The sequence below is a fragment of the Piscinibacter sp. PDB5-1 genome, from assembly GCF_056676035.1.
In genome coordinates, this window is the sequence record NZ_JBWVZL010000002.1 from 733360 (window position 1) to 789906 (window position 56547).

48 protein-coding genes and 1 tRNA gene (2 of these 49 cut by a window edge) are annotated in these 56547 nt (G+C 69.0%); 16 read left to right on the forward strand and 33 right to left on the reverse strand.

Going from position 1 to position 56547, the window contains the following annotated elements:
• Nucleotides 1-594 carry the 3' portion of an SDR family NAD(P)-dependent oxidoreductase gene (locus tag AC1KAT_RS10705; RefSeq protein WP_480325619.1) on the forward strand. 180 nt of this gene lie to the left of the window's left edge, so the window shows 594 of its 774 coding nt (coding positions 181-774); its start codon lies off the left edge, out of view; its stop codon occupies nucleotides 592-594.
• A gap of 18 nt (nucleotides 595-612) precedes the next feature.
• Here the strand turns inward: AC1KAT_RS10705 and AC1KAT_RS10710 are convergent, their stop codons facing one another.
• Both AC1KAT_RS10710 and AC1KAT_RS10715 read right to left on the reverse strand, forming a co-directional pair.
• Nucleotides 613-1851 carry a right-handed parallel beta-helix repeat-containing protein gene (locus AC1KAT_RS10710; protein ID WP_480325621.1) on the reverse strand — a complete coding sequence of 413 codons (1239 nt, stop codon included), beginning with the start codon at nucleotides 1849-1851 and terminating at the stop codon, nucleotides 613-615.
• A 462-nt stretch (nucleotides 1852-2313) separates the two neighbouring features.
• Nucleotides 2314-4179, reverse strand: coding sequence for an ATP-binding protein (locus tag AC1KAT_RS10715; RefSeq protein WP_480325623.1), 1866 nt, complete (start codon nucleotides 4177-4179; stop codon nucleotides 2314-2316).
• Between the two features lie 237 nt (nucleotides 4180-4416).
• Here AC1KAT_RS10715 and AC1KAT_RS10720 point away from each other — a divergent pair, with 237 nt between their 5' ends.
• A complete protein-coding gene (locus AC1KAT_RS10720) occupies nucleotides 4417-5469 on the forward strand; it encodes an SMP-30/gluconolactonase/LRE family protein (protein WP_480325625.1) in 1053 nt (350 codons plus the stop codon).
• 49 nt (nucleotides 5470-5518) lie between these two features.
• On the opposite strand, the gene AC1KAT_RS10725 is transcribed toward AC1KAT_RS10720, so the two are convergent.
• The 3 genes from AC1KAT_RS10725 to AC1KAT_RS10735 are packed head-to-tail and all read right to left on the reverse strand — an operon-like array spanning nucleotide 5519 to nucleotide 8942.
• Nucleotides 5519-5995 carry a thermonuclease family protein gene (locus AC1KAT_RS10725; RefSeq protein WP_480325627.1) on the reverse strand — a complete coding sequence of 159 codons (477 nt, stop codon included), beginning with the start codon at nucleotides 5993-5995 and terminating at the stop codon, nucleotides 5519-5521.
• Nucleotides 5992-6387, reverse strand: a complete 396-nt coding sequence (locus tag AC1KAT_RS10730; protein ID WP_480325629.1) for a YkvA family protein — start codon at nucleotides 6385-6387, stop codon at nucleotides 5992-5994. Before AC1KAT_RS10730 ends, AC1KAT_RS10725 begins: the two co-directional genes overlap by 4 nt.
• Nucleotides 6384-8942, reverse strand: a complete 2559-nt coding sequence (locus AC1KAT_RS10735) for a ligase-associated DNA damage response DEXH box helicase (RefSeq protein ID WP_480325631.1) — start codon at nucleotides 8940-8942, stop codon at nucleotides 6384-6386. The genes AC1KAT_RS10730 and AC1KAT_RS10735 overlap by 4 nt, the downstream gene beginning before the upstream one ends.
• Before the next feature lie 103 nt (nucleotides 8943-9045).
• Between AC1KAT_RS10735 and AC1KAT_RS10740 the strand changes: the two genes are divergently transcribed.
• The gene (locus AC1KAT_RS10740; protein WP_480325633.1) at nucleotides 9046-11052 is read left to right on the forward strand and encodes a hybrid sensor histidine kinase/response regulator; all 2007 of its coding nucleotides are present in this window, start codon (nucleotides 9046-9048) and stop codon (nucleotides 11050-11052) included.
• A gap of 15 nt (nucleotides 11053-11067) precedes the next feature.
• On the opposite strand, the gene AC1KAT_RS10745 is transcribed toward AC1KAT_RS10740, so the two are convergent.
• Genes AC1KAT_RS10745 through AC1KAT_RS10755 form a run of 3 tightly spaced genes read right to left on the reverse strand, consistent with a single transcriptional unit; the run spans nucleotide 11068 to nucleotide 13605 of the window.
• Nucleotides 11068-12438, reverse strand: a complete 1371-nt coding sequence (locus tag AC1KAT_RS10745) for an SDR family oxidoreductase (RefSeq protein ID WP_480325635.1) — start codon at nucleotides 12436-12438, stop codon at nucleotides 11068-11070.
• A gap of 54 nt (nucleotides 12439-12492) precedes the next feature.
• The gene (locus AC1KAT_RS10750; protein WP_480325637.1) at nucleotides 12493-12984 is read right to left on the reverse strand and encodes a thiol-disulfide oxidoreductase DCC family protein; all 492 of its coding nucleotides are present in this window, start codon (nucleotides 12982-12984) and stop codon (nucleotides 12493-12495) included.
• A gap of 60 nt (nucleotides 12985-13044) precedes the next feature.
• On the reverse strand, nucleotides 13045-13605 hold the full coding sequence (locus AC1KAT_RS10755; RefSeq protein WP_480325639.1) for a GbsR/MarR family transcriptional regulator: 561 nt from the start codon (nucleotides 13603-13605) through the stop codon (nucleotides 13045-13047).
• A 248-nt stretch (nucleotides 13606-13853) separates the two neighbouring features.
• Between AC1KAT_RS10755 and AC1KAT_RS10760 the strand changes: the two genes are divergently transcribed.
• The 3 genes from AC1KAT_RS10760 to AC1KAT_RS10770 are packed head-to-tail and all read left to right on the forward strand — an operon-like array spanning nucleotide 13854 to nucleotide 16181.
• Nucleotides 13854-14411 (forward strand): hypothetical protein, encoded by a 558-nt coding sequence (locus tag AC1KAT_RS10760; protein ID WP_480325641.1) that lies wholly within the window; start codon nucleotides 13854-13856, stop codon nucleotides 14409-14411.
• Nucleotides 14408-15817, forward strand: a complete 1410-nt coding sequence (locus AC1KAT_RS10765) for a sensor domain-containing diguanylate cyclase (protein WP_480325643.1) — start codon at nucleotides 14408-14410, stop codon at nucleotides 15815-15817. The genes AC1KAT_RS10760 and AC1KAT_RS10765 overlap by 4 nt, the downstream gene beginning before the upstream one ends.
• Before the next feature lies 1 nt (nucleotide 15818).
• Nucleotides 15819-16181: a response regulator transcription factor gene (locus tag AC1KAT_RS10770; RefSeq protein ID WP_480325646.1), complete on the forward strand. Its 363-nt coding sequence runs from the start codon at nucleotides 15819-15821 to the stop codon at nucleotides 16179-16181.
• Nucleotides 16182-16203: 22 nt separating this feature from the next.
• Here the strand turns inward: AC1KAT_RS10770 and gorA are convergent, their stop codons facing one another.
• From gorA to AC1KAT_RS10835, 13 genes are all read right to left on the reverse strand, one after another.
• The gene (gene gorA / locus AC1KAT_RS10775) at nucleotides 16204-17589 is read right to left on the reverse strand and encodes a glutathione-disulfide reductase (protein WP_480325648.1); all 1386 of its coding nucleotides are present in this window, start codon (nucleotides 17587-17589) and stop codon (nucleotides 16204-16206) included.
• Nucleotides 17570-19321, reverse strand: coding sequence for an ATP-dependent DNA ligase (locus tag AC1KAT_RS10780; protein ID WP_480326543.1), 1752 nt, complete (start codon nucleotides 19319-19321; stop codon nucleotides 17570-17572). Before AC1KAT_RS10780 ends, gorA begins: the two co-directional genes overlap by 20 nt.
• A gap of 32 nt (nucleotides 19322-19353) precedes the next feature.
• Entirely contained in the window at nucleotides 19354-20247 is an 894-nt protein-coding gene (locus AC1KAT_RS10785) for a sialate O-acetylesterase (protein WP_480325650.1), read from the reverse strand.
• Nucleotides 20214-21296 carry an acyltransferase family protein gene (locus AC1KAT_RS10790; RefSeq protein WP_480325652.1) on the reverse strand — a complete coding sequence of 361 codons (1083 nt, stop codon included), beginning with the start codon at nucleotides 21294-21296 and terminating at the stop codon, nucleotides 20214-20216. The genes AC1KAT_RS10785 and AC1KAT_RS10790 overlap by 34 nt, the downstream gene beginning before the upstream one ends.
• 132 nt (nucleotides 21297-21428) lie before the next feature.
• Complete coding sequence (locus tag AC1KAT_RS10795; RefSeq protein ID WP_480325654.1) at nucleotides 21429-22490, reverse strand: bifunctional nicotinamide-nucleotide adenylyltransferase/Nudix hydroxylase; 1062 nt, start codon at nucleotides 22488-22490, stop codon at nucleotides 21429-21431.
• 241 nt (nucleotides 22491-22731) lie between these two features.
• A complete protein-coding gene (locus AC1KAT_RS10800; RefSeq protein ID WP_480325656.1) occupies nucleotides 22732-24432 on the reverse strand; it encodes an NAD+ synthase in 1701 nt (566 codons plus the stop codon).
• Between the two features lie 11 nt (nucleotides 24433-24443).
• Nucleotides 24444-25631, reverse strand: coding sequence for a nicotinate phosphoribosyltransferase (gene pncB / locus AC1KAT_RS10805; RefSeq protein WP_480325658.1), 1188 nt, complete (start codon nucleotides 25629-25631; stop codon nucleotides 24444-24446).
• Between the two features lie 49 nt (nucleotides 25632-25680).
• Nucleotides 25681-26061, reverse strand: a complete 381-nt coding sequence (locus AC1KAT_RS10810) for a hypothetical protein (protein WP_480325660.1) — start codon at nucleotides 26059-26061, stop codon at nucleotides 25681-25683.
• Nucleotides 26062-26077: 16 nt separating this feature from the next.
• Nucleotides 26078-26419, reverse strand: coding sequence for a hypothetical protein (locus AC1KAT_RS10815; RefSeq protein ID WP_480325662.1), 342 nt, complete (start codon nucleotides 26417-26419; stop codon nucleotides 26078-26080).
• Entirely contained in the window at nucleotides 26409-27041 is a 633-nt protein-coding gene (locus AC1KAT_RS10820) for a hypothetical protein (RefSeq protein WP_480325664.1), read from the reverse strand. Before AC1KAT_RS10820 ends, AC1KAT_RS10815 begins: the two co-directional genes overlap by 11 nt.
• A gap of 16 nt (nucleotides 27042-27057) precedes the next feature.
• Nucleotides 27058-27411 (reverse strand): DUF6717 family protein, encoded by a 354-nt coding sequence (locus AC1KAT_RS10825; RefSeq protein WP_480325666.1) that lies wholly within the window; start codon nucleotides 27409-27411, stop codon nucleotides 27058-27060.
• Nucleotides 27412-27440: 29 nt separating this feature from the next.
• Nucleotides 27441-27881: a nuclear transport factor 2 family protein gene (locus AC1KAT_RS10830; protein ID WP_480325668.1), complete on the reverse strand. Its 441-nt coding sequence runs from the start codon at nucleotides 27879-27881 to the stop codon at nucleotides 27441-27443.
• Nucleotides 27882-27938: 57 nt separating this feature from the next.
• A complete protein-coding gene (locus AC1KAT_RS10835; RefSeq protein WP_480325670.1) occupies nucleotides 27939-28802 on the reverse strand; it encodes a cysteine hydrolase family protein in 864 nt (287 codons plus the stop codon).
• 141 nt (nucleotides 28803-28943) lie between these two features.
• Between AC1KAT_RS10835 and AC1KAT_RS10840 the strand changes: the two genes are divergently transcribed.
• The gene (locus tag AC1KAT_RS10840; RefSeq protein WP_480325672.1) at nucleotides 28944-29636 is read left to right on the forward strand and encodes an NUDIX hydrolase; all 693 of its coding nucleotides are present in this window, start codon (nucleotides 28944-28946) and stop codon (nucleotides 29634-29636) included.
• Between the two features lie 181 nt (nucleotides 29637-29817).
• On the forward strand, nucleotides 29818-31497 hold the full coding sequence (locus AC1KAT_RS10845; RefSeq protein WP_480325674.1) for a methyl-accepting chemotaxis protein: 1680 nt from the start codon (nucleotides 29818-29820) through the stop codon (nucleotides 31495-31497).
• On the opposite strand, the gene AC1KAT_RS10850 is transcribed toward AC1KAT_RS10845, so the two are convergent.
• From AC1KAT_RS10850 to AC1KAT_RS10860, 3 genes are all read right to left on the reverse strand, one after another.
• Complete coding sequence (locus tag AC1KAT_RS10850) at nucleotides 31451-31789, reverse strand: MobA protein (protein ID WP_480325676.1); 339 nt, start codon at nucleotides 31787-31789, stop codon at nucleotides 31451-31453. The two genes, AC1KAT_RS10845 and AC1KAT_RS10850, sit on opposite strands and share 47 nt — an antisense overlap.
• 76 nt (nucleotides 31790-31865) lie before the next feature.
• The gene (locus AC1KAT_RS10855; RefSeq protein ID WP_480325678.1) at nucleotides 31866-32336 is read right to left on the reverse strand and encodes a universal stress protein; all 471 of its coding nucleotides are present in this window, start codon (nucleotides 32334-32336) and stop codon (nucleotides 31866-31868) included.
• A 103-nt stretch (nucleotides 32337-32439) separates the two neighbouring features.
• Nucleotides 32440-33537, reverse strand: coding sequence for a ligase-associated DNA damage response exonuclease (locus AC1KAT_RS10860; protein WP_480325680.1), 1098 nt, complete (start codon nucleotides 33535-33537; stop codon nucleotides 32440-32442).
• Between the two features lie 190 nt (nucleotides 33538-33727).
• Here AC1KAT_RS10860 and tolQ point away from each other — a divergent pair, with 190 nt between their 5' ends.
• The 3 genes from tolQ to tolA are packed head-to-tail and all read left to right on the forward strand — an operon-like array spanning nucleotide 33728 to nucleotide 35716.
• Nucleotides 33728-34429, forward strand: a complete 702-nt coding sequence (gene tolQ, locus AC1KAT_RS10865; RefSeq protein ID WP_480325682.1) for a protein TolQ — start codon at nucleotides 33728-33730, stop codon at nucleotides 34427-34429.
• A gap of 3 nt (nucleotides 34430-34432) precedes the next feature.
• A complete protein-coding gene (gene tolR / locus AC1KAT_RS10870) occupies nucleotides 34433-34867 on the forward strand; it encodes a protein TolR (protein ID WP_480325684.1) in 435 nt (144 codons plus the stop codon).
• Nucleotides 34868-34906: 39 nt separating this feature from the next.
• Entirely contained in the window at nucleotides 34907-35716 is an 810-nt protein-coding gene (tolA, locus tag AC1KAT_RS10875; protein WP_480325686.1) for a cell envelope integrity protein TolA, read from the forward strand.
• A gap of 107 nt (nucleotides 35717-35823) precedes the next feature.
• Here tolA and AC1KAT_RS10880 read toward each other — a convergent pair whose 3' ends face one another.
• Together AC1KAT_RS10880 and AC1KAT_RS10885 are read right to left on the reverse strand one after the other, a co-directional pair.
• Complete coding sequence (locus AC1KAT_RS10880) at nucleotides 35824-37674, reverse strand: alpha/beta fold hydrolase (protein WP_480325688.1); 1851 nt, start codon at nucleotides 37672-37674, stop codon at nucleotides 35824-35826.
• A gap of 137 nt (nucleotides 37675-37811) precedes the next feature.
• Nucleotides 37812-41438, reverse strand: a complete 3627-nt coding sequence (locus tag AC1KAT_RS10885) for a hydantoinase B/oxoprolinase family protein (RefSeq protein ID WP_480325690.1) — start codon at nucleotides 41436-41438, stop codon at nucleotides 37812-37814.
• A 177-nt stretch (nucleotides 41439-41615) separates the two neighbouring features.
• On the opposite strand from AC1KAT_RS10885, the gene AC1KAT_RS10890 reads away from it, so the two are divergent.
• Complete coding sequence (locus AC1KAT_RS10890; RefSeq protein WP_480325692.1) at nucleotides 41616-44171, forward strand: GspE/PulE family protein; 2556 nt, start codon at nucleotides 41616-41618, stop codon at nucleotides 44169-44171.
• A gap of 22 nt (nucleotides 44172-44193) precedes the next feature.
• Here the strand turns inward: AC1KAT_RS10890 and AC1KAT_RS10895 are convergent, their stop codons facing one another.
• Together AC1KAT_RS10895 and AC1KAT_RS10900 are read right to left on the reverse strand one after the other, a co-directional pair.
• Nucleotides 44194-45447, reverse strand: coding sequence for a M15 family metallopeptidase (locus tag AC1KAT_RS10895; protein WP_480325694.1), 1254 nt, complete (start codon nucleotides 45445-45447; stop codon nucleotides 44194-44196).
• A complete protein-coding gene (locus tag AC1KAT_RS10900; protein ID WP_480325696.1) occupies nucleotides 45444-46013 on the reverse strand; it encodes a hypothetical protein in 570 nt (189 codons plus the stop codon). Before AC1KAT_RS10900 ends, AC1KAT_RS10895 begins: the two co-directional genes overlap by 4 nt.
• A 184-nt stretch (nucleotides 46014-46197) precedes the next feature.
• Between AC1KAT_RS10900 and AC1KAT_RS10905 the strand changes: the two genes are divergently transcribed.
• The 3 genes from AC1KAT_RS10905 to AC1KAT_RS10915 all read left to right on the forward strand — a co-directional run bounded on the left by AC1KAT_RS10905 (nucleotide 46198) and on the right by AC1KAT_RS10915 (nucleotide 50948).
• Nucleotides 46198-47877 carry a peroxidase family protein gene (locus AC1KAT_RS10905; RefSeq protein ID WP_480325698.1) on the forward strand — a complete coding sequence of 560 codons (1680 nt, stop codon included), beginning with the start codon at nucleotides 46198-46200 and terminating at the stop codon, nucleotides 47875-47877.
• A 28-nt stretch (nucleotides 47878-47905) separates the two neighbouring features.
• Nucleotides 47906-48664, forward strand: coding sequence for a hypothetical protein (locus AC1KAT_RS10910; protein WP_480325700.1), 759 nt, complete (start codon nucleotides 47906-47908; stop codon nucleotides 48662-48664).
• 88 nt (nucleotides 48665-48752) lie between these two features.
• The gene (locus tag AC1KAT_RS10915) at nucleotides 48753-50948 is read left to right on the forward strand and encodes a DNA/RNA non-specific endonuclease (RefSeq protein WP_480325702.1); all 2196 of its coding nucleotides are present in this window, start codon (nucleotides 48753-48755) and stop codon (nucleotides 50946-50948) included.
• Nucleotides 50949-51099: 151 nt separating this feature from the next.
• Here the strand turns inward: AC1KAT_RS10915 and AC1KAT_RS10920 are convergent.
• The 5 genes from AC1KAT_RS10920 to hemC form a co-directional block, all read right to left on the reverse strand.
• Nucleotides 51100-51176 (reverse strand) — tRNA-Arg (locus tag AC1KAT_RS10920).
• A gap of 33 nt (nucleotides 51177-51209) precedes the next feature.
• Complete coding sequence (locus tag AC1KAT_RS10925; protein WP_480325704.1) at nucleotides 51210-52454, reverse strand: heme biosynthesis HemY N-terminal domain-containing protein; 1245 nt, start codon at nucleotides 52452-52454, stop codon at nucleotides 51210-51212.
• A 9-nt stretch (nucleotides 52455-52463) separates the two neighbouring features.
• On the reverse strand, nucleotides 52464-53543 hold the full coding sequence (locus AC1KAT_RS10930) for a uroporphyrinogen-III C-methyltransferase (RefSeq protein WP_480325706.1): 1080 nt from the start codon (nucleotides 53541-53543) through the stop codon (nucleotides 52464-52466).
• Entirely contained in the window at nucleotides 53540-54301 is a 762-nt protein-coding gene (locus tag AC1KAT_RS10935) for a uroporphyrinogen-III synthase (protein WP_480325708.1), read from the reverse strand. Before AC1KAT_RS10935 ends, AC1KAT_RS10930 begins: the two co-directional genes overlap by 4 nt.
• An 8-nt stretch (nucleotides 54302-54309) precedes the next feature.
• On the reverse strand, nucleotides 54310-55251 hold the full coding sequence (gene hemC / locus AC1KAT_RS10940) for a hydroxymethylbilane synthase (protein ID WP_480325710.1): 942 nt from the start codon (nucleotides 55249-55251) through the stop codon (nucleotides 54310-54312).
• A gap of 134 nt (nucleotides 55252-55385) precedes the next feature.
• Here hemC and ppc point away from each other — a divergent pair, with 134 nt between their 5' ends.
• Nucleotides 55386-56547: the beginning of a phosphoenolpyruvate carboxylase gene (gene ppc, locus AC1KAT_RS10945; protein WP_480325712.1), read on the forward strand. It continues 1652 nt past the right edge of the window; 1162 of the gene's 2814 nt are visible here — the first part of the coding sequence; it begins with the start codon at nucleotides 55386-55388; its stop codon lies off the right edge, out of view.

Here is a 56547-nt window from a genome sequence, read left to right on the forward strand (position 1 = left end):
GTGCTGAAGGGCGACGTGTCGAACGACGACGACTGCCGGCGCATCGCCCGCGAGGTCGAAGCCCATTTCGGCCGCACCGACGTGCTGGTCAACAACGCCGGCACCACCAAGTTCGTGCCGCTCAAAGACCTCGACGGCCTGAGCGCGCAAGACTTCCATTCGATCTACGACGTGAACGTCATCGGCGCCTACCAGATGACCCGCGCCTTCGCGCCGCTGATGAAGCAGACACCCGGCGGCGGCGTGGTCAACATGTCCTCGGTCGCGTCGATGATGGGGCGCGGCTCGTGCATCGCCTACATGGCCTCGAAGGGCGCACTCAATGCCATGACCGTGGGCCTGGCGCGCGCACTTGGCCCCGAGATCCGCGTCAATGCCATTGCGCCCGGCTTCGTCGAAACCCCGTGGCTGCAAAGCGGCTTGGGCGACAACTACGACAAGGGCCGCCAGGCCTACATCGACATGGCCGCGCTCGCCGCGGTCATCAACCCCGAGGACGTGGCCGAGACGGCCTGGTACCTCGGCGCCAGCGCCGCAAAGACAACGGGCGAGGTGTTGCTGGTGGATGCGGGGCTGCGCATCACCAAGGGGTGACGCGCCGCGTCGAGCAACTCAGCGCGCGCAAGCCCCCGTCGAGCCCTCGGCCCCGGTGCGGTACACGTTGCCGCTCACCACGGTGGCGGCCGTGGTGATCAACCCATGGCTGCCGTTCGCGGGCTGCGTGTGGCACACGGTGTTGTTGCGCACGGTGGCGTTGCCGTTGAGCTCGTCGCCGGCACCTGACGACCCGGTGGGCACCGAGATGCCGACCTGCCAGGTGTTGGCGGTGTTGTAGATGCGGTTGGACTCGACCACGATGCCCGGCGAGGCGGTGGCGCAGATGCCGCAGCCGCCGACGTTCTGGACCACGTTGTTGCGCAGCACGGTGTTGCGCATCCACTCGGCCGAGTCGTAGCCGGCGGTGATCGAGAAGCCATAACAACTCGGCGTACCCGAGGCCAGGCTGATGGTGTTGCCTTCGATGAGGAGGCCGTCCCACTGGCCGTGCACGGTCACGTTGCCCCCGGTGCACGCGCCATTCACCACGGAGTTGTTGAGGAAGCTGTTGTTGCGGATGACCGCGTTGCGGCCCTGCCCGCCCAGGTAGATGGCGTGGTTGAAGTAGCTGCCCGAGAAGTTGTTGGCCTCGAAGGTGTTGCCTTCGATCAGCAGGCCGGTGGCGTCGCCGAGCAGGCCCATGGCCGAGTTGCGGTGGATGTGGTTGCCGCGCAGCGTGAGGCGCGCGACGCCATTGCCGCCCGAGGTCGAGTGGATGCCGATCGCAAAGCCGGTGATCTCGTTGCCCGCCACCAGCACGTCGCTGACGACGTTGCGCAAGAAGAAGCCCCAGGCATTGGCCACGCCGTTGCCGTCGATCTTGAGGTTGCGCACGACGTAGCCGCCGTCGGGCGTGAAGTTGTTGTAGTTGCCGAACTGGAATGCATAGGTCAACGACCCGCCGATGCGCAGCCACGGCCGGGCGGTGCCACCCCAGGGCGGCGCATAGCTGTCCACGACCAGCGGGTTGTCGGCGGTGGCGTTGAAGTTCTGGAACGAGACGTTGAAGCCATCCCAGGCGCCGCCGCGTGCGAAGAGCAGGCGGGTGCCTGCAGGCACGGCGTTGTGGTTGAAGCCGACCAGCGTGCGCTTGGGTGCGCTCGCACTGGTGCCGGCATTGGCGTTGTCGCCGGGCACGCAAGCGGTGCTGGCGCCGGCCTGGCAGTCTGAGAAGTAGTAGATCGGGCCGGTGGCGTTGATCGGGTCGGGCTCGGGTGGCGGTGTCTGGCTGATCGGCTCATTGCCGTCTGACACCGCCCCCGCGCCTTCGCCGCCCCCTCCCCCGCATGCCGCGAGCATGGCGCATGCACTGAGCATGGCCAGCGCGGCTGCGGCCGCCCTCGAGTGCTCCCCCACTCGCTGCTGTTTGAACATCTTCTTGCTCTTCGTGATCGTGATGTCTGATCACGCGCAGGATGCATGCCGACCCCGCGAGCAGGCTTCACGGGCTCCATGAACGGCCTGTGATGACAGCGTTGGTCAGTTTTGGAAGGGGGGCGCTTACCGTTGGACACAGCCTGTGCGAAGACTGTCAACCGGGCGCCGAGGGAAAAAAGAAAAGCGGCCGGTGCGATGGACGCACCAGGCCGCCGAAGAGACCGCAGCGTTTGGGGGAGGGAGGGAGGGAGATGCCGCGGCCCTGTCGATGACTGTATGCGGACGCTTTGGTGAAATTTGTAGGACAACAGCCCGTCTTTGGAGCCGTAACTTTTGCTTTCAGCCTGTCGCCAATTGGCGTTGGACAGCGAGCCGCAATTGGAGTTTGTTGACCGGCTTGACGAGCACGTCGTCCATGCCCGCCTTGAGGCATGCGACGCGGTCTTCGTTGTAGGCGTTGGCGGTGAGGCCGATCACCGGCACGTGGCGCGCCGACTCGCCCGCCAGCCCGTCGCGCAGGCAGCGCGTGGTCTCCAGGCCGTCCATGCCGGGCATGCGCCAGTCCATCAAGACAGCGTCGAAGGGGGCCTGCTTGAGCTTCTCAAGTGCTTCGATGCCCGAGTGCGCAACAACCACCGTGGCGTTCATGCGCAAGAGCATCTGCTCGGCAATCATGGTGTTGACCGGGTCGTCATCGACCAGCAGCACGCGCACGCCGGTCAGGTCGTCGAGCGAGGCGTTGAGCGACATGGCCGAGCTGGTGCGAATGACGGGCGCGCGGGCTTCGACGACGGGTAGCCGCATGGTCACCTGGGTGCCGCGGTGCAATTCGCTGCGCAGCTCGAGTTCGCCGCCCATCATGTGGACGAGTTGGCGCGCGATGGCTAGGCCGAGGCCGGTGCCACCGTGTCGGCGGGTGCTTTCGCTGTCGGCCTGCTGGAAGGCCTCGAACACACGTTCGAGGTCGCGCGGGGCGATGCCGATGCCGGTGTCTTCGACGCGCAGCACGAGTTGGCGTTGCAGCTCGGGGCCGGTCGATTCGATGCGCGCGTCGAGCGTCACGCCGCCTTCGTCGGTGAACTTGACGGCGTTGCCCAGCAGGTTGATCAGCACCTGGCGCAACCGGAAGTCGTCGCCCAGCATCCAGCGCGGCACGTCGGGCGCGATGCGGTGGCTCAGTTCGAGGCCCTTCCCGGCCGCCTGCATCTGCACGGCTTCGAGCGCGCGGCCCACGCACTCGTGCACGTCGAAGGGCTGGGCTTCGAGGTCCATGCGGCCGGCTTCGATGCGCGACAGGTCGAGCACGTCGTTGATGAGGCTGAGCAGGTGCGTGCCGCCGCGGCTGACGGTGTCGAGCAAGGCGGTGCGCTGGTCGAGCGCGAGGTCGGGCTGGCGCAGCAGCTCGGCCGCGCCCAGCACGCCGTGCAGCGGGGTGCGCAGCTCGTGGCTCATCACCGCGAGAAAGCGCGATTTGGCCTGCGAGGCCGCTTCGGCCGCGTCGCGCGCCTCTTCGAGGTGGCGCATGCGCAGCGAGACCACGTCGTCCACCGTCAGGGTGTCACCTTGCAGGCCCTGTGCGGGCGTCAGCAGGATCAGCTTGCGGAACTGGCGCGTCGCGCCGTACATGGCCAGCGTGAAGAAGGCCTGCGCCACCAGGCCATTGACGAACAGCGGCCACATGGTGTCGTGCCAGTCCGGCGGAGGCGGCCGCGATGAAAAGTGCACCCACAGGGCCGGCGCCATGGTGGCGGCGGCCAGCGACACGCTGAGGATCAGCGCGCGCCCGGGCGTCCAGGTGATGAAGAACAGCAGGTGCCCACCCATCACCCAGAAGGCCATGGTCGCCAGCTGGTAGACCGAGTAGTCGGCGGTGGCTACCAACAGGCCGTAGCCGATGGCGAACACGAAGTAGAAGGCCAGCACCATGGAGCCCAGCCCCTGCGCGATGCCCGCCCGCTGCGGCCGCCGCCACACCCAGGTGCCCAGCGCCATGAAGGCCGCCACCAGCACCGGGTAGGCCAGCCGGTCGTGGGCGGCGAGCTGGCCGAAGCGCGCCTCGGCCGTCCACACCGCCACGACGCACACCACCCCCAGCAAAAACATCCACACCGTCGCGCGGCGCTCGATGAGCGTGATGCGCGGCGCCGGCAGCGTGTGGGCCGGGGCCGGGGCGGGGGGCGGTGGTGGCGGGTTGGTCGGGTCCATGGGCAATCTGCAGCGCCCCATTGTCTGTTCTGCCGGCGCGGCCGTGGCGCCGAACTTGTCTCACATTGCCGACGCAAAGAGCGTGCGCCCACCCTCCTGGCGCGGCAAGCCCGGGCCTCGGTCCGAATGCAAGTGTTTGTACGCAACCTAGCGTATTCCATGAATAGACGATGACGGTCGTCAGACGTATCAAGGCGGGGACCGCACCTCGCAGGTCGAACAACAGGAGACAAATCCATGACCTTCACCGCCCACCCCGCCTCGCGCGGGCACGCCGCTGGCCGCTCTCGACGCCGCCTTTCTCTCGCCCACCGCCTGCTGGCGCCCATGGGGTTCGCGCTCGGCCTCGTGCTCGCCGCCCTGCCCGCCCGCGAGGCCACGGCCGCCGTGACCCTGGGCCCGTACGTCGGGGGCATGGAGGCCGCCGAAAACAGCATCCAGACCACCTCCGGCCGCATCTTCGTCAGCGCGAACGGCAACCTCTTCGAGCTGCGCAAGGACGCCGCCGGCGTCTGGACGAATGCGGTGGTGCCGCTGCACGTCGCGGCGGGGCAAGAGGCGCCACCCGCTTGCTACTACCTCGGGCTGACCGAGTACGCCAGCACGCTGTACACGGTGTGCACTGAAGACCACCAGCGGCCGGCCGCGCGCAAGCACCTGCGGGCGCTCGACCTCACGGTGGCGGGCGCGAAGCTGCAGTCGATCAAGCAGCTCGACAACGTCGGCCTGCCCAATGGCCTGGCCAGCGACGGCCGCGGCAACCTGTTCTTCGCCAACACCAGCATCCCCGACTGGGAAAAGCTGATCCCGGCGGGGCCGGGGCAGATCTGGCGCATCCAGCTGTCGGGGCGCTTCAACGTGGCCGGCCACGCGCCGCGGCCCGAGTTCACGAAGCCGCTCAACCCGAACGGCATGAAGTTCCACGGCGGCAAGCTGTACGTGAGCGCGAACCCGCCCGGCGGGTCGGGCACCTCGGAGCTGATCCGCTACCCGGTCAGCACCTCGGGCGCGCTGGGCGCGCCGGTGACCGTCTTCACCAGCACGACCTTCCTCGACGACTTCTCGCTGGTGCAAGGCGGCGTGCTCATCGCCGAGTGGGTGGCAGGCACGCTGCGCTACATCAACGAGGCCGGCACCACGCTGCAGAGCTACACCTACTGGCTCAGCTTCCCGACCTCGGCCACGGCGCTGAAGCCGGGCACCGCGCCGGGCAATGCCGTGCTGGTGACGGCCGGCGGCTCGGACCGGGCCGTGTTCCTGCAGACCGACTGGGCCTTCGTGCCGCGTTGAAGCCAACACGCGGCCCGACCCCGCCCTGCGCGGCCGGCGCCGCCAGGGTTCATTCGCAGGGCCCGTTCAGTTGCCGAAACACGCGCGGCTGCATCGGGCCCGCTTGCCCGAAGAGGCCGCGCCGGGCAGCGCGGGCTTGCCGCTCTTCGTCGGCATAGGGCCCCAGGCTGCGGCGGTGGCGGTAGCTCCAGGCGTGGCCCTGGCTGACCATCCAGGCGCTGACGTCGGCGCCGTTGAGAAAGATGTTGCCCAGCGTGCGCTGGTAGTCGTCCTTCGCGCGGGTGGTGATGCGCACGCGTTGGTCGAGCACCTTGTCGCGCAGCGCCTGCTGCGACTGCGTGCCCCAGGGCTGGCAGCGCTCGGGCGCGTCGATGCCCTGCAGCCGCAGCTTGAAGGGCTTGCCGTCACCGACCCGCACCCACAGTGTGTCGCCGTCGCTCACACGCGTGACCATGCCCTGCAACTCGGCCGCCTGCACCGTGACGGCCGCCAGCACGCCCAGCAGCGCCGCCGCCCACCGCCTCATGTGAACAGGCTCACCAGCCACCACACGAACAGCGCGAACAGGGCCGCCCACACCAGCACCACGAAGGCCAGGCCCCACCACAGGCGCGGCAGTTTGTCCTTCGAGACCTCGGCCTCGCGCAAGAGCGATTCCCACAGCGGCTTGGGCGTGAGCCGCGTCACGAGCGCAATGCCGGCCGGGATGATCACCAGGTCGTCCAACTGCCCGAGGATGGGGATGAAATCGGGGATCAGGTCGATCGGGCTCAGCGCGTAGGCCAGCACCGCCAGCGCCACGAGCTTGGGCGCGCGCGGCGTCTGCGGGTGCTTGAACAGCTTCCACAGCGCGATGAGGTAGGTGGCCAGGCGCGCGGTGTTGGCCAGGCGCAGCAGCTTGCGGGCTTTGAGGATCATGGCGTGAGGGGTCTTCTGCGACGCGGGTAGGACGAGACACGCGGCCGGGGCGGCGGCGCTGAGGGTTGCCGCGCGCCGCCTTCGGTGTGATCGGCATCGTCGGCCACGCGTTCCATGTCTTTCAGCATGCGTGCCAGGCGGTCGTTGAGCTTTTCGGTGGTGAGTTTCTCTCGGAAGCGCTCCACCATCAGCGGCAGCGCGAACGGGCTGGGCACCTGCAGCTCGACCTTGACGATGCGCTGGCTTTGCATGCGCTTCAAGGTGGTGCTGAGGCGGCGGATGTCAAGCTCCTGGCTCAGCACTTCGGTCTGCGCCTGCGTCAGCAGCATGTTGCCGGCGTCGTATTTGCTGAACACCTCGTAGAACAACGTGCTCGACGCCTGCAGTTGCCGCGCGCTCTTGGGTGCGCCCGGGTAACCCGTGAAGATGAGGCCGGCCACACGCGCGATCTCGCGGAAGCGCCGGCGCGCCAGTTCGCTCGAATTCAGGCTCGCGAGCACGTCGTGCAGCAGGTTGTCGGTGTCAAAGAGGGTCTGGTCAAGCAGCGGGGCCAGGTCGATGGGCAGGGCACTGAGCATTTCGAGCCCATAGTCGTTGATCGACAGGCTGAAGGTGTTGGGCGCGTCTTTCGCCAGGCGCCAGGCCAGCAGGCTGGCCAACCCGATGTGCACATAGCGGCCCGCGAACGGATAGATGAACAGGTGCTGGCCCTCGCGAGACTCGAAGCGCTCGACCAGCAAAGTGCCCTGGGTCGGCAGCTTCGACAGCTGCATCTGCGTGTGCAGCATGGGTTCCGCAGCCTGCAGCTCGGGCTCGAAGAAATCGCCCTGCGCCGCACCATTGACGACTTCGAGCACCGCATCGGCGAGTTCGCTCGACAAGGGCATCTTGCTGCCGGCCCAGCTGGTGACGAGGCCCTTGTTCTTCTCGGCCTTCTTCACATAGGCCGTCATCTCTTGCGTGCGCACGTACTCGAGCATGCGCCCGGCGAACACGAAACAGTCGCCGGGGCGCAGCCGCGCGATGAAGCCTTCTTCGACGGTGCCGATGCGCCCACCGGCGAGGTACTTCACCTGCATGGCCGAGTCGGCCACGATGGTGCCCACCTGCAGCTTGTGGCGGCGCGCGATCTGCCGGTCGGGCACGCGGTAGACGCCGCCCACCCTCACCACGCGGTGGTACTCGGGGTAGGCGCCGAGGCTTGCGCCACCTTTCTCGACGAAGTCGAGGGCCCATTGAAATTCGTCTCGCGTCAGCTTGCGGTAGGCGTAGGCGCTGCGCACCTCGGCGTACAGCTCGCGAGCCTTGAAGCCACCGCCTAAAGCGACGGTCACCAGGTGCTGCACCAGCACGTCGAAGGGCTTGTCGGGCGTGGCGCGCTTTTCGATCTTGCCCTGCTGCGCGGCGCGGCGCGCGGCGGCGGCTTCGATCAGTTCGAGCGTGTTGGTCGGCACCAGCGTGATGCGGCTCGGCCGCCCCGGCGCGTGGCCGCTGCGGCCGGCGCGCTGCAGCAGGCGCGCGATGCCCTTGGCCGAGCCGATCTGCAGCACGCGCTCGACGGGCAGGAAGTCCACGCCCAGGTCGAGCGACGAGGTCGCGACCACGGCCTTCAGGCGCCCTTCTTTCAGCCCCAGCTCGACCCACTCGCGCACCTCCTTGTCGAGTGAGCCGTGGTGCAAGGCCACGATGCCCGCCCACTCGGGCCGCTCTTGCAGCAAGAGCTGGTACCAGATCTCAGCCTGCGAGCGCATGTTCACGAACACCAGCGTGGTCTGCGATTTCTCGATCTCTGCCACCACCGGCAACTGCATCTGCCGGCCCAGGTGCCCCCCCCACGAGAAGCGGCCCGGGTGCTCGGGCAGCAGCGTGTCGATGACGAGCGTCTTGTCCATCTTGCCCTGCACGAGGCAGCCGTCTTCGTGGCCCTTCCCTTGCCCGAGCAGCACGTGCATGGCCTCGTCGAGGTTGCCGAGCGTGGCGCTCAGGCCCCACACGGCGAGCGACGGCGTCCAGCACCGCAGGCGGGCCAGCGCGAGCTGCACCTGCACACCGCGCTTGTTGCCCATCAGCTCGTGCCACTCGTCAACGATGACGGTGTGCACGCCCGACAGCTCTTCGCGCGCGTGTTCGCGCGTGAGCATCAGGCTCAGCGACTCGGGCGTGGTGATCAGCACGGTCGGAAAGCGCCGGTCCTGCCGGGCACGCTCGCTGGGCGGGGTGTCGCCGGTGCGCTGGCCGACCGTCCACAGCGGTGCCAGCTCGGGCAGCGGTTCGCGCAGGGCGCGCGTGGTGTCGGCCGCGAGCGCGCGCATCGGCGTGATCCACAGCACCCCCAGCGGCGGCGCGCCGCGCGCGGGCTCGTCTCGCGCCAGGCCGCGCAGCAGCGCGCCAAACCACACCGCGAAGGTCTTGCCCGAGCCGGTGGTCGCGTGCAGCAGGCCGCTGCGACCCGCACGCATGGCCGCCCACACCTCGCGCTGAAACGCGAACGGCTGCCAGCCACGTGACGCGAACCAGTCGGCGGGGTCGGGCAGGTGCGGCGGGGCTTGCGTCATGCTGGGCGGAAATCATAGAGAGGCGCCGGCAACGCCCCGGTGCGGTGCCTGGGTACCCCGCCGCCAGCGGGGTGCATACCCGTTGCGCTACCCTGCCCCCGCCATGACCCACGCCCCCGGCTTCACGCTTCTTCCTTGTTCGCCGGACGGCGAGATGACCTCGCGCGTGGAGGGCTTCGATTGGGCCAACACGCCGCTCGGGCCCATCGAATGCTGGCCGAAGAGCCTGCTGAATGCCACGCGCATGGCGCTGCCTTGCAAGCTGCCGATGTACATCGCCTGGGGCCCCGAACTCACGCAGATCTACAACGACGCGTACCGCCCCATCCTCGGCATGAAGCACCCGGCCGCATTGGGAAGCCCGCTCACCGACACCTGGGCCGAGATCTGGCCCACCGTGGCGCCGATGGTCGAAGAGGTGCTGCGCGGCAAGTCGTTCGGTTTCGACAACTTCAAGCTCACCATCGACCGCTTCGGCTACCCCGAAGACGTGTGGTTCAACTTCTCGTACAGCCCGCTGCCCGACGACGAAGGCCAGGTCGCCGGCCTCTTCGTCACCTTTGCCGAAACGACCGAGAAGGTGCGCAACGAGCAGCGCCTGCAAGCCACGGTCGAGCAGATGACGCGCGTGTTTCACAACGCGCCGGTGGCCATTGCGGTGCTGAGCGGCCCGACGCTGGTGTACGAGTTCACCAATGGCTCGTACGACGAGATCGTGTCGCAGCGCCCGGTGTTGGGCAAACCCTTGCGCGAAGCCCTGCCCGAGCTCGAAGGCCAGGGCGTGATCGCGCTGCTGGAGACGGTGTTTCAGACCGGCCAGCCCTATGCCGGCATTCCCATCGTGCAGTTGATGCGCAATGGCGAACTGCAGTCCTGCCACTTCAACGTGGTCTTCAAGCCCTTGTTCAGCGAGGCCGGCCAACCCGAAGGCGTCGCGGTCGTGGCCTACGAGATCACCGATCTCGTGAAGGCCCGGCGCGATGCCGAGCAGGCCAGCCGTGCGAAGGACGAGTTTCTCGCGATGCTGGGCCACGAGCTGCGCAACCCGCTCGCGCCCATCCTCACCGCGCTGAACCTGATGCAGTTGCGCGGCACGGTCGGCGGCGAGAAAGAGCGCGCGGTCATCGAGCGCCAGGTGCGGCACCTGGTCGGCCTGGTGGACGACCTGCTCGATGTGGCGCGCGTGGCCGGCGGCAAGCTGTCGCTGAACAAAGAGCACCTCGAACTGAGCGAAGCCGTGGCACGCGGCGTGGAGCAGAGCAGCCCCTTGCTCGAACAGCAGCGCCACCGGGTGCACTTCGACGTGCCGGCCACCGGCCTGCGGGTGCACGGCGACCCGAAGCGCCTCGCGCAGATCGTCACCAACCTCTTGAACAACGCGGGCAAGTACACCGAACCGGGCGGCGACATCCACGTGAGCGCGCGGCGCGTGGGCGATGAGGTCGAGCTGTGTGTGCGCGACAGCGGCGTGGGCATCGACCCCGAGATGCTGCCGCACGTGTTCGACCTGTTCTTTCAAGAACACCAGTCGGTCGAGCGTTCGCGCGGCGGGCTTGGCCTGGGCCTGGCCATCGTGCGCAGCCTGAGCGAGCTGCACGGCGGGCGCGCCAGCGTGCACAGCGCCGGTGTGGGCACAGGCAGCGAGTTCCGCGTGATGCTGCCGCTGTCTGCTGCGGCCGGCACCCTGCCGAGCGTGGCGCCGGTGTCGCCGCCGAGCGCCGTCGAAGGCGGGCTGCAGGTGCTGGTGGTGGACGACAACGTCGATGCCGCCACCACGGTGGGCGAATGCCTGCGACTGCTCGGCCACCGCGTCGTGCTCGCACACGACGGCCCGGGGGCACTGGAAGCCTGCCTGCTCCAGTGGCCCGACGTGGCGATCCTCGACATCGGCCTGCCCGCGATGGACGGCCACGAGGTCGCCCGCGCGCTGCGCCGCTGGCCGCGCGGCGAAGCGCTGCACCTCGTCGCCATGACGGGCTACGGCCAGCAGAAAGACGTGGCGCAGTCGCGCCAGTCGGGCTTCGACCTGCACCTGGTCAAGCCGGTGGACCTGAACGTGCTGGGCGAGGTGCTGCAGCGCTGCGCCGAGGCGCGGGTCAGCCCCGCCTGAGGGCCCGCCGCCGGTTCAGTACATGCCGACTTCGGTCGGCACCGCCGCCTGCACAGGCCGGCGTGCCGCCCGCACCCGCGCGCTGGGCACCCCACGCGCGGGGCGGTGCGAGAGCCACAGCATCACGATGAGTGCGAGCACCGGCACGTTCTTCACCAGCGGGCCGCAGTGGTCCCACGTGAGCTCGGGCATGTGGAAGGCTGCGGTCACCGTGTAGCCGAGCACCGCGCCGACATTGAGCGCGTAGGCCCAGGGGCCGGGCCGCTTGAGCACCCAGGCACCGAGTGTCAGGTTCAGCGCGCACGAGAACCACATGGCCGCCACGCCCCAGGCGCCTTCGAACCCACAGCGCGCCAGCAGGCGCATCACGCCGGAATCGTCGGGCCACAGCATCGTGATGAGCGCGGTGTAGATCCACATGAAAGCGACCGCCGCGCGCAGCGCGGTGGCCACCGGCGCGCTGAGGCCCACGCGCAGGTCCACCAGGGGCTCGGGCGCGCTGACTGCCAGGCCCTGCGGCATGGCGCTGGGCGCGCGGTTGAGCAGGCCGGGTAGCGCGTTGTCGGCGGCCACGTTGCCGCGTTCGAGCAGCGCGATGGTGTCGCGGCACAGCACCCGCTGCGGCAGCGACTCGGCGAGCCAGGCCGTCGCGCGCATCAGGGGCATGGGCAGCGGCAGCCAGATCGCGTCGCCCAGGGCCAGGGCCTGGCGGTAGTTCGCCAGCATCTCGCGGTAGCTCAGCACCTGCGGGCCGCCGAGCTCGAGCACGCGGTTGGTCGCTTCGTTGCGTTCGAGCACCCGGGCCACGGCTTCGGCCAGTTCGAACACATGCAGCGGCTGCACCGGCTGGCGCCCGCGCCCCGGCAGGCTGACCACAGGCAGGCTCGCGAGCGTGGCGAACAAGGCCGCGCTCTGGCTGTGCGGGCCGTAGATCAACGACGGCCGCAGCACGGCCCATTCAACCGGCAGTGCGGCCAGCGCCTCATCGGCGCGCAGCTTGCTGGCGAGGTAGGGTGTGGCCAAGGCCTGCGCGTCGGTACCCACCCCCAGCGCCGAAACCTGCACCACACGGCGCACGCCGGCCAGCGCCGCGCCGCGGAACAGCTCGATCGGCCCTTGCGTGTGAACGCGCTCGAAGCTCTGCCCGGCCGACGGCATGAGGATGCCGACGCAGTTGACCACCGCATCGACCTGCGCCGCGCGCAGGCGCTCGGCCCAGCGCGCGGGCTCGACCGGCTGGTTGAAGTCCACCTGCAGGCTGTGCCGGCTGTCGGGCGCCGAGCGCGCGCCCTGCACCACCTGGTGCCCGCGGGCCCGCAGGGCGTTGACGACGGCACGGCCGACGCAGCCGGTCGCTCCGCAAACCAGGACGCGTGTTCTTCTCATGGCTTCCTCCTCACTTGTTGTGTTGCTTGCGGCGGGGGCGATGCACGCGCCGGCTCAGTGGTGATCACGCCCCGGCGGGTGCAGCTCGCAGGCCCCTTGGGCACAAGCCCGCATGCGCCGTTCGATGCGCCAGGCGCGCCACGCGCGAATGCCGCGGATCAGCGGCGCCGTGGCGCGCGAGATGGCCCGGCGGTGCCGCGCGAACACGCGGTAGGCCACGTCGGCCACCGGCGCGAGCGGCGCCCAGCGCACCGGTGCCCACAGCCAGCCCAGACCGACGGCCTCGTAGGCCAGACGCAGCACCTGCACGCCGTAGATCACGCCCCCGTCGGCGCGCTGTGCGTGGATCTGCGCGTCCATCGCGCCAAAGCTCACGCCATAGCGGCCGGCGTCGAAGCCCGGGCTGCCGATGTCGACGAAGGCCAGCCGGCCGTCGCGGTTGCGGGCTCGCAGGTGGTCCATCTCCAGCGCGCACACGGGGCAGGCCGCGTCGTAGAAGAGGGTCATTGGGTACAGGCCGAGGTCGGTGGGGTGCGCGGTGCTCATGTCGGTCGTTGCTCAGTTTTTTCAGTCAACACAGAAATAGGTGGGCAAAAAAATGACCTGTCAAAGGGGCGCGCGGCTGCCCGCGGCCGCGTCGCCCTTGTCGCGCGTGAAGAACTTCTTGATGCGCGCGCCGAGCTTGAGCACCTGGGTCAGCGTGCCGGTGTCGAGCTTGAGCATCTCGTCGCTCCAGGTGGTCAGCGTCTGCAGCAGTTCGAGCGTCTGGCGCATGCGCAGCTTGGCTTCGGCGGGGTCGCGGCTGACGGCCGGGTCGGCCAGGATTTCGTTCAGCACCTCGATGGTCGGGGCGATTTCGCGGCGCTGGCGCTCGCGCACGATGGTGCGCATCAACTCCCACACGTCGCCGGTGGTCTCGAAGTGGTCGCGGCGGTCGCCGGCGATGTGCACGAGGCGCACGAGGTTCCAGCTCTGCAGTTCACGCAGGCTGGTGCTGATGTTCGAGCGCGCGACCTGCAGGGTGTCGGTCAGCTCTTCGGCGTGCATCGGACGACCGGCAATGAACAACAGCGCGTGAAGTTGCGCCACCGTGCGGTTGACGCCCCAGCGGGTGCCCATTTCGCCCCAGTGCAGAACGAAGCGCGAGAGGGTGGGTGAAAGTTGCATGAGGTCAGTTTACGTTTGCCAGTTTTTCTGTCAAGACAGAAATTGCTGAACTCAGCAACGTCCTTGCGCGGCGGGGCTAACTCGCGTACGGGTCAAGAGTCATGCGCATTGCGCCGCTTGAATCGCCACTTTGCCCTCAAGGCCACCGCAAAACGGTCGTTAACACAGATGATGGCGGCTCGGTCGCCTCGACAAACGCACTCAACAGATCACGGCGCATGGAGACACACCCCCCCCTGCAAGCATCGATGGACGCGCTCAGCCGCCTGCTGCGCGACGCGTCGCTGATGCAGGCGCGCCAGTACTTCGGCGAGCCGACCATCACGCTCGGCGACGACACCGGCGGCTTTCGTCTCGGCCAGGTGCTCAAGCGCTACATGGCCATCGTCATCCTGATCAGCGAAGAACTGCGCGTGGTCATCAAGCTGCACTTCGACCCGGCGCAGGTGCGCAGCTACAAGCCCTCGCCCGAGCAGCCCGGCGGCGAGGTCAACGACCAGCGCGTGATCGACTTCATGAAGGAACTGGCCAACCAGACCGGCGGCCGCGTGTGCCGGGCCTTCGACGCGAACGAGGTCTCGATGGGCATGAGCGTGCCGTTGTGCACCCGCGGCATCTACGAGCTGTATGCCGACTACACCACCAAGACCGGCGCACTGCTGAAGTTCGGCGACTTCTGGCGCATCGACGGGCCGTTCGGCTCGATCTTCTGCAGCTGCTATTTCGAAGCCAGCCCCGACACCGACTTCACCGGCGTGCACTGCCCCGATGACACCGGCGACGAAGGCGAACTCGACTTCCTATGAGCAACCACAACGAACTGCTCGCCTCGCAACGTGTGCTCTCGATGCTCGAGAGCGCCTGCGAGTACAGCGAACAGGTGCTCGACAAGGTGCCCAGCGTGTTCGTCGTGCTCAACGAGCACAACCGCATCATTCGCGCCAACGCCACCTTCTGCCAGCTCACCGGGCTGACGATGGAAGAGGCGCTGCACCGCGACTTCAGCCTCTTCTTCACGAGCGAGAACCGCGACCAGCTGCTGCACCAGTTTCAGCACGTGCGCCAGGCGCCGCCGGCCGACGCCAAGGCCAGCACGCAGCTCGAAATGATCTGCGGCGCACGCACCGCGGCGAACTCGCGGCCCTTCTTCTGGCGCATCGCCCGCCTCGCGCACCTGAGCGACGCCGAGGGCTCGGTGATCTCGGTGCTGGGCGACGACCTCTCGGCGCTGTTCCAGTCAGAACTCAAGCTGATGAGCATCTTCTCCAGCATCCCGCTGGGGCTGATGGTGGTCGACCGCAATGGCAGCATCACCGAGGTGCTGTCCGAGTATTGCCACGTGCTGCTCGACCACCGAGCGCTGCTCGGCCAGTCGCTGCCCGCCCTGCTGGCGCGGGGCAACCCTGAACGGCAAGTCGCGCTCGACGCCGCCTTCGACGCGCTGCGGGCCTGCACCGGGCGCATGCTCGCGCACTTCGGCACGGTCGAAGGCGTGCTGTCGAAGGTGGACCACATCCGCGTCGGACACGGGCAGCAGGCCGAGCGGTGGATCCGCCCACGCTTCCAGCCCATCGCGCGCGACGGCCTGGTCGAGCGCTTCCTGGTGATCCTCGAAGACATCACCGCCGCGCACCTCGCGCAGCGGCAGATCGAGCGGGCCGACCTGCTGGGCAAGCAGGCGCAGGCGTTGTACGACTGCGCCATCCGCGACCCGCTCTCGGGCCTGTACACGCGGCTCTTCATGGGCGACAGCATCAACCCGCTGATCGCGTCGGTGAAGCGCGGCAACGTGATGGAGATGGCGGTGCTGATGCTCGACATCGACAACTTCAAGCGCGTGAACGACACCTACGGCCACGACGCCGGCGACCGCGTGATCGAAGCAGTGGGCCAGGTGATCCGCGCCTGCATTCGAGACACCGACATCGCCGTGCGTTATGGTGGCGAAGAGTTCCTGGTCGCCCTGCCCTGCGCGGAAACGCCCGAGTACGGGGGCGCGACGGTGGCCGAGCGCATCCGCGAGCGGCTGGCCGCCACCGCCATCGACATCGGCAACGGCCGCGCGCTCAACGTGACAACGAGCTGCGGTGTGGCCTTCTGCCACCCGGAGGACACGCTGTCCACGCTGATCCAGCGGGCCGATCACCACTTGTACGCCGCCAAGCACAGCGGCAAGAACCGCGTGTGCGCAGAACCCAAAGAGGAGGCCTGAGGTGCCGAGAATCCTGGTCATCGACGACGCAGCCACCATCCGCGATTCGTTGCGGCAGCTGCTGGAGCCGCAGGGCTTCGAGGTGCTCGAAGCCGAGAACGGCGAAAAGGGCCTCGAAATGCTGGCACAACACGCCATCGACCTGGCCATCTCGGACCTCAACATGCCCGGCATGGACGGCCTGACCATGTGCCGGCACATGCACGCGCAGGGCCTCACCGTGCCCGTCTTCATGCTCACCACGCAGACCAGCGTCGATCTGAAGGCCAAGGCCAAGGAATTCGGCGTGGTCGCCTGGATCGTCAAGCCGCACAAGGACGACGTGCTGCTCAAGGGCATCCAGAAGGTGCTGAAGCTCGCCTGAGCACCCGTTGGTGCGGCGCCGCTCAGGGCGCCATCGGAAACGGCTCGCGCATTGTCACGAACTCTTCGGCCGCCGTCGGGTGAATGCCGATCGTGCGGTCGAGTTGCGCCTTGGTGATACCGGCCTGCACGGCCACCGCGAAGCCCTGGATCACCTCGCCCGCATCGCCGCCCACCATGTGCATGCCCAGCACGCGGTCGGTGGCGCCATCGACCACGATCTTCATCAGCACACGTTCGGTGCTTTCGCTGAGCGTGTGCAGCAGGGGCTTGAATTCGCTGCGGAAGACGCGCACGGCGCTGTAACGCTCGCGTGCCTTTTCTTCGCTCAGACCGACCGTGCCGATGTTGGGGTGCGTGAACACGGCCGTGGGCACGCAGTCGTAGTCCACCGGCTCGCGTTGGCCGCTGCCGAACAATTGGTCGACCAGCAGCATCGCCTCGGCCAGCGCCACCGGCGTCAGTTGCTTGCGCCCCACCAGGTCACCCAGGGCATGGACCGAGGGCACGCTGGTCTGCAGGCGCTCGTTGACGCGCACGGTGCCGTCGGCGTTGCATGCGATGCCCAGCGCCGCAAGGCCCAACGCGTCGCTCAAGGCCACGCGACCGGTGGCGTGCAGCACCGCGTCGGCTTCGACGGTGGCGCCGTTGCTGAGCGTGAGGCGCTGCGAGCCGTCGGCCGCACGCTGCGCATCGGCCACCGTCACGCCGCAGCGCAGGTTGACGCCCTTCTTCTGCATCTCGGCCGACACAAAGGCCGCGATCTCGGCGTCGAAGCCCGCCAGCACCGAGGCCCGCCGGTGAATCAACGTGACCTGGGCACCCAGCCCCCGAAAGATCGACGCGAACTCGCAGGCGATGTAGCCGCCGCCCAGCACCGCGAGGCGCTTCGGAAAGGGGTCAAGGTCGAACATGTCGTCGGACGTCAACGCCCAGTCATGCCCCGGCACGTCGGCGCGGCGCGGCGTGCCGCCGGTGGCCAGCAGCACGTGGCGCGCGGTGAAGCGCCGTTCGCCGTCGGCGGTCTGCACGCTCACTGTGTGCGCATCGACCAGCCTAGCCCAGCCGCGCACGAGCGTGGCACCAGCGCCGCTCAGCAGCGAGGCGTACACGCCGTTGAGCCGGGTGATCTCTCGGGCACGGCGCTGCTTCAGCGTGGCCCAGTCGAACACCGGGGCATCGAAGTGCCAGCCGTAGCCATGCGCGTCGTGGAAGTGGTCGCTGAAGTGCGCCGCGTAGCTGTAGAGCTTTTTCGGGATGCATCCGAGGTTGACGCAGGTGCCGCCCAGCGCGCCGCCCTCGGCGACGATGACGCGCGCCCCGCGCTGGGCGGCCATGCGGCTGGCGCGCACGCCGCCGCTGCCGGCACCGATGACGAAGAGGTCGCAGTCAAAGGTCTGATCGGTCATCGTCGTTCTCCTTCTTTTGGGTGCCGAAGCTCATGAGGCCGCGCAAAGTGTCGAGCGTGTCGGCCTCGTGCAGGGGCTTGTCGCGGCGGATGCGCAGCATGCGCGGAAAACGCACCGCAATGCCACTCTTGTGCCGCGTGCTCGCGTTGATGCCTTCGAAGCCCAGCTCGAACACGAGCGTGGGCCGCACGCTGCGCACGGGGCCGAATTTTTCGAGCGTGTGGCTGCGGATGACCTGGTCCACCTGCGTGAACTCTTCGTCGCTCAGGCCCGAGTAGGCCTTGGCGAAGGCGACCAGCTGCAAGCCGTCGGGCTTGGCCGGCTCGCGCCGCGCGATGGCCTCGACGACGGCCTGCGCCTCGGCGGCATCCACCGGTGGCCGGTTCCAGACCGCGAAGGTGTAGTCGGTGTAGACGCTCGCGCGGCGGCCGTGCCCGGCCTGCGCGTAGATCAGCACGCAGTCCACCGCGAGCGGAGCGATCTTCCACTTCCACCAGGTGCCAACGGCCTTGGTGCGGCCGGTGCCGTAGCGGGCATCTTGGTGCTTGAGCATGAAACCCTCGACGCCACGGGCGCGCGACTCCTGCCGCAGGCGGTCGAGCGCTTCCCATGCGTTGCCTTCGGGGCCGCCGCCGAGCGAGACGGCCGGCGACAGCTTGATCTGGTGGTCGGCCAGCGCCTGTTCGAGCAGCGCGCGGCGTTCGCGCTGCGGCAGGTGGCGCACGTCGGCGCCCAGCCATTCGAGCAGGTCGTAGGCCATGAAGCTGACCGGCGCCTCGGCTAGCACCTTCTTGGTCAGCGTCTTGCGGCCAATGCGTTGCTGCAGCAGGTTGAAGGGGGCGGGGTTGTCGTCCCCAGACCGCCACACCAGGATTTCACCGTCGAGCACCGTGCCATCGGGCAGGCCTTCGGCCAGTGCCACGACCTCAGGAAAGCGCTCGGTCACCAGCTCTTCGCCACGCGACCAGACCCACGTGCCGCCCGCACGCCGCACGACTTGCGCACGGATGCCGTCGTACTTCCACTCGATGAGCCAGTCGCTGGGCGGGCCGAGGGCGAGGTCCATCTGCGCCATCGGCACGTCGAGCTGGTGCGAGAGGAAGAAAGGGTAAGGCTGCCCATCGGCCTTGACGGTTTCGTCGGCCGGGGCGACGAGCCCCTGGTAGGCCCGCGCGTCCGGCCGCGTCTTCGCGTCGGTGTAGCCCATCATGCGTTGCGCGACGAGCTTGGCGTCGAGGCCCGCATGCTCGGCGAGCGCGCGCTGCACGAGCAGCTTGCTCACGCCGACACGAAAGCCGCCGCCGATTAGCTTGGTGAGCAAGAAACGGCCGGGCGTGTCGAGCTCCATCCACCACGGGCCCAGGCGTTCGGCCTGAGCCTCCGGGGTCAGGCCTCGCAGCGTCAGCAGCCGGTCTTCGACCCACTGCGCGAGGCCCAGCGTGCTGGTTGCGTATCCCCGCGGCAGCACCAGCGCGATGGTCTCGGCGAGGTCACCGACGGCTTGGTAGCTCTCTTCGAACAACCAGTCGGACAGGCCCGCCAGACGCGTGGCCGTGGCCCGGAGCACGGCCGTGGGTACCGCCTGGCGCGGCTTGCCACCGGCGAGAAAGTAGACCGCCCAGGCCGCGTCGTGCGGCTGCGCCTGCTCGAAGTACGCGCGCAAGGCCGCCACCTTGGCCGCGGTCGCGGTGGTGGCGTCGAGGGCGGCGTACAACTGCGCGAAGTGCTGCATCGGGGCGATGATGCCCCGAGGCCGAAGGCCCTTCAGCGCGTCGGTGCAGGGGGCGACGCGGCCGCCGCCGCCGACAGCGCGCTGAACCAACGCTGCGCCATCGTCAGCTGCCCAGCCGCCGAGAAGTGGCAGTTGTCGTAGCGCTGGTCGGGGCCCCACACGGTGTCGGCGTCGGGCCCGGCCGCGCCACCCGGCAGCGTGGTGGCGAGGCGGCGCTGCGCCTCGGTCAGCGAGTGCTGGAACGACCAGGTCGCCGCCGTGCAGCGCGTGGCCTGGGCGACGAAGAACGGCGCCTTGACGCCCGCCTTGCGCAGCCCCTGCACGAGCGACTGCACCTGCGCCTCATAGCGTTCGGGCGCCGTGCGCAGCAGAAAGTCCGACTCGCCCTGGTGCCACAGGATGTGGGTGACCGGCTGCACCAGGTTGAGGTCATGCACCATCTGCACGAAGGGCTCGTGCAGCGGCTCGCCATAGGCCCAGGGCCGGGCACGCACGCCATCGAGCGCAAAGGGCGCGATCAGCACGCGCTCGTAGCGGCCACTGTCGATGAGCAGCGCGGCGAGGTGGTCCCAGTAGGCACTGCCCTCGCCGGTGGCCCCGCGCAGCGGCGAGGTCGCCCCATAACAGCGGCCTTCGTAGACGTTGAGGATGCGGTCGCCGCGCGACACCGCCGGTCGCGGCGCGCCGTGGTTGCCGGCGTTCGACTGCCCCGCCACGACCAGCACCGCCGTGCGTGCGCCGGCCGGGGGGCAGGCCACTTCGGACTGGCCAGGCACATAGGCCACGCGGCCAAAGCGGTCGCGCGCGATACGCAGGTCTTCGGGCGCCACCGTCGGGCCCAGCGCCAGGGCCGCGAGCAGCGCGGCAGCCACGCCGAGAAGCCGCACCGGTGTCACGCCCCGCGCAAGCGTCGGCCCCAGGTCCACCGCGCGTCTTTGAGGCGCAGCGCGGGCTCTTCGATCAGGTACCACGAGGCCACGGCGAACACCAGCGTCACGGCGGTGCCCAGGGCGGCCAGTTCCCACGGGCCGATGCCGGGCACGACCAGCACCAGCACCTTCTGCACCGGGCAGGCGTAGATGTAGAGGCCGTACGAGTAGTCGCCCACGCGGTTGAACTGGCGCATGGGACCGGCCGGCACCAGCGCGAAGAACAACACCAGGTAGGGCAGCGTGAACGGCCACACGATGCCGAAGGCCGTGCGGTCGAGGGCGCTCAGCAGCGTCACACCCAGCAAGACCAGGAAGATCGCCCACGAGGCCGGGATGCGGTCGCGCCAGTGGTACATGGCGCTGCCCGCGAAGAAGAAGGCCATCAGGCGCGGCATGCCGGTCAGCATGTCGTCTCCGCGCACGGCAAAGTGCCACGCGTAGCCGGCGGCCATGAGCGCCAGCGCGGCCGGGCCGATCCAGCGGCGCGGCGTCGCACCCGACCAGCGCAGCAGCAGCCAGGTCAGCGCGAGCAGGCCGTACATGCGCACCTCTTCGACCAGCGTCCACAGCGAGCCGTTGATGGGTTGGCCCGAGGGGTGGCCCTCGAACACGCCCGGCACGCCCCAGGTGATGCCGCCGGGGATGACCAGCAGCGTGTTGCGCACGAGGTAGCGCACCGTGTCCCAGGCGACGATGAATTCGTTGAACGGCAGTCGGCCGAAGAAGAGCCCGAGGAACACCACCGAGCCGACCACGGCGACGATGAGCGCCGGGTAGATGCGCAGCACGCGCGCCAGGATGAACTGCGACACGCTGCCCCGGTGCAGCAGGCTGGCCGTCACCAGGTAACCGCTGGCGATGAAGAACACATCGACCGCCAGCGAGCCGGGCGTGATGCCCAGCGTGGCGTGCCAGGGCTCGTCGTTCGCCACGCCGGTGCGAAAGACGAACGAGTGGCTGACGATGACCGCCAGCGCGGCCAGCACGCGCATCAGGTTGAAGTTGTTGTCACGGCCGCCCGTGTACGAACCCAGTGTTTTCATGTCCACGCCCTTGTCGCCCCGAGGGCTGCGCCGGTTGGCAGTCGCGCGATGTTAAGGGGGCGCCCCTGGGCGGCCGGCCCCTCATCTGCACGCCCAAGCCCCCGGCCGGCGTGACAAATGCACGGCGGGGGCTCAGGCGGCTGGCACTTCGGTCAGCCCCAGAAAGTGGTCGAGCATGTGGAAGTGGTCGTCGAGGAACTGGTCTTCGAGCGCCGGCAACGAGGCGAGTGGCACCCACTCGACGGCCTGCGCGTCGTCGTCGGCCCGCACCTCGGGCAGCTCGCGCTCGCCCAGGTCGAAAAAGTGCGCGTGCGTGATGGTTCGGCCGCGCAGGCTGCGGTCGGGGTGGTCGAACACCGCCACCGAGCGCAGGCACTGGCGCAGCGTGTCGGGCAGCAGGCGCAGGTGGGTTTCTTCTTCGAGCTCGCGCAGGCACGACTGGTAGGCGGTCTCGCGTTGCTCGATGAAGCCGCCCGGCACCGCGTGCAGGCCCTGGCCCGGCGCATGCGCGCGGCGGATCAGCAGCACGTGGCCGGCACAGCGCACGACCGCATCGACCGTCACGAACACCGGTGGGTACGGCGCGGCCGACCAAGCCTCTTTGTAGGTGCGCAGTTGGCGCCACTCTTCGGCCATCGCGGCGTAGTGCGGCAGGGCGGCCCAGGCGCGCATGAATTCGAGCGTGCTGGCCGGGGCTTCGCTGACCAGGGCGCCGAGCGCGGCGTCGAGGTCTCGGCCGTGCGCACCGAAGAAGGCGTCGCGCAGGCCGGTGGCGTCGGTGCGGCCGTGGCGGTCGAGGCTCGCGAGCGTCCAGCCCGGAAAGCCGCGCAGGTAGTCGCTGGTGGCGTCTTTGAAATGGCCGACGAGCGTGATCGCGGGGTGGCTCACGCCGCGCGCCTGCATCAGCGCAGCCACGCCCTGGCGCACGGCGGTGATCCAGCGGGCCTCGTTGTAGTAGTCGCGCAGCGGCAGAAAGAGCACGCGCTCACGGTCGGCTGGCGCCAGGGCCAGGCGAACCATCTCGGCCCGCTCTTGCCAGGTGAACGGGTTCTTGGGCGTGCGCGCCTGGTAGGCCGAACCGAGCACGACGATGGCAAGCGGGGCCCGCGTCAGCGCTTCGTTCAGCAAGGCGAGGTGGCCTTGGTGGAAGGGCTGGAAGCGGCCGATGTAGAGGGTGGCGTCGGGCGTGGTCATGGGCTTGGGCGGGGCGTGGGTCGGTGCGAGGGCTGCGGCGGGCTCAGCTCACGCGGGGTTGGCATTTGTGGGGCGGTGCGCTCTTCAGCAGTTTGGGAGGGGCAAGAGGTTCAACGCAAAGGCGCAAAGACGCAAAGACGCAAAGATCGCCAAGAGATAAGCCTTGCTGGTCTTTTCTTCGCGTCCTTTGCGTTCTTTGCGCCTTTGCGGTGAAACGACTTTCACCGACCACCGACCCCCATCACACATACCGCGCCGCGATCGGCATCTGTCGCCCCACCCCGAACGCACGCTCGCGCACGCGGATGATCGGCGGGGCCTGGCGGCGCTTGTACTCGTTGCGGGCAATCATCTGGCGCACGCGCTCGATCAACGCGTGCCCCTCGGCGGTGGCCTTCAGCTTCGCCACGAAGGCGGTGGCTTCGTCGTATTCCCACTTCGCCAGCCGCTCGCCTTCGATCAGGAGCTTGAGCACTTCGTCGAGCACGGCGTAAGGCGGCAGGCTGTCGGTGTCTTTCTGGTCGGGCGCCAGTTCGGCCGAAGGTGGTTTGTCGATGATCGCGTTGGGGATGAGTTCGCGGCCCGCCGTCTCGTTCAAGTGGCGCGACAGCGTGAAGACCTCGGTCTTGTACAGGTCACCCAGCAGGCCGAGGCCGCCGTTGGTGTCGCCGTACAGCGTGCAGTAGCCGACCGAGATTTCGCTCTTGTTGCCCGTGGTGAGCAGCAGGTGGCCGAAGGCGTTCGAGTACTCCATCAAGATGGTGCCGCGAATGCGCGCTTGCAGGTTTTCGAGCGGCAGGCCTTGCAGCGGCGCACCGAAGCCCTGCTCGAAGCCGCGCGCATAACCCGCGACCAGTTCGGCGATGGGGTGCGTGTGCAGCGCCACGCCGAGGTTGCGGCACAGCGTCACCGAGTCGTCCACCGAGCCGCTCGACGAAAACTTCGACGGCATGGTCACGCCGACCACGTTCTCGGCGCCCAGCGCCTCGGCCGCGAGCGCCATCGTCAAGGCGCTGTCGATGCCGCCCGACGAGCCCACCACCACCTGCTTGAAGCCGCAGCGGCGGGCGTAGTCGCGCAGGCCCAGCACCGTTTGCGCGCGGTAGAACTCGGGCGTCGGCAGGCCCTCGGGCGAGACCTTCGCGAGCGCCGCGCCATCGGCCGCCGCGAAGCGCCCGTTCTCGAAACGCAGCGTGGTGACGTCTTCGACGAAGCGCGCCGCCTCGTACACCACGCCGCCCTGCGGCTCGACCGCGAACGAGGCGCCGTCGTAGACGATCTGGTCGTGCCCGCCGATCTGGTTGACGTAGAGGATGGGCAGGCCGTGGCGCCGGCTCGCATCGCCGAAGACCTGGTGGCGCTGCTCGCGCTTGCCGATGTTCGACGGGCTGGCGTTGATCGACACCACGAGGTCGGGCGCCGCGTCGCGCATGCGCGAGAACGGGTTCACCGCGTACTCCGTGCCGGCGTCGTTCCAGCCGTCTTCGCAAATCATCAGCCCGACCTGCGTGTGGCCGATGCGCAGCACCTTGGCCACGTCGGGGCCGGGCTCGAAGTGCCGGCGCTCGTCGAACACGTTGTAGGTGGGCAGCAGCTGCTTGGCGTAGCGCAGCACGACCTCGCCGTCTTTCAGCACCAGCAGCATGTTGTGCAGCCGCTTGCCGACACCTTCGCGGCCTTGCGGCGCGCCGACGATCCAGTGCAGGTCGCGCAACTGGCGCGAAGCGTTCAACAGGGTCTGCAGGCCAGCATCGACGCGGTCCATGAAAGCCGGCTCGTCGAGCATGTCGGCCGGGTAGTAGGCGGTGAGGCTCAGTTCAGAAAACACCACCAGCTGCGCGCCCTGGTCGCGTGCGGCCTGCGCCGCCGCGATCATCTTCTGCACGTTGCCTTCAATGTCGCCGACGGTGTAGTTCAGCTGGGCCACGGTGACCTTGAGCATGGTCGCTTCCTTCAAGACTTCACGTTGAACACTTGGCGCAGGTACGCGAGAAAGGTCTCGTCGTCGCAGATGGTCTTGCCCGGGCTGTCGGACAACTTGGCCACCGGCTGGCCGTTGCAGTGGGTGAGCTTCATCACGATGTTGAGCGGCGCGAGGCCCACGTCGTTGCTGAGGTTGGTGCCAATGCCGAAGCCGAGCTGCGTGCGGTCGGCGAAGTGGCGGTACAGAGCAAACGCGGTGCCCAGGTCGAGCCCGTCCGAAAACACGAGCCGCTTGGTGTGCGCGTCGATGCGCAGCTGCTGGTAGTGCGCCAGTGCCTTCTCGCCCCACACCACCGGGTCGCCCGAGTCGTGCCGCAGGCCGTCGAAGAGCTTGGCGAAGTAGAGGTCGAAGTCGGCGAGGAAGGCGTCCATGCCGACCACGTCGGTCAGCGCCACGCCGAGGTCGCCCCGGTACTCTTGCACCCAGTCTTCGAGGGCGGCTTTTTGAAAGTCGCGCAGGCGCACGCCGAGTGCCTGGTAGGTCTGCAAATACTCGTGCGCCATGGTGCCGATGGGCACGAGGTTCAGGTCACGCGCCAGCAGCACGTTCGAGGTGCCCTTGAAGAACTGCGGCGCCTCGTTGCGCAGCGTGGTGACCACCTCGCGCTGCCAGTCGGCGGCGAAGCGGCGGCGCACGCCGAAGTCGAAGAACTCGAAGGGGTGGCGACGCGCCGGCTCTTCACTGAAGACACGCAGTTGCTCGACCTTGTCGCGCAGCCGGCGGCGGCCTTCGGCGACGGCGGCCTCACGGTCGAAGCGGCGGAAGTACAGCTCGTTGACCAGCGCCAGCACGAAGATCTCGAAGGCCATCACGTGCACCTGCGGCCCCCGCGCGACGATGCTCAAGGCATCGCCCTGCGCCTGGGCTTCAATGAACTCGCGCTGGAAGCGGAAGATGCGCAGGAAGTCCACGAAGTCGCTCTTCATGAAGCGCAGCGAACGCAGGTAGTCGAGCTCGTCGGGCTGGAAGCTCAGCGTGCACAGCGCGTCGAGCTCGCGGTTCACATCGGCCAGCAACTCGGCCAGCGGGTAGGCGCTCTGGTTGCGGCACAGGAAGCGGTATTCCGCCTGCGTGGCCGGATGCCGATGCAGCATGGTCTGCCACATCGTGAACTTGTAGAGGTCGGTGTCGAGCAGGCTTTGGATGATGGGGGGCATGGGGTTTCGCAATCCATGAGTGACTGACGTGATCAATTGGGGAAAAGGTTCATACATCGACTCGCGTGAACTCGAACTCGACCGGTCCGTCGCAGGGCAACTCGCCCACATCGATGAGAAAGCCGAGCACCTCAACCAGTCCGGACGTGCGATCCACCACGGTTCCGCATCCGCGATAGGCGTAGGCCCCCGTCCGCTCGAGCTTGGGTCTCGACCGTTCCGCCTTCTCTTTTTCAGGCCAGTCGGAGAGATAGGCGGAACGAACTTCGGCATCCATCGTGTACAGATGGTTCTTGATGCGCTCGCCGGCTCGCAACTCGCACGGGAAGCAGAAAGCCACGATCTCGCCATGCGCGCTGCGTAACGTCACGCTCGCGCTTTCGTCGCCAGCGGCATACGCATCGACACACGCAACGAGCAAGGTGTCCATGGCTGGGGCATCCATGTCAGGCCACCTGCTGTTCGAGCAGGCGTTCGAGGTCACTCAGGGCCACAAGGGGGTGCGGCTTCAGTTCCGCCCTTCTGCCGACACAGTCCATCGCGACGACGAAGTGCGACTGCGCGTGAAGGCCCGGATACTTGCGAGGCCTGAGTTCGACCACGTGGTCGCTCGTCCAGTCGGCCTCGTCGACCGACCACGCTTCGCTCGTGAACCTGAAGACGACCTCGCCCCTCTGCACGTCTCGAAGACTCGGGCTTGCGACCCACTGGGAAGGCGCCGCCTCCCACGTGTCGACGAGCAGTTGGAAGCGCCCGTCCGGTGAACGCGACTTGATTTCAAGGGCCATGGGGCACCTCGCACGCGACAGGGGTTGCGGACCAGACGGTGACCGCATCTTCATCCACCGACTCCGCCCGTGCGAGCCGAAGCGCTTGCTCGACGTCAAAGCCCGGCAGCATGCCTTCGAGACGCGTCAGCGCTTCGCGCGCACCGGTGTCACGGTTGCAGAACGTCAACTCATGGGCAGCGCCGTCGGCGAAGCACCACAGGTCGTCGGCGGGCGCGACGTCGTAGAGCGGAGCGATAGCAATGCGTTGAATCGAGGCAACGGGCAGCGATTGTTTGCCCACATGCAGAAGACCGTCGCTCAAACGCACACGCGGTGCGCGCAAGGGAGACATGTCCTCGACCACGACGAAGCGCAAGCTCGGATCGCGGGCAGTGAGCAAGGCCTGGGCTTGGTGAGCAACGGCGATCTTCTTGCCGCGGCTCAAGGGAAGCAGTCGCTTGAGTCCCACCCTTCGAATCGACCGTGCGTGGATGTAGATCGGGGCGACTCTTTGCGGCGCACCACCGGCGGCGTCTTCCCAGGACCACAGGCATGCGCCTTCATAGCGCTCGTTGCCATCGATCAACTGAAACTCTTCGCCGCGATGAACAAGTTGGGCGCTGGGCATCGTCTCAGTCATGGCTGTCCAGGCTCCGTCAGCGCCGATCAATCGGCTCGGCCTTCACATACAACTCGGCAGGGGCCGCATCGAAGTACTTGAACATCGCGGGGCACAGCCAGCCCTCTTGGCCACCCCGCTCGTTGCAGGCGTACCAGTTGCCGTCGAATTCTTCGCGCACCCGAGTGAAGCTGAGCGCATGGCCGGGGAACGGCTTGGCCGAGAAGAGAAGTCGGACGCCCGACTCCGCCCCGGGAATCTTCTCGGTCAGTTGGTCGATGAAGGCATTGACCACATCGACGAAGGGCTCGCGAACGAGGCCGGTGGCCTCGTCGTCAAACGCCCAGATGCCGTTCACCTTGTACGGAAAGATAACCATCAGCGAGTTCATGAGTGCTCCTTTTGGCGACTGTTGGCGACTCAGCCTTGCGAGGTCGGCTTGTCCATCGACTTCGCGGCCACACGGTCGGGCAGCACGCGGGCGATCAGCGCCGTGTCGCAGTACTCCTCATAGCGCACGATCTTGCTGTTCGCGACGTGGATCACGAAGACGTAGTCGTTGTCGTAGCGCTGGCCGTCGCGCGACACAGCCTTGCCTTTGGCCTGCACGACGATGACGTCGTCGCCATCGATGATGCGGGTCGGGGTGATGGCGCGCTCGACGAGGGCGTTGTTCAAGGGGCGGAAGATTTCGTCGATCAGGGCCTGCTTGCCCACGAACTCGCCGCTCCAGGAGGTGTCGCCGATGGTGCGCCAGACGACGTTGTCGTGGCAGGAGTCCAGGAAGATCGTGCGGTTGCGCTTGGCGATTTCGTCGAAGAGGTGCGAGATGAACTGGGCATTGGGCGAGAGGCTGCGCATCAGGGGCTCCGTGGGGTGTCGCTTGTGGAAAGAAGTCTGCACACCGGCGAGTACGGCTCAGCGCTGGTTGGCCGCGAGTTCAGGCATGAGCTCTGCGCTCGTCGCCAAGCGCGCGCCCTTCGCCCGCATGTCTGCCAAGAACGCCTCATGCTGCGCCTCGAACCCGCCCACCGGGCTCATGCAGTCGGTCAGCAGCACCAGGCGCTTGGCGCCGTCGCGCAGGTGTTGTGCGATGTGCTCGGTGGTGCTCTTGACGCAGTGGCTGCTGGCCTCGCCGGCGATAACGATCTGGTCGGCGCGATCGAGTTGTGCGATGAGCGCCCGGTTGAGTTGCGTGTCGGGGTCGTCGGCGTCGGGCACTTCGGCTTGCACGGCGCTGTAGTGCTCGGTCCAGGCGTTGTCGCCCTTGAAGACCTTTTCGACGACGCCGAGCTGGCGTTCTTCCCAGGCGTTGTAGGCGGCGCGCACGTCGGCGTGCACGTTGTGGCCCCAAGTGCCGATCTCGCAGTGCACGGGCCACACCATCAGCGTGTAGCGGCCACGGGCCTCGAGCTCGTCGAGGTAGGCCAGCGTGCGCGGCAGCGCGGCGGGGTCGCGCGGCTGGAACTCACCCGCGCGCACCTGGGCGGCGGTGATGGGGGTGAAGGGGCTCACCACCGAGCCATCGCCGCGCCGCCAGAAGGTGGGGTGCGCGATGTCGAGCCTGTGGTGCGAGTCGAGCGTGATGGCGATGTCGGTGAAGCCGGCACCGGCGTCGCGGATGAGCGCGGCCACACGCTGCATGTCGGCGTGCGCGCCGGCCACCGGCAGCGCGGGCGCGGTGCGTTCGCCGCTTTGCGCATCGACCGGTCGGTAGGCCTCGGGCACGTCGCAGAAGTCGTTCTGGGGGTCGATGACGAGGAGCTGGATCTGGCGCTGCATGGTCATGTCCTTCGCTGTGCGTTCGTTGGGTGTGATGTCACTCTAGCTCACTTAGTTTTGTATTGCAACTAACTATCGAACCACCCCCTCTCAGGAGGGAATCGTCGCGTATGCTTGTTCGTCAATTGCCTGACCGAAGCCGTGACCCCAGCCCCCAGCGCCCCGCCCATCATCTGCACCGTGGACGTGGTGCTGCTCACGCTGCGTGACGAGGCCCTGCACGTGGTGCTGCAAAAGCGCGAGCGCGAGCCCTTCGCCGGGGTGCTGGCATTGCCCGGAGGCTACATCCACCCGCAAGACGACGCGGATGCGACGGAGGCGGCCACGCGGGTGCTGCGCGAGAAGGCGAATCTGGCGAGCCCCTACCTCGAACAGCTCGCCAGCTTCAGCGGTGCGGCGCGCGACCCGCGCGGCTGGTCGGTGTCGGTCGCCTACTTTGCGTTGGTGCCGCTCGCCCTGCTGCAGGCCGCGAATGCGGCGGTCGAGCTGAAGCCGGTGGCGCGCCTGCCGGCCCTGCCCTTCGACCACCAGCGCATCGTGCAGCAGGCGGTCGAGCGGGTGCGCAACAAGAGCCAGTATTCGTCGCTGCCGGTGTACCTGTGCGGCGAGCGCTTCACGCTGCCGCAGTTGCAGGCGGTGTACGAGGCCGTGCTGGGCGAGCCGATCAACAAGGTGAGCTTTCGCCGCAAGGTGGACGAACTCGGCATGCTCGAAGCCATCGCAGGTGAGATGTCGTCGGGCGGTGCGCACCGGCCGGCACAGCTGTACCGGCTGCGCCGCGAGTTCAGGCACGCACTGTCCACCAGCGAACGAGGTCTGAACGCAAGAGGGTGAGCCCGCAGTTCGCCGTCCAGCGCGTGCGGAATCACCGCTTCCTACACACCGTTACGCTGCGGGCCGGTCGCAGTTGACAGGCGTCAACTCAACCCCACCCGGTGGCGCGCCGATGACGGCAGCATGAAGCTCAGCGGTTGGCACGGTGCCCACCGAACGTGCTCACGCTCAGGGAAACAACATGCGAAACAATTTGCCGGTCACGGCGAACGAATACCCCTTTCCGTCGGGCGAGACCCTCGTCTCGACGACCGACCTCAAGGGCCGCATCACCTATGTCAACCCGGCCTTCGTCACCGTCAGTGGCTACGAAAAGGATGAGTTGCTGGGCCAGCCCCACAACATGATCCGCCACCCCGACATGCCGGAGGAGGCCTTCCGCGACATGTGGGCGTCGATCCAATCCGGCAAGCCGTGGTCGGCCATGGTGAAAAACCGCCGCAAGAACGGCGACAGCTACTGGGTGGTGGCCAACGTGACACCGCTGCTCGAAGGCGACCGGCCCATCGGCTACATGTCGGTGCGCACGCAGCCGACGGCCGAGCAGAAGGCCGCTGCCGAAAGCCTGTACGCCACGATGCGCCAAGAGCAGGCCCACGGCCGGATCGTGCACCGCCTGTCGCTGGGCCGGGTGCAGCGGCACGACCTGGTCGGGCGCGTTCAGCGCCGGCTCACCTGCACGCTGCCCACGCGTCTTTCAGGCCTGTGCACCTTCGCTGCCGTGCTGGGCTACGGCTTCGGCGCGGCCGCGTCGTCGGGCGACTCGACATCGGCGGCCTGGGGCGCCGCCGGTTTGGTGGGCGCGGTGGCGGCGGGCCTGCTGGCCGGTGCGCGCGTGCGTCACCTCACGACGCGGCCCCTGCAGGTGCTGCTGACGAACGCCAACCGCATGGCCGCTGGTGACCTGACGCGCCAGATGACCAAGGAGTACGACGACGTGGTGGGCCGGCTCGCGCAGGCGCTGACGCAGCTCAACGTGAACCTGATGTCCATCGTGCGCGACGCACGCAACGAGGTCGTGCGCATCAAGGCTGGGGCGACCGAGATCAGCGCGGGCAACCGCGAGCTGTCGGCGCGCACCGAGACGCAGGCCGCCAACCTCGAAGAGACCGCCGCGTCGATGGAGCAGATCACCGGCACCGTGCGCCAGGGCGCCGAGAGCGCGCGCCACGCCGCCGAGCTGTCGCGCGAGGCCGAGCACATCGCACACGAAAGCAGCACGGTGGTGGACGAGGTGAGCCACACGATGCGCGCCATCAGCCAGTCGTCGGGGCGCATCGCCGAAATCATCCAGGTGATCGAGGGCATCTCGTTCCAGACCAACATCCTCGCGCTGAACGCGGCGGTCGAGGCCGCACGTGCCGGCGAACAAGGCCGCGGGTTCGCGGTGGTGGCCTCGGAGGTGCGTGCGCTGGCGCAACGCACCAACACGGCGGCCAAAGAGATCAAGACGCTGATCGAAGAGTCGGCCGACCGCGTGCGCAGTGGCGAAACGCAGGTGGCCGCCGCGAGCGGCACGATGCAAAAGGCGCTGTCGGCGGTAAAGCAGGTCAACGCGCTGATCGGCGAGATCAGCAACGGCGCGACCGAGCAGCTGTCGGGCATCTCGCAGGTCAACAGCGCCGTCGCGCAGCTCGACTCGATCACGCAGCAGAACGCGAGCATGGTCGAGCAGCTGGCCGCGGCCGCGAGCGCGCTCGAAAGCCAGGCGCAGAACGTGTCCGAAGCGGTGGGGGTGTTTCGCCTCGATGGCGCGGCCCCGGCCACACCGCCCGACGCCGTGGCACTGCGCCGTCAGGCGCGCGCCGGGCAGTTCAATGCGCGGTCGACTGGGCCAGTGCCAGTTCCCAGCGCTTCTTGAGCAAGGGCAGCGCGTGGTCGCGCCAGAACTGCGGCGAGATCGCGCCGTTGGACCGCCCGCCGCGCGCCAGGCGCGGCACGCGGAAGCACTGGTCCGACCCGAGCGGGCGGCTGCACAGCTGCTGGAAGCCCTTGGCGACCTGCGCGTGCAAGTCGCCCGCTGACACCGGCATGGGCGTCGCCGCGAAATGCTCGCGCAGCGCCTGCCACAGCATCGGGTCGCCCTGCAGACCCCAGTGCGCGGGCGCAGGCTCGAAGAGTTTCGCAAGCTTGGGCGGTGAACTGCTGCTCATGGAAACCTCGGCGGATGGGGCAAAGCGGAGGCCCGGGCGACGCGCGCAGCGCGGCGGGGCATGGTGTTGATCAGGCCTATTCGTCGTCGTCAGGCAGCACCGAGGGCTCGAAGTCGGCGTGCCGCACCACGGTGACCGGGATGGCCAACCGGTGCAGCAGCGAGTTCGACACCGACCCCAGCACCGCACCGCGCACGAGGCCCACGCCGCGTGCGCCCATCACCACGGCCTCGCAGTCGTGACGCTCGGCGGCATCGGCCAGTTCAGAGGCCGGGTCGCCCGAGACGACCTCGCTCTCGAACGGGGTACCGGTGACCTTGATCAGCTCTTCGGCCGGCTGCAGCGCATGGCGGCCCGCACCCTGCGCCACACGTTCGAGCGCTTCGGCGTCGGCGCCCGAGGTGACCACCTCGTACAGCGAGGCCGGCTCTTGCACGTTGACCAGCACGAACTGCGCATGCAGCCCGGCATTGACCAACTCGATGGCATGGCGCACGGCGTCGAGCGAAGCTTCCGAGCCGTCGATGGGCAGCAGGATCTTGATCACGCGGTCTCCTGAGGTGGTGGGGTCATCGTAAGGATGACGCGGGGCAATGCCAAGCGGGTTGTCCCCGCACAAGTTGGCGTGGAATCGCCGGGCTTTGGGGGCCTCAGCTCGCGGCCTCCGCCACAGGAGCTGCCGGGCTTTCGGGGACGTTGGGGGCCGCCTCGCCCGGCCTGGCGTCGTCCAGGTCGCCGTATTCGGTGGCGAACGAGCCCGCCTGCAAGCCCCGCTCGGTGAGCCAGCGCACCATCACGGCCTCGTAGCCGTGGGTGACGATCACGCGCTCGCAGCCGGTGGCGGCGATGGCGCGTTGCAGGCCCGGCCAGTCGGCGTGGTCGCTGAGCACGAAGCCGCGGTCCACCCCGCGCCAGCGGCGGGCGCCGCGCAGTTGCATCCAGCCGCTCGCGAAGGCGTCGGCATGGTCACCGAAGCGGCGCAGCCAGGTCGAGCCCTGCACCGAGGGCGGGGCCACGATGAGAGCTTGCGCGATGAGCGCCTTGTCGCGCGCTTCGGTGGCGGGCTGGGTCGGCGGCAGGTCGACCCCGGCGGCGCGGTAGGCGGCGTTGAGCGGTTCGACCGCCCCGTGCACGAGGATGGGGCCGATGCCCGCGTCCACCCCCGCGAGGATGCGCTGCGCCTTGCCGAAGCTGTAGCCCATCAGCACGCTGGCGCGCCCGGCCTGGGCGTTGGCCTGCCACCAGGCGTTGATGTCGGCGAACACCTCGCGCTGCGGTCGCCAGCGGTAGATGGGCAGGCCGAAGGTCGATTCGGTGATGAAGCAATCACAGCGCACCGGTTCGAAGGGCGCGCAGGTGAGGTTGTCTTCGCGCGAGTCGGCGTCTTCGCCGCTCAGGTAATAGTCGCCCGAGGCGACCCACACGCGGCCACGGTGTTCGAGCCGCACCTGGGCTGAACCGAGCACGTGGCCGGCCGGGTGCAGCGAGAGCTTCACGCCGTGGTGGTCGATGACCTCGCCGTAGTTGAGCGTCTGCAGCGAGATGCCCGCGCCGAGGCGCGCGCGCAGCACGCCTTCGGACGGCACCGAGGCGAGGTATTGCGTGTGGCCGACGCGTGCGTGGTCGGCGTGCGCGTGGGTGACGACGGCGCGGGCCACCGGCCGCCAGGGGTCGATGTAGAAGTCGCCCGGCGGGCAGTACAACCCTTCGGGGCGCAGCACCACGAGGTCGGCGGCGGGTTCGTGCATGCACGCATCTTGCCTTCGACCCGCCGACCGGACGGGTGGTGGGGCGTTGCGTTTGAAAACAGGGCTTGCGCGTCGGCAAGCGTGCACCTTGGATGGCCCGCCGATAATCCCGCGCTGAATCGAACGGCCGGGGCGGAACCCGGCCGCCGCAAACGCGTCACACCCGGCCTCTCGGCCGGAAAGAGGTGGAATGAACCAGGACTTGTCGATCGTCTCGCTGGTGCTCGAAGCCAGCTTCGTGGTGCAGCTCGTGATGCTGGGGCTGCTGCTGGTGTCGCTGGCGAGCTGGACGGTGATCTTCGGCAAGGTCTTCGGCCTGTCGAAGCTGCGCGCGGCCAATGAAGAGTTCGAGCGCGAGTTCTGGGCCGGCCGCAACTTGAACGACCTGTACAGCGACGCCGCCAACCGCGCCGACGGCGCCCCGATGGAGCGCATCTTCGCCTCGGGCATGCGCGAGTTCATGAAGCTGCGCGAACGCCGCGTCACCGATGGCGGGGCCTTGCTCGACGGCGCGCGGCGCGCGATGCGGGCGAGCTTTCAGCGCGAGCTCGACACGGTCGAGTCGAACCTGTCGTTCCTGGCCTCGGTGGGCTCGGTGTCGCCCTACGTGGGCCTGTTCGGCACGGTGTGGGGGATCATGCATGCCTTCGTCGGCCTGGCGAACATGACCCAGGTGTCGCTGGCCACCGTGGCCCCGGGGATCGCCGAGGCGTTGGTGGCCACGGCCATCGGGCTGTTCGCGGCCATTCCGGCGGTGATCGCCTACAACCGCTTCGCCCGCGACATCGACCGCATCGCGATGCAGATGGAGACCTTCATCGAAGAGTTCTCGAACATCCTGCAACGCAACGCCAGCCAGCCGCCTGCGGCGGCGGGCGTGCCGGGGCGCTGAGCCATGCCGGCCGTCGCATCGTCGATTCGCGGCAGCTCGCGCCGCCGCACCATCAGCGAGATCAACATGGTGCCCTTCATCGACGTGATGCTGGTGCTGTTGATCATCTTCATGGTCAGCGCGCCGCTCATCACGACCGGCGTGGTCGACCTGCCCACCGTGGGCAAGAGCAAGCAGCAGCCCACGAAGGTGATCGAGGTCATCGTCGGCAAGGACGAAGCGCTGCGCATCCGCATCGACGGCAAAGACGAATCGAGCGTCACGCTCAAGACCCTGGCCAAGCGGGTGGACACCGCCCAGGGCGGCGACGACCAGGCGCCGGTGGTGATCTCGGCCGACCGCAACGTGAAGTACGAGGCCGTGGTGAAGGTGATGGACACGCTGCAGCGCGCAGGCATTCAGCGCGTGGGTTTGTCCGTCAAGAACCTCGGCGCGTGAGTTGCGTTTGAACCGTCTGAGACTGCCCTGACCACAACCATGACCGCCAGCACGCTCGACCGCGACGCGCTGATGCCCCGCGAGCCGCAAGGCCTGGGGCCCGGCCTCGCGTTGGCCGTGCTGGTGCACCTGGGCCTGGTGGGGGCGCTGGCTCTGGGCGTGAACTGGCGCGCGAGCGAGCCCGAAGGCATCGAGGCCGAGCTGTGGTCGGCCGTGCCGCAGGTGGCCGCGCCGCGCGTCGAGGCTCCCCCCCCGCCACCCCCGCCCCCGAAGCCGGCGCGCGTCGAACAAGCGCCGCGTCAAGAGCCGCGCGCCGACGCGCAGATCGCCATCGAGAAAGAGCGCGCGCGCAAAGAAAAGCTCAAGCAACAGCAAGAAGACGAAGAGCGCAAGCGGCAAGAGCAGCTGAAGAAGGCCGAGGTCGACAAGAAAGGGGTCGAGCGCAAGCGCCGCGAAAAACTCGAAGCCGACCAGAAGCGGCTCGACGCCGAGCGCGAGCGCAACCTGCAAGACATCATCCGCAAGGCGGGCGGGGCCCCGGGCACCAGCCCGGGCACGGCCGACCGCAGCAGCGGCCCGTCGGCGGGTTACGCCGGGCGCATCAAGGCGCAGGTGATGCCCAACATCGTCTTCACCGAGACGACCACCGGCAACCCGACGGCCGAGGTCGAAGTGCGCGTGGCCCCCGACGGCCGCATCCTCAGCAGCAAGCTGCTCAAGGCGAGCGGCGTGACCGCCTGGGACGAAGCCGTGCTGCGCGCCATCGAACGCACCGAGGTGCTGCCCCGCGACGTGGACGGGCGCGTGCCGCCGGTGATGGTGTTGAAGTTCAACCGGAACGAGCGGTGAGGTGACCCGGCCCGCCGGGTCGTGCACCCAGAGAAAAGCCCGGCCAGGTGCACCTGCCGGGCTTTCTGTTTTGATGCGGTCGGCGCTTCGGCGTCAGCGCCTCTGCATCAACGCTTCGAATTGCGCGCCACGAACTCGCTCAGCGGTTTGACGACGTGGTTGGTGGCGTCGTCTTCGGCGGTCAGCACATCGACGTGGGTGTAGCCCTCGCTGATGTGCACCTCGAAGCCGCCGGCCACGCCGCCGTAGCTGCGGTTGGCGGCCAGCGGGTCCTGGCCCGAGGGCGTGCGGGCGACGCCAGCGGTGCAGCTTTTCGACGCGCAGGGGGCCAGCGACTCGGCGTAGCGGCGCCACACGCCGGGCACGGTGGTCAGGCCGTTGCTGCCGCCGAAAGCGATCACCGGGATGTCGACCTTGCGGGCCTGCGTCTGGTTGACGATGTCGGCACGGCCGCGACCGCCTTGCGCCACGGGCAGCGACAGCGCGCTGGTGTCGAGGCCGAGGTCCACACCGCCCGGGCCGGCGGCGTTGCCGATCAAGAGACCGGTGCCGGGGTAGTACCAGTCGCTGTAGGTCGTCTCGCCGACGAAGAAGCCAGGGATCATGCGCTTTAGGCGGGTGGACTCGACCTCTTGCCCCCACACGGGCAGCGGGCTCGTCATGCTGGCGAACATGGGGCCGAAGTTGCGCAAGGCGCTGGCAGGCAGCGGCTCGTCGCTGTCGATCCACGGCACCAGACCGTCGGCGCGCGGCGTGCCCAGTGCCCCGACCGAGACCGAATAGAACTGCGTGCGGGCGGACACGTCGTCGTCCATGAAGCTGCCGAGCGCGGCGCCGGCCGTCACCGGGAAGGGGCGGTCGCGGAAGTCGGCCACGCGGGTGTAGACGCGGTTGCCGGCGACGCCGCCTTGGTCTTGCTGCAGCAGGGCCTGCGCGCCGTTGATCGTGCCCTCGAAGGCGGCCTGCATGCCCGTGACTTCAGAGGACGCGTTCACGCGCGGCGTGAGGCCGGGCGCGGCCGTGTAGGCGGTGGCCGTGCCAGCGGCGATGGCGGCGGCCAAGCCACCGTCGGCCGCGGCGATCAGCGCGTCGAGCTGCGCTTGCGTAGGCGGCGTGGCGGCGAGTGCACCGCCCTGCCCTTCGAGCATCACCAGGCCGCGCAGCTTGGCGTAGCCGGGGTTGGGCTTGCCGATGCCCTTGAGGTTGAAGTCGGTCGCGGCGTAGCGCGCGGCGTAGCCGGTGCCGGCCGAATGGCCGCCGAGGAAGACGTTGCCGTTGCGGGCGAACAGGCGCGCGCGGTCGATCACGGCGTCGATGTCGAGCGAGTGCACCTGGGCCGTCCAGTTGCCGAAGAAGCCGAGATCGCGCTGCTCGTAGAACACCGCACGGCGTGTGAGCTTGGGGTGCAGCGGCAGCCCGAGTTCATCGCCGTACAAGAAGTTCAGCGCCACCGACGCGTCGCGTGCGCGCTCGGCCATGTTCAGGCCGTCCATGTCTTGCAGTTGCACCGAGCGGCGATCGACGCCCCAGACTTCGGCGACGAGCTTGTGGTCGGCCCACATGCGCTCGATGAGGTTCTCGGCCAGGATCATGAAGCTGTGCGACGAGGCCAGCGTGCCCGGCACCAGCACGACCACGGCGTCGGGCCGGGCGTTGCGCACCGCCCGGCGGTCGATGCGGTAGCGCGTGTAGCGCACCTTGTTGAGGTCGATGCTGGTGCTGCCGAACTGGGTGGCCAGCTTGCTGCCGGCCGGCACCACGACGCCGGGCGATCCCGGTGTGCCGGCGGGCTTGGCCTTGCTGGGCAGCGAATGGGTGTCGAACACCAGCTTGCCGACCTGGTAGGTCTTGGGGCCGCCGACGGCCGCCGCCGAGAACGAGGCCGCCGCGAGCAGGGCGAGCGAGAGGGTGCGCAGGCGCAGCACGGGGCGCGCCCCGGCAAGGCGTGAAGGGGTCATCGGGGGTCTCCTGACATCGGGGTTTGTTGTTTGTGGACGCGCGTTCATTCACGCCCGACCCCGACTGTAGCGACTGGATTCAACCCGCCCGCGTCGGGATTTGCCCCGTGTCGCGCCGCGGCGTCAGGGGCGCGGACTCAGCACGCGCCCGGCTCGCCCCACCCCCCGCCGCCGGGCGTTTCGACCACGAACACATCGCCCACGGCCATCTCGGCGGTGCCGATGTGCGGTAGGACTTCGACGCGACCATCGGCCCGCTCGACGCGGTTGAGCCCCACCGCCCCGGGCCCGCCGCCGTGCAGCCCGAACGCACCCTGCGTGCGGCCGTTGGACAAGATCGCCGCCGTCATCGGCTGCAGAAAACGAATGCGGCGCACCGCGCCCTCGCCCCCGCGCCAGCGGCCGGTGCCGCCCGAGCCGGCGCGAATCTCATGGGCCTCGACGCGCACCGGCACGCGGAATTCGAGCACCTCGGGGTCGGTCAAGCGCGAGTTCGTCATGTGGGTCTGCACGACGCTGGTGCCGTCGAAGCCCGGCCCGGCGCCCGAGCCGCCCGAGAGCGTTTCGTAGTGCTGGTGCTGCGCGTTGCCGAAGCTGAGGTTGTTCATCGTGCACTGGCTCGCGGCCATCACGCCCAGCGCGCCGTACAAGGCGTTGACGATGCAGGTCGAGGTTTCGACGTTGCCGGCCACCACCGCGGCCGGTGCGCGCGGGCTGAGCATCGAGCCTTCGGGGATGACGACCTGCAGCGGCTTCAGGCAGCCCGCGTTGAGCGGGATGTCGTCGTCCACCAGCGTGCGAAAGACGTACAGCACCGCGGCCATGCACACCGCGCGCGGCGCGTTGAAGTTGTTGGGCAACTGGGCCGAGGTGCCGGTGAAGTCAATCTCGGCGCTGCGTGCCGCGAGGTTCACCCGCACCGCCACGCGGATGCACGCGCCGTTGTCGAGCGCCAGCGCGAAGTGGCCGTCTTTCAGCGAGCCGATGGCGCGGCGCACCGAGGCTTCGGCGTTGTCTTGCACGTGCTGCATGTAGGCCTGCACCACCGGCAGGCCGAACTCGCCGACCATGCGGCGCAGCTCTTGCGCGCCCTTTTCGTTGGCGGCGATCTGCGCCTGCAGGTCGGCGATGTTCTGCGCCGGGTTGCGCGCGGGGTGCGGGCCCGTGGCCAGCACAGCCCGCACCTCGGCCTCGCGCAGGCGGCCGTGCTCGGCGACGAGCAGGTTGTCGATCAGCACGCCTTCGTCGGCGATGGTGGTCGAGAACGGCGGCATCGAGCCCGGCGTGAGCCCGCCGATGTCGGCGTGGTGGCCGCGCGAGGCGACGTAGAACAGCACCTCGGTGTCGGCCCTGTTCCAGACCGGCGTCACCACCGTCACGTCGGGCAGGTGCGTGCCACCGTTGTAGGGGTCGTTGAGCGCGTACACGTCGCCCGGCTTCATGCGGCCCGCGTTGCGCGCCCTCACCGTCTTGATCGACTCGCTCATCGAGCCCAGGTGCACCGGCATGTGCGGCGCGTTGGCGATCAACTGCCCATGGGCGTCGAACAGCGCGCACGAGAAGTCGAGCCGCTCTTTGATGTTCACCGACGAGGCGGTGTTCTGCAGCTGCAGGCCCATCTGCTCGGCGATGTTCATGAAGAGGTGGTTGAACACCTCAAGCATCACCGGGTCGGCCTGCGTGCCCACCGCGCGGGTGGCGGCGCGGGGCGTGCGGCGTTCGATCAGCAGGTGGCCGAGCGGCGTGACCTGCGCGCACCAGCCGGGCTCGATCACCGTGGTGGCGTGGGGCTCGGCAATGACGGCCGGGCCCGGCAGCCGGTGGCCGGGGTGCAGCGCGTCGCGGTGCACCAGGGCTGCGTCGTGCCACTGGCCGCCGGTGAAGAGGCGGGTCGGTGCGGTGGTGGGTGCGGCCTCGGGCGGGGGCACAGAGTGGGCCTGTTCGTTCGGCCGGTCACCGGGGGCGATGGCCTCGGCCGAGATCGACTCGACCACGAGCGCGCGGCCCGGCATCAAGAAGCCATGGCGCTGGCGGTAGGCCGCGTCGAACGCCGCCTGCAGCGCGGCCGCATCACCCCAGGGCACGGCGAGCGCCACGTCGCTGCCCTGGTAGCGCAGGTGCACGCGCTCGACCACGTGCACGGCGGCGTCTTGCACCTGCTCGCGCAGCGCGGCGCAGGCCGCGTCGGCGAGGGCCTGCATGCGCTGCGGCAGGTCACTCAGGTCCGCCAGCGGACGCTCGACCGCGCACTGGCGCAGCACGCCCTGGTCGGCCAGGCCCATGCCATAGGCCGACAGCACGCCGGCGAGCGGGTGGATGAACACACGCGACATGCCCAGCGCGTCGGCCACGCGGCAGGCGTGCTGGCCGCCGGCACCGCCGAAGCACTGCAGCGTGTAGCGCGTGACGTCGTGCCCGCGCGCGACCGAGATCTTCTTGATCGCGTTGGCCATGGTGCCCACGGCGATGTCGATGAAGCCTTCGGCGACCTGCTCGGCACCGAGCGGCTGGCCGGTGGCTGCGGCGACCTCGTGCGCCAGCGCCTCGAACTGCGCGACGACGGTGTCGCGGTCGAGGGCTTGGTCGCCTCGTGGGCCGAAGACGTTTGGAAAGTGCGCCGGCAAGACCTTGCCCAGCATCACGTTCGCATCGGTCACCGTGAGCGGCCCGCCGCGCCGGTAGCAGGCCGGGCCGGGGTTGGCGCCCGCGCTGTGCGGGCCCACGCGCAGGCGCGCGCCGTCGAAGCCGAGGATGGAGCCGCCCCCTGCTGCCACGGTGTGGATGTCCATCATCGGCGCGCGCACGCGGATGCCGGCCACCTGGGTGTCGAACACGCGCTCGAACTCGCCCGCGAAGTGCGACACGTCGGTCGAGGTGCCGCCCATGTCGAAGCCGATGAGCTGGGCCACCGCCGCCCCCGCCTGCGCGGTGCGCACCATGCCGACGATGCCGCCCGCCGGGCCGGACAGCACCGCGTCTTTGCCGGCGAACGCGGCCGCATCGACCAGGGCCCCCGATGACTGCATGAACAGCAGGCGCACGCCGGGCATCTCGGCCTGCACCTGCGCCACGTAGCGGCGCAGCACCGGCGTGAGGTAGGCATCGACCACCGCCGTGTCGCCCCGGCTCACCAGCTTCATCAGCGGGCTCACCGCGTGCGACGCGCTGACCTGCGTGAAGCCGAGCTCGCGCGCCAGCGCCGCCGCGCGCTGCTCGTGCGCGGGGTGCGCATAGGCATGCATGAACACCAGCGCCACGCTGCGCAGGCCGGCATCGAACGCGGCCTGCAGGTCGGCGCGCAGCGCGGTCTCGTCGAGCGGCTGCACCACGTCGCCGTGCGCGCCGATGCGCTCGTGCGCTTCGACCACGCGCGCGTACAGCAGCTCGGGCCGCACGATGTGCCGGTCGAACAGGCGCGGACGGTTCTGGTAGCCGATGCGCAGCGCGTCACGAAAGCCCTGGGTGATGACCAGCAAGGTCGGCTCGCCGCGCCTTTCGAGCAGCGCGTTGGTGGCGACCGTCGTGCCCATCTTCACGCAGGCCACGCGCTCGGGCGTCACGGCCTCGTCGGGCCGCAGGCCCAGCAGGTGGCGAATGCCGGCCACGGCCGCGTCGCGGTAGTGGCCGGGGTTGTCGGACAGCAGCTTGTGCGTCACGAGCAGGCCATCGGGCCGGCGGCCGACCACGTCGGTGAAGGTGCCGCCGCGGTCCACCCAGAACTGCCAGCGGCCCGGGGGTGCGAAGGGGGTGGTGTCGTCGGCCATGGGGCGCGATTACACCAAACCACCTCAGCAACAGCGCGGACTTTGCCCTGCTTCTCGGCCCTTCGGCGCAAGCTGCGCGGCCTAGGATTCGCGTGCGGGCGCGCTTCGCCCGCGCCTGGGCCTGCCCGCGTGCCGCGTCGTGCCGAGCAAGCGCCCGCCGAACCACAAGGGACGCCCGTGTCCGACCTCTCGAACCAGCCCACCTCGCCGCTGCCGCTGCCCACGCTCGACCTCGTGCCGCTGGAGCCGGGCCACGGCGCCGACAAGGGCCGCCACGCCGGCTTTCGCTGGCCGACCCCGCCCTTCGCCAGCTACCCGGCCGAACAAGACCAGAACCAGGCGCACGGCTGCGAGATCCTCGCGCTCAACGGCCGGCGCATCGCGGGCCGGCTGACCTTCTTCGTGCCCGAAGAGCGCGTGGCCCACGTGCAGGCACCGCCCGCGCGCGTGACGATGCCGCTGCGCTTCGACCAGTTCCGCTCGCTGCGCATCACCGAGCCGCTGCACCCCATGCAGGCCAAGGCCGGCGACCTGGCGCACCTGAGCCCGCTGAACCAGCGCCCGCGCAGCCGCTACCGCATCACCATCGACGGCGGCGAGCCGATCGAGGGCGACACCATCGGCCACGTCGAGACCGGGCACGGGCTGTTTCTCTTTCCGCCGCTGGACGACAGCGGTGCCGTCGAACGCCTCTTTCTGCCGCGCGAGGCCTATGCCAGCGTCGAGATCGGCCAACGCATCGGCGAACTGCTGGTCGAGCAGAAGGCCGCCACGCCGCAGCAGGTGGCGCAGGCGGTGGACATGCAGAAGCAGCTGCGCGAGCAGAAGCTCGGCGACATCCTCGTGATGCGGCAGGTCGTGACGCCGCAGCAGCTGAGCGCAGCCATCGACAAGCAGGCGCGCATGCCCATGGTGCGCATTGGCGAGGCGCTGACCTCGCTGGGCCTGGTGAGCGAAACACAGCTGAAAGACGCGCTCGCACAGCAATCGCAAGACCGCAACGTGCCGCTGGGCGAGCTGCTGGTGCGCATGGGCATCGTCTCGCGCGAAGACCTGCAGACCGCGCTGGCCCGCAAGATGGGCTACCCGCTGGTGAACCTCGACGAGTTTCCGGTCGAGCCCGAGGCGATCCGCAAGCTGCCCTATGCCGTGGCCGTGCGCCTGCAGGCCATGCCGGTGATGATCCGCGAGGGCCGCCTGGTGGTGGCGATGGACGACCCGGTGCGCCGCCGCGCGGCCGTCGATGAAATCGAGTTCATCACGCAGATGAAGCCCGTGCCCGTGCTCGCGCAGGCGGCCAGCCTCGAAGACGCGCTCTTCAAGGCCTACGAAAAACTCGGCCTCGCCAGCATGCAGCGCTTCGTGCCGCCGAACGCGGCCGACCCGATCCCCTTCGAGCTGGACGACACCGACAAGCTGATCGAAACCCTCGAACGCGAAGACCTCGACCACGCCTCGCTCGAAGACGAGCGGCAGATCGAGCAGTCCGACAACTCGCTGGTCAAGCTGATCAACAGCATGATCATCGAGGCGCACAGCGACCATGTCTCCGACATCCACATCGAGAGCTACCCGGGCCGGCAGAAGATCCAGGTGCGCTTTCGCAAGGACGGCCTGCTGCGCACGCACCTGGAGCTGCCGCCGAACTACCGCAACGCGCTGATCGCCCGCATCAAGATCATGTGCGACCTCGACATCAGCGAGAAGCGCAAGCCGCAAGACGGCAAGATCAACTTCGCCAAGTTCTCCCCCAAGCACAAGATCGAGCTGCGGGTGGCGACCATCCCGACCAACGGCGGCCTCGAAGACGTGGTGATGCGGCTGCTCAGTTCGGCCAAGCCGATGCCCATCGACAACCTGGGCCTGAGCCCGCGCAACCTCGAGCACCTCAAGCAGGCCGTCGAGCGCCCCTACGGCATGGTGCTGTGCGTGGGGCCCACCGGCTCGGGCAAGACCACCACGCTGCACTCGGCGCTGAGCCACATCAACGTGCCCGAGCGCAAGATCTGGACCGCCGAAGACCCGGTCGAAATCACCCAGCCTGGCCTGCGCCAGGTGCAGGTCAACCCGAAGATCGACTGGACCTTCTCGAAGGCCTTGCGTGCCTTCCTGCGCGCCGACCCCGACGTGATCATGGTCGGCGAAATGCGCGACGAAGAGACCGCGCAGATGTGCATCGAAGCCTCGCTCACCGGCCACCTGGTGCTGAGCACGCTGCACACCAACAGCGCGCCCGAGACCGTGACCCGCCTGATCGACATCGGCCTCGACCCCTTCAACTTCGCCGATTCGCTCTTGGGCGTGCTGGCCCAGCGCCTGGTGCGCCGCCTGTGCAACCGCTGCCGCGTGTCACGCCCGGCGAGCGACGAAGAGGTCAACGAACTGCTCGACGACCACCTGCACGTGTGCCCGAGCGACCACCCCGAGTTCACCCGCGACAAGCTGCTCGCCGAATGGCTGCAACGCTTCGCGCGCGACGGCAAGCTGATGAGCTTTCACAGCCCCGGCTGCGAACACTGCGGCCACACGGGCTACAAGGGCCGCGCCGGCATCCACGAGCTGATGACGATCTCGCGCGACCTGCGAAGGCTGATCCAGACCCGGGCCCCGGCCGAGCAGTTGCAGCACTGCGCGCTGGAAGAAGGCATGCGCACGCTGCGGCAGGACGGGATCGAGAAGGTGCTGCAAGGCATCACCAGCCTGGCCGAGGTGCGGGCGACGAGCAATGTGTAGGTGAGGTGGGGCCTTCGAGTCCTCAGCCCAGCCCCAACGCCGCCTTCGCCCGCCCCAGCAAACGCCGCCGATCCTCCAACCCGTTCAAGCCGCCATTGATGCGCCGGGTGATCAGCGTGAGGTCGTCCGCATCGGCCAGCGCGTTGAGCTGCCGCCGCTCCCAGTACCAGCCGGCCACGTCCACGCACAGGCCCACATCGGTGGCCACCCGCTCGGGGTGATCGAGCAGCTCTTGCTCGCGCCCGACCGAGCGGCCGTACTCGGCATAGTTCGCCCGCCCCGTCAGCTGGATGAGCCCGCGCCCCTTGAAGCGCCGGCCATCGCCGGGCTGCGTGTTGCCCAGGTCGCGCCGGCCTTCGTAGGCCTCGCCGTTGGCGATCTCTTCACGAAAGCGCAGTTCGCCCGACTCGTGGCCGATCTGCGCCAGAAAGTGCGCCTGCCGCAGCGGCGTGCCCATGTCGCGCCGCGCCATCGTGGCTGCGATGGGGGCGGCCAGTTCGGCCACGTCGGCATCGCCCGCCCGCAGGTACACAAGTGCGATCAGCGTCGCGTCGATCTCGCCGCTCAAACCCTCGCACAGGCACGCGAAGGTCGCACCGCGCGGCTCGACCTGGCCGCTCGGCGTGGCCTCGCCCATCACGCGGCGCTGGAAGCCCATGATCGCGTTGAGCGTCTTGTTGCCGAACGAGCCGTCGCTCTTGAGCGCGCCTTCGTCGATGGCGAAGAGCCCGCGCTGCGCGGCGCGGTTGAGCAGGCGCTGCACCGTCTCGACGTCGTCGCGCCGGTTCGTGCAACGCACACCGACGGTGGCGTCGAGCAGGCCCCGGCCGCGCGCGGGCGGCGCCACCGCCGGCGCGGGTGCCACAACGGGCACTGAATCGACCACCCCACCCGGCGCCGGCGCACGCACCACGTCGGACACGCCCTCGCGCCGCTCGAAATGCGGCGTGTCCTTGAACGAGGTCCAGTTGCCACCCCAGCGGTTGGACGGGTCGAGCGACTCCCAGAAGTCGCCCAACGCGCGCAACTCGTCCACCGCGTAGGTGAGCTTGAGTTCGCCCCCGGGCAGTTCTTTGAAGAAGTTGAGGTCGATGGCCAGCCGCTTGAGGTGCTGGCTGTTCATGGTGGTGCTGCGGCCGTTCTGGATGTGCAGCGCCTGCTGCTCGGGCGTGCGGTACAGCTCGCCGCCCGAGGCGGCAAAACCCAGCTCCGAGGCCTTGCGGATCAGCTCGGCCACGTGCAGCAGAAACACGGCTTGTTCGCGGACCAGGCTCATGGGCGCCCCCCTGTCTTGCGCTGCGCGGCGTGGTCGGCCCCGCGGCTTGCGGCCCCGAAGAGGTGGTGCAAGGCCATCACCGACACGCCGAGCAGAAAGCCCAGCACGAGGAACACCAGTTCGCGCGACCCCGACTCGGCGTTGTGCCTGAACGCGGCGTGAAAGGCGAACACCCCCGTGGCGATCAAGACGCCCCAGGCGGCCAGCGCCGCAAAGCAGCCGGCGCCGCCGTCGTCGGCACTCTTCACCGCGAAGCCGGGTGCGGGGGGCGGGGATGCGGCCGTGCCGCCGTCGGCCGGTTCGCGGTCGAGGTGCAGGCCCAGCAGCAGGGGCTGGTGCTCCAGTTCGAAGGCCTTGAGCTGGGTCCACTGCGGTGGCGACAGGCCGGCATCGGCCAGGCCGTGGATGTCGAGGCCGGTGCCTTCGCGCACGGCGTCGGCCACCACCTGCCGGGCCGATGGCCCTGCGGTGGGGCTTCGGAAGGCGGCGGCCATCAGGTCCAGGCCCTGGCGCGACAGCGCGGTGGCGATGGCCTGGGCGGCGCGGTCTGAGATGGCGGCAGTCATGCAATCCCCCGGGGCCGACGGGCCCGCACCCATTGTTCGGCCGAGGGGCGCGCCGCGCAGCCCCTAACCCATGACTTGACCTGGGGGCCGCAAGCGGTGTTCCTTTCTCTTGCGGATGACGCCTCGCCGGCCGCTGCCTACAACGGAGACCTCATTCCACAACCCAGCCAGCGGAGGCCCCTCCATGAACCCGAACCTGCACGGCATCGACAACACCCTGACCACCGAGTCCACGCCACCTGCGTCCTGCGTGACGCGACTGCTCAGCCGCAAAGAGGCCGACGAGCGCGCGGTCATCGACAACGCCTTTCCCTTCGACTCGATGTTCGAAGGGCTGGGCCAGCAGGCCGACCAACGCCTGCACGAAGGGCCCGACACCGCCCGGCATCTGGTGCAGCTGGCGGCGTCGATGCGCGACGCGCAAGGGCCTCGCAACGCCAACAGCGGCATCGCCGCGGCCTACACCTACCTCGGCCAGTTCATCGACCACGACATCACGCGCACCGAGTTTCCGGGCCCGTTGCAGGCGCTGCAGGAAGAGGCCTTCCGCGCGGCCAAGCGCGGCGAGCCGGTGGCCCCGCTCGCGCCCGAACAGATCGCCCAGGCCGTGAACCGGCGCGTGCCCTCGCTCAACCTCGACAGCGTGCTGTCGTCGGCCGCGCCGCGCGACGCGGCCGGTGCGCTGGTGGTTGGCCCGGTGACCGCCGTGCCGGGGCTGAACCGCCCCACCCTGCCCTTCGACGAGCCGGCCGAGTGGGCCCCGCTGCACGACCTGCCGCGCCTGCCGCCGACGAGCGCCAACCAGGTGCTCGACCGGCAGGCTCAAATCGGCGATCCGCGCAACGACGAGAACCTGGCCGTGGCGCAGATGCACGTGGCCTTCCTGCGTGCGCACCGCCGGCTGGTGCGCGAACTCGGGCTCGCCCCGGCGCAGGCCGACCTTGAACTCGCACGCACCTTCCAGGCGCTGGTGCTCGATGACTTCCTGCCGCGCTTTTGCGACCCCGACATCGTGGCGGCCGTGCGCGCCGCACCGGGCCGCTTCTACCGCCCGTCCCGCGAGCGGCCGTACATGCCGCTGGAGTTTTCGGTCGCGGCCTTCCGCGCCGGCCACTCGATGGTGCGCGACGCCTACAACTACAACTCGGAGTTCTCGGGCGCCAATGGCACCCCGCGCGCCACCCTGGGCGACCTGTTCACCTTCACCGCCTTCAGCGGCACCAACCGGGGCGTGCCCACGCTGCCGCACAACTGGATCATCGACTGGACGCGCTGGGTGGACAAGGCGGACGGCAGCACCGACAACGCCGCGCGCGGCATCGACACGCACATCGCCGAGGCGCTCGAATCGATCCCGCAGCACCGCAACGTGCTCGCCGCCGACGCCGTGCCCGAACTCGCCTTGCGCAACCTGATGCGCGGCTACCTGCTGCGCCTGCCCACCGGGCAGGCCATCGCGGCGCGCATCCGCCAGGCGCTGCCCGAGGTGCCGCTGATGAGCGATGCCGACCTGATGGCCGTCGCCCAGACCGCGGGCGAGGCGCAGGCGATCGCGCTCTCGAACAGCAGCTTCGCCACGCGCACGCCGCTCTGGTACTACGTGCTCGCCGAGGCCTCGCACGTGGCGCGCACCCGGAAAGACCCGCGCAACCCCGACAAGCCCGCCTCGCACCTGGGCCCCGTGGGCAGCGTGATCGTCGCCGAGACGCTGGTGCAACTGGTGCGGCTGGCCGACAACAACGTCATCGATGCCGGGCCGGCCTGGCGACCGGCCTTCCCCACCGCCACCCCCGGCCAGGTGACGTTGGTGGACCTGTTCCGCCTCGCGAAGGTCTTTCCCGAGGCCTCCGCCGCGCGCGCGTGAGCCGGCCACGCCCCCACCGGAGTCCAACATGCAAGACAACTTCATTCACCGGCACATGTTCTCGACGTACATGAGCTTGCGACTGGGCATGGCGCTGCTGGCGCTGGTCTTTCCCGTGCTGCTGTTCGCGATCGGCTGGGCGCTCTACGGCATCGGCCTGGCACCCTCGATGAGCGCGTACTACTACGTGTCGCCCACCGACGACCCGCACCTGTATCCGATGCGCACCTGGCTGGTGGGCCTGCTGTTTGCCATCGGCGTGTTCCTGTACCTCTACAAGGGCTTCAGCAGGACCGAAAACGTCTTGCTTAATCTGGCGGGGGCGTCGGCCCTGGTGGTGGCGCTGGTGCCCACCGCGCGCGAGCCCGGCGGGCCGGCGCTCAGCGTGCACGGCGCGGCGGCGGTGCTGCTCTTCGTGCTGCTCGCCGTCGTGGCCCTGCATTGCGCGTGCAAGACGCTCGACTACCTGCCCGCGGCCCACCAGCACCTGAAACGCCGCTTCCTGCTCGGCTACCGCGTGATCGGCGCCCTCATGCTGGCCTCGCCCCTGCTCGCATGGGCGCTCACCTGGGCCGACCGCACGACCTACGTCTTCGTGGTCGAGGCGGTGGCCATCTGGGCCTTTGCGGCCTACTGGCTGGTCAAGAGCAAAGAGATGAGCCTCTCGCATGCCGAAGCCCGCGCGCTCGACGGCGAGGCCCCGCCCGCCGGGCCGTATGGGCACGGTGCGCCCGCCGCGCCTCCCCGCGCACCGGTCGTGCCCCACCAGCGGCCGCAGGTCGGCTGAGGATAGGGATTGCCCCGTCGCGGGGCACTGCGCACAGTCGTCCGTTCACGCACAGCACACACAGACAACAGGGGGAACGATGGCCACCGTGAACGGACGACAACTCGAAGCGCGGCTCGAAATCATGCACCGCGCGGCCGAGCGCTGGCGGGCGCGCACCGCAGCGCGCGAAACCGGCCTGCAAGAGATCGAACGGCGCGGCGTCGGCGCAGCCGACTCGCCCAAACGGCAGATGGAATACGCGCAGCGCATGCAGCGCGCCACGCTGTCGGCCCTGGGTGCGCGCTGGCACGAGGCCATCATCCGCGGCAACGACCTCGTCGCCTTCGCGCCCAGCGAGGTCTCGCGCGCGGCGGCGCGCCCGGTGGCACGCATCGTCACGCTGCCCGACTCGGGCTACCGCCCGCAGGGTGTGGCGACCGGCGTGGTCGTCAGCGCCTCGGGCCTGCTGCTGACCAATCACCACGTCTTTCCGAGCGCGGCCACGGTGCGCGGCCACGGCGCCAACTTTCGCCACACCGAAGACGAGAACGGCGTGGCCGACGGCCAGTACTTCGAACTCGACCCCGACCGCTTCTATCTGTCGAACGAGAAGCTCGACTTCGCGCTGGTGGCATTGAAGCCGAAGGGGCTGCAAGGCGAAACACTCGACTCCATCGGCTGGACCCGCCTGATCGAAGCCACCGGCAAGATCGTCACCGGCGAGCCGGTCAACATCATCCAGCACCCCGACGGCGGGCCACGCCGCTATGCCATCCGCAACAACCTGCTGGTGGACATCCTGCCCGAGGGCTACCTGCACTACGAGGCCGACACGCGGCCCGGGGCCTCGGGCTCGCCGCTGCTGAGCACGCGCTGGGAGTTGGTCGGCCTGCACCACAGCGCCGTGCCCTTCATGCGCGACGGGGCCGTCGTCACGCTGCGCGACGACGTGTTCGACCCCGAGCGCCACACGCTCGACGACATCCGCTGGATCGCCAACGAAGGCACGCGTGTGAGCTTCATCGTCGAGGCCTTGCGCACGCACCGCTTCGACGACGCCGCGCACGCCTTGCTGTTGAAAGAACTGCTCGACTCCACCCTCGACCCGCTGGCCGTGGAGGCTGCCCCGGTCGCATCGCCCGAAGTCCGCGTGCCCGGGGCCGGCGCCACCTTGCCCGCGCTGGCGGTGTCTGCAGGCCACGGCCACAGCTTCCACCTGAACGGTCCCACGACGATCCACGTCTACAGCGCGGCCGGCACTGCGTCCGCACCACTGCCCAGCCCGGCGACGTCCCCGCCAGCCCCGGCACCAGACGCCGCCTTCGAAGAAAAGGCGCTCGTCTTCGACCCCGACTACACACGCCGCAAGGGCTACAAGCCGAGCTTCCTCGGCCGCAGCCTGCCGCTGCCGCGCATCGCCCCCGAACGACTCGACGAGGTCTACAGCGTGGCCGACTACCAAGCCCACCTCGACAGCGACCGCACGGTGCCCGAGATCGACACCAGCAAGCTCGACGCCGACGAGCCCTTCCTGCTGCACTACCACCACTACACGCTGGCCTTCAACAAGAAGCACGCGATGTGCATGTGGACCGCGTCGAACTGCGACTACCGCGACCTGATGCGCCAAGACCCGCGCTCACGCGCGCAATTCGGCGGCGAGAACTGGCGCGCCGACCCACGCGTGCCGCGCGAGATGCAACTGCTCGACGGCGACATCTACAAGGCCGCCACGCGCGTGGACCGCGGCCACATCGTGCGCCGAGAAGACAACTGCTGGGGCGAGGCCGGCCTGCCGACCGAGTACGGCAACTCCGACACCTACCACTACACCAACTGCACGCCGCAGCACGAAGCCTTCAACCAAGAACGCCCGAGCGACAAGAGCAGACCCCGCGAGCACGACTACAGCGCGCTCGGCGTGAGCGGCATCTGGGGCCGCTTCGAGGCGGCCGTGGCCAAGCAGATCGAAGCCAGCGGCGGCCAGGCCACCGTGTTCGCCGGCCCGGTGCTGAAAGACTTCATCGACAGCCGCGACTGGGGCAGTGGCCGCGTGCGCACCCCCCGCAAGTTCTGGAAGGTCATCGTCGTGCCCGAAGGGCGCGGCCGGCGCGCCAGGCTGCTGGCCTATGGCTACGTGTTCGACCAGTCGAACGTGGTGCGCCGTTTCGGCCTGACCTTCGAAGAAGCCCTCGCGCTGCCCGAGTTCAAGGGCCAGCGCAAAACCCTGGCCGACATCTCGGCGCTGAGCGGGGTGCTGTTTCCCGAAGAGCTGCACAACGCCGAGCAGCCGCTGGGTTGATGAGTGGCGGGTGGGCTGGGGCGGGGTGCACGGAGCCGTGCACCGGCCTGACAACCACTTCGCGCCGATCCCGGCCGCGAAAAACAACCGCACAAAGAAAAACGCCCCAGAGGCGTCAACCTCTGAGGCGTTGTTCTAGAACACTTTGTTCTGGTGCGGCTGGCAGGATTCGAACCCACGACCCCTTGGTTCGTAGCCAAGTACTCTATCCAACTGAGCTACAGCCGCTGAGCCTCGCAGTATAGCACGGCATTTCCGATTTCAAACACGCGCTGCAGACTCATAGCAACGCGCTGCCCTTTCCGTGTCGGATTGGTCTTCGGCCAGACGCGCCAAAGCAAGCCATGCCTTACGACGCGACGCCGCCGGCAAGGCCTCGTGGGCAGCGGCTTGTTCAAGCAGGCCGCGCGCCTTGCCCCACAGCTGGCGGTCGGCCAAGGCGCAGCCGACGGCATGCGCCACGGCCGGCTCGCGCGGGTAGTCGCGCACGGCCGCTTCGAGCTTGGGCAGCCACTCGGGGCCGATGCCTTCCACACAGGCGACCAGGCCTTGCGACAACGCGGCCCGGCCATCGGGCGTCAACTCGGCGAGCCGGTCCCAGAACGGGCGCAGCCAGGGCCGCGCTTCAGACGCAGCGCCATGCGCGGCCATGCGGATGGCTGCGCGCGCAGCCACAAAGGGGTCGCGCCGATCCGCGGGGTCGAGCGCACTCCAGACCCGGCGCACCTGGTCGGCGTCGCGCGCAGCATCGAGCGACTCGAAGGCCAGCGAACGCAGCAAGCCCTCGGCGGCTTCTTTCGATATGCCCTGGTGCTTGGCCAGCAAGCGTGCGGTCTTCAGCGCCTCTTGCGGCTGCTGGGCCAGTCGCGTGGCCTGCAGCTTGAGGCGCAGCGCGTGCGTGCGGCGCGACACACCAGGCGGCAACTCGCCCAGCAGCTCCAACGCACGGGGTGCATCGCGGTCGTCAAGCGCCCATTCGGCCGCCAGCAGGCGTGCGCCTTCGTAGGCGGGCTTGGCCAGCGCGCTGCGACTCGTGAGTTCGAGCGCGCGTTGCAGTTGCTCGTCGCGCCGGGCGCGGTCTTGCAGGCGGTGCAGGCTGCCGGCGGCCAGCAGGTGGCCGAGCGCGGTGAAGTCGCCGTCTTGCGCGAGGTCAGGCGTGTCGTCCTGGATGGTCAGCGCCCGTTGCGCGGCCTTGTGCGCACGGCTGTATCGCCCGCCGAAATACTGTGCCAAGGCTTCACGCAGCGCGGCCTGCGCGGTGCGGTCGCGGCGGGCCACGCGCCATTCGTGCGCCCGCCGCGGCAGGCCGATCAACACATTCACCGCCTGGATCAAGGTGACCAGCGCAAAGCAGGTCAGCACCAGGGCGATGAGGAAGAGATTCATCGACACGTCCATGCGCCAGCCGGCCCAGTACAGGCTGACGAGGCCGTCGTTGGTGCCCAGCGCCGTGGCCGCGACCACGGCGGCCGCGAACAGCAAGATGAACCAGATGACGGCGCGCATGCTCGGCGGTCAGCGCCCGGCCGCGGTGGCCGTCAGCGCGGCCAGCGTTTCATCGGGGCGCGGCAGCGACACCTGCTGCGCACTCGCCGCGACCTGCCGCACCAGCTCGGTCGCCAGCGTCGTGCGTCGGGCGTTGCGGTCGAAGTAGCGCGCGAGCAGGTTCTCGACATCCTGCAGGTCGCTCTTGGCCGAATCGAACTGGCGGCTCAGCAGCGCGAGGCGCGCATTGAGCAGGCGCAGCTTGACGTTTTCGCGCAAGAAGAACGCCTGCTCAGGGGCGAGCAGCATGGCGTCGGGATGCTCGATGCGCGTCACGCGCACCAGCGCGCGGGTTTCGCCCCACACGCGGTCGAGCACGCCATTCCAGCCGTTGACGACGCTGCCGGTCCAGCCCGTCGAGGCCGGGGCGCTGGCCGGCGTGGCCACAGCCGCCGCCTTGCCCGGCTTGGGCGGCAGGGCCTGCGACAGCATCGGCAGGTCATCGACCAGGCGCACGGCTTCGTCGAGCTTGATGCCGAGCGCCGAGATGTCGGCGACGCCGACCGCCTTCACGCGGTCGAGGTCGCGTGCGATGGCTCGGCGCACGCGTTCGAGGCGCGGTTGGCTGTGGCGCGCGAGGCGTTCATCGGCCTGCTTGAGCGCGGCCACCAGCGGCTCGGCACTGCCGGTCAGGGCCGATTGCTGCTGCGCCACACGCAAGGCCGCGTCGATGTCGCCCAGCACGTTTTCATCGCGCGAGCGTGACAGCGACTGGATCAGCTCTTCGAGCTGCGAGCGCTGCACCGTCACCTCGGCCAGGCGCGCTTCGAGCAGGGCCACCTTGGCGGCGCTTTCGAGCGAGGCCTCTTGCGCCTGCTTGGCGAGCATGCGCGCCTCTTCGGACTGGCTCTGGCTGCTCTGCTGGCGGCGCACCAGCTCTTGCTCGACCTTGCGCAAGCGCTGCTGGGTGCTCCAGGCCATCACGAGGCTGGCGACGAGCAGCAGCAAGAGCACGCCCACCACCACCTGGCGCACAGGCAACGCACGGCGCGGCACGGCGGGGGCGGCCGTGACCACGGGGCTTTCGAGGGATGGCAAGGGCTCGCTCACGATGCGCGGGATTGTATGCAGGCCACCACGTCATCAAAGCTTGGACGGGCTTCTTCAACCCGCCCGAAACCCGCGTGGCGCGCGGCTTCGGCAATGCGCGGGTGGGTGGCGAGCGCGTGGCTCTCGGACCAATCGGCCCCCAGGTGCAGGTGGCACAGGTTGGCGATGGCCTCGGAGCTGCTGAAGAACCACAGGTGCGCCTCGGGCTCGTCGAGCGCCTCGTCGATCAGGCCGCGCACGTGGGGCGTGGGCAGCGGCGCGGCCCGCCGGTAGGCCGAGACGAATTCGACCGTGGCACCGGCGGTGCGCAACTGGTCGGCCAGCCAGTCGCGGCCGCTTTCGCCGCGCACGATCAACACCCGCGTGCCGGACCACGGCCGATGTTCGAGCTGCTGCCACAGCGATTCGGAATCAAACCGCAGCGCATCGGCAGGCGGCTCGACGACCGACTCACGCGGCACACCCGCGGCCAGCAACGCCAGCGTCGTACCCGGGCCGGGTGACGCGGCGATCACCTGCGCTGGCCAATGCGCCATGTCAGCGGGTCGCAGCGCGAAGAAGTGCTCGACCGCGTTCGGACTCACGAAGAAGGCCATGCGCATCGACGGCAAGGCCTGCCATGCACGCTGCACCTCGGCCGGGTCGGCCGCTGGGGCGATGTCGATCAGCGGCAGCACGCGGGCGTCGATGCCCTTGGCGCGCAAGCCCTCGGCCCAGGCCTGGGCCTGCGCGGCCGGACGGGTGACCAGCACACGCATCGCAGAGGTCAAAGCGCCGCGAGGTAGTCGGCGGCGCCGGCTTCGCGCAAGGCAGCCGCGGCCCGTTCACCCAGCGCGCGCGCCTGCGCGTCGTTGGTCACCGGGGCCGACACGGTGGCGCGCAGCAGGGCGCGCTCGGTGTGTTCGGCATGGCCCAGGGCCACGGCCACATGCAGGTCGGCGCCGTGCCAGGTGGCGTACGCCGCCAGCGGCATGCTGCAGCTGCCGCCCAGCGCGCGCGACACCGCGCGCTCGGCCTGCACCGACAGCCAGGTCGGCATGTGCGTCAACGTGGCCAGTTGCTCGCGCAAGGCGGTCGCGTCTTCGCGCACTTCGAGGCCCAGGGCGCCCTGGCCGGCCGACGGGATCATCTGCTCGGGGTCGAACAGGCTGCGGATGCGCGCCGCGAGGCCCAGGCGCTTCAGGCCGGCCGCCGCCAGCACGATGGCGTCGTACTGGCCTTCGTCGAGCTTGCGCAGCCGGGTGTCGAGGTTGCCGCGCAGGGGCTCGACCCGCAGGTCGGGCCGCACGCTGCGCAACTGCACCACGCGGCGCAGGCTCGAGGTGCCGACACACGCGCCCTGCGGCAGCTCGGCCAGCGAGGCGTACTTCGGCGAGACCAGCGCATCGCGCGGGTCTTCGCGTTCGAGCACGGCGCCGAGCACGAAGCCCTCGGGCAAATCCATCGGCACGTCTTTGAGCGAGTGCACCGCGAGGTGCGCCCGCCCCTCTTCGAGCGCGGCTTCGAGTTCTTTCACGAACAGCCCCTTGCCGCCGACCTTCGACAGCGTGCGGTCGAGGATCTGGTCGCCGCGCGTCGTCATGCCGAGCAGGCCCACCGTATGGCCGAAACGCTGTTGCAAGAGATCGCGCACATGCTCGGCCTGCCAGAGGGCAAGGCGGCTTTCTCGGGTGGCGATCAGGAGGGAGGACGGGGTCGAAGCAGGCATCGCGGGATGCTAGCAGGGGCGCCACGCAGCGAGACGTCTTGCAGGCGACCTTCGCCCTCTCGGCGATGGACCCACGCCCCGCCTGGCACGAAGCTCGCACTACGATCGGCCACCGCCCCCGAACGAGGACACGCATGCCCCGCGCCGCCCGAGCCCCTGCCTTGAAGACGCCCTTGCCCAACGCCTCGGCCGCCGACAGCGCCGCGAAGAACCAGGCCCTGGTCGCGGACATCCGCCTGCTCGGACGCATCCTCGGCGACGTGATCCGCGAGCACGAGGGGCAGGCGGCCTTCGAGCTGGTCGAACGCGTGCGGCAGCTGTCGGTGGCCTATCGCCTCAAGAGCGACGCCCAGGCCGGCAAGGCGCTCGACCGCCTGCTCAAGAACCTGAGCGGCGACCAGACGGTGAGCGTCATCCGCGCGTTCAGCTATTTCTCGCACCTCGCCAACATCGCCGAAGACCGCCACCACGTGCGCCGCCGCGAGCACCACGAGCGCCGCGGCGACCTACACGAAGGCTCGCTCGCGATGAGCTTCGAGCGCCTGGCGAAGGCCGGCCTGCGGGCCGACGACATCGGCGACGCGCTGCGCCATGCGTACATCTCGCCGGTGCTCACGGCCCACCCGACCGAGGTGCAGCGCAAGAGCATCCTCGATGCCGAGCGGGCGATCGCCGAGCTGATCGGCCAACGCGACGAGTTGCATGCCGAACGCGCGCTCGCCGACAACGAAGCCCTGCTGCGCGCCCGCGTCACGCAGCTCTGGCAGACGCGCATGCTGCGCTACACCAAGCTCACGGTGGCCGACGAGATCGAGAACGCGCTGAGTTATTACCAGACCACGTTCCTTCGGCAGATTCCCAAGCTCTACCGCGAGGTCGAAGACGCGCTGCCCGGCCAGACGCTCACGCCCTTCTTCCGCATGGGCAACTGGATCGGCGGCGACCGCGACGGCAACCCCAACGTCAGCGCCGACACCTTGCAGATGGCCCTGCGGCGGCAGGCCGAGGTCGTGCTGCGCTTCTACCTGACCGAGGTGCACGAGCTGGGCGCCGAGCTGTCGATCTCGGCCCTGCTCGCGCCGGTGACGGCCGAGATGCAGGCGCTGGCCGGGCGTTCACCCGACCACAACGCGCACCGCGAAGACGAGCCCTACCGCCGCGCGCTGATCGGCATGTATGCGCGACTCGCCGCCACGCTGCACGCGCTGACCGGCACCGAAGCGTTGCGCCATGCGGTGGCGCCACAAGACCCGTACGCGACGAGCGATGAGTTCTTGGCCGACCTGCGCGTGATCG

Bases quoted from the DNA above. Each gene is read 5' to 3' on its own strand.
- AC1KAT_RS10715 (WP_480325623.1), bottom strand. From the start codon at position 4,179: ATGGACCCGACCAACCCGCCACCACCGCCCCCCGCCCCGGCCCCGGCC.
- AC1KAT_RS10720 (WP_480325625.1), top strand. From the start codon at position 4,417: ATGACCTTCACCGCCCACCCCGCCTCGCGCGGGCACGCCGCTGGCCGC.
- AC1KAT_RS10725 (WP_480325627.1), bottom strand. From the start codon at position 5,995: ATGAGGCGGTGGGCGGCGGCGCTGCTGGGCGTGCTGGCGGCCGTCACG.
- AC1KAT_RS10730 (WP_480325629.1), bottom strand. From the start codon at position 6,387: ATGATCCTCAAAGCCCGCAAGCTGCTGCGCCTGGCCAACACCGCGCGC.
- AC1KAT_RS10735 (WP_480325631.1), bottom strand. From the start codon at position 8,942: ATGACGCAAGCCCCGCCGCACCTGCCCGACCCCGCCGACTGGTTCGCG.
- AC1KAT_RS10740 (WP_480325633.1), top strand. From the start codon at position 9,046: ATGACCCACGCCCCCGGCTTCACGCTTCTTCCTTGTTCGCCGGACGGC.
- AC1KAT_RS10745 (WP_480325635.1), bottom strand. From the start codon at position 12,438: ATGAGAAGAACACGCGTCCTGGTTTGCGGAGCGACCGGCTGCGTCGGC.
- AC1KAT_RS10750 (WP_480325637.1), bottom strand. From the start codon at position 12,984: ATGAGCACCGCGCACCCCACCGACCTCGGCCTGTACCCAATGACCCTC.
- AC1KAT_RS10755 (WP_480325639.1), bottom strand. From the start codon at position 13,605: ATGCAACTTTCACCCACCCTCTCGCGCTTCGTTCTGCACTGGGGCGAA.
- AC1KAT_RS10760 (WP_480325641.1), top strand. From the start codon at position 13,854: ATGGACGCGCTCAGCCGCCTGCTGCGCGACGCGTCGCTGATGCAGGCG.
- AC1KAT_RS10765 (WP_480325643.1), top strand. From the start codon at position 14,408: ATGAGCAACCACAACGAACTGCTCGCCTCGCAACGTGTGCTCTCGATG.
- gorA (WP_480325648.1), bottom strand. From the start codon at position 17,589: ATGACCGATCAGACCTTTGACTGCGACCTCTTCGTCATCGGTGCCGGC.
- AC1KAT_RS10780 (WP_480326543.1), bottom strand. From the start codon at position 19,321: ATGCAGCACTTCGCGCAGTTGTACGCCGCCCTCGACGCCACCACCGCG.
- AC1KAT_RS10790 (WP_480325652.1), bottom strand. From the start codon at position 21,296: ATGAAAACACTGGGTTCGTACACGGGCGGCCGTGACAACAACTTCAAC.
- AC1KAT_RS10795 (WP_480325654.1), bottom strand. From the start codon at position 22,490: ATGACCACGCCCGACGCCACCCTCTACATCGGCCGCTTCCAGCCCTTC.
- AC1KAT_RS10800 (WP_480325656.1), bottom strand. From the start codon at position 24,432: ATGCTCAAGGTCACCGTGGCCCAGCTGAACTACACCGTCGGCGACATT.
- pncB (WP_480325658.1), bottom strand. From the start codon at position 25,631: ATGCCCCCCATCATCCAAAGCCTGCTCGACACCGACCTCTACAAGTTC.
- AC1KAT_RS10810 (WP_480325660.1), bottom strand. From the start codon at position 26,061: ATGGACACCTTGCTCGTTGCGTGTGTCGATGCGTATGCCGCTGGCGAC.
- AC1KAT_RS10815 (WP_480325662.1), bottom strand. From the start codon at position 26,419: ATGGCCCTTGAAATCAAGTCGCGTTCACCGGACGGGCGCTTCCAACTG.
- AC1KAT_RS10820 (WP_480325664.1), bottom strand. From the start codon at position 27,041: ATGACTGAGACGATGCCCAGCGCCCAACTTGTTCATCGCGGCGAAGAG.
- AC1KAT_RS10825 (WP_480325666.1), bottom strand. From the start codon at position 27,411: ATGAACTCGCTGATGGTTATCTTTCCGTACAAGGTGAACGGCATCTGG.
- AC1KAT_RS10830 (WP_480325668.1), bottom strand. From the start codon at position 27,881: ATGCGCAGCCTCTCGCCCAATGCCCAGTTCATCTCGCACCTCTTCGAC.
- AC1KAT_RS10835 (WP_480325670.1), bottom strand. From the start codon at position 28,802: ATGCAGCGCCAGATCCAGCTCCTCGTCATCGACCCCCAGAACGACTTC.
- AC1KAT_RS10845 (WP_480325674.1), top strand. From the start codon at position 29,818: ATGCGAAACAATTTGCCGGTCACGGCGAACGAATACCCCTTTCCGTCG.
- AC1KAT_RS10850 (WP_480325676.1), bottom strand. From the start codon at position 31,789: ATGAGCAGCAGTTCACCGCCCAAGCTTGCGAAACTCTTCGAGCCTGCG.
- AC1KAT_RS10860 (WP_480325680.1), bottom strand. From the start codon at position 33,537: ATGCACGAACCCGCCGCCGACCTCGTGGTGCTGCGCCCCGAAGGGTTG.
- tolQ (WP_480325682.1), top strand. From the start codon at position 33,728: ATGAACCAGGACTTGTCGATCGTCTCGCTGGTGCTCGAAGCCAGCTTC.
- tolR (WP_480325684.1), top strand. From the start codon at position 34,433: ATGCCGGCCGTCGCATCGTCGATTCGCGGCAGCTCGCGCCGCCGCACC.
- tolA (WP_480325686.1), top strand. From the start codon at position 34,907: ATGACCGCCAGCACGCTCGACCGCGACGCGCTGATGCCCCGCGAGCCG.
- AC1KAT_RS10880 (WP_480325688.1), bottom strand. From the start codon at position 37,674: ATGACCCCTTCACGCCTTGCCGGGGCGCGCCCCGTGCTGCGCCTGCGC.
- AC1KAT_RS10885 (WP_480325690.1), bottom strand. From the start codon at position 41,438: ATGGCCGACGACACCACCCCCTTCGCACCCCCGGGCCGCTGGCAGTTC.
- AC1KAT_RS10895 (WP_480325694.1), bottom strand. From the start codon at position 45,447: ATGAGCCTGGTCCGCGAACAAGCCGTGTTTCTGCTGCACGTGGCCGAG.
- AC1KAT_RS10900 (WP_480325696.1), bottom strand. From the start codon at position 46,013: ATGACTGCCGCCATCTCAGACCGCGCCGCCCAGGCCATCGCCACCGCG.
- AC1KAT_RS10905 (WP_480325698.1), top strand. From the start codon at position 46,198: ATGAACCCGAACCTGCACGGCATCGACAACACCCTGACCACCGAGTCC.
- AC1KAT_RS10910 (WP_480325700.1), top strand. From the start codon at position 47,906: ATGCAAGACAACTTCATTCACCGGCACATGTTCTCGACGTACATGAGC.
- AC1KAT_RS10925 (WP_480325704.1), bottom strand. From the start codon at position 52,454: ATGCGCGCCGTCATCTGGTTCATCTTGCTGTTCGCGGCCGCCGTGGTC.
- AC1KAT_RS10935 (WP_480325708.1), bottom strand. From the start codon at position 54,301: ATGCGTGTGCTGGTCACCCGTCCGGCCGCGCAGGCCCAGGCCTGGGCC.
- hemC (WP_480325710.1), bottom strand. From the start codon at position 55,251: ATGCCTGCTTCGACCCCGTCCTCCCTCCTGATCGCCACCCGAGAAAGC.